Source organism: Streptomyces anthophorae (assembly GCF_049310305.1).
In the GTDB taxonomy this organism is placed as follows: domain Bacteria; phylum Actinomycetota; class Actinomycetes; order Streptomycetales; family Streptomycetaceae; genus Streptomyces.
This window is the reverse complement of record NZ_JBLWQQ010000001.1, coordinates 3531577-3588480: the sequence shown is the minus strand read 5'-3', so window position 1 is coordinate 3588480 and position 56904 is coordinate 3531577. Positions and strand designations below refer to the sequence as shown.

Below are 56904 nucleotides of genomic sequence, written 5' to 3'. Positions count from 1 at the left end.
CCCCGTATCTGCTGCCGACGGTGCTGCGCCTCGTCCACGACACGTATCCGGACCTGGACCTCCAGGTGCACGAGGAGCAGACGTCCTCGCTCGTCGAGGGCCTGGGGGCGGGACGGCTCGATCTGCTGCTGCTCGCCGTGCCGCTCGGAGTGCCGGGCGTGACCGAACTCCCGCTGTTCGACGAGGACTTCGTGCTCGTCACACCGCTCGACCACTGGCTCGGCGGCCGCGAGGGCATCCCGCGGGAGGCGCTGCGCGAGCTGAACCTGCTGCTCCTCGACGAGGGGCACTGCCTGCGCGACCAGGCGCTCGACATCTGCCGGGAGGCGGGCCGCGACGACGCCCCCGTCGCCACGACCGCCGCCGGTCTCGCCACGCTGGTCCAGCTCGTCGCGGGCGGTCTCGGGGTGACGCTGCTGCCGCGCACCGCCGTGTCCGTCGAGACCAGCCGGAGCAGCCAGCTGCTCACCGGGTACTTCGCGGAGCCCGCCCCCGCGCGCCGCGTGGCCTTCGCTATGCGGACGGGGGCGGCGCGTTCCGCGGAGTACGAGGAGCTGGCCGCGGCCCTGCGAACGGCCTTGCAGGGGCTGCCGGTCCGGATCCTCGGCGGCTGAGCCGACGGCCGGGCGTCACTCCGTCCGCAGGCCCTCCGCCCGCGTCATCCGGTACAGCGGCGGCATGGACACGAGCGTCACCACCACGACCAGGGCGGCGGCCACCCCGGTCAGGGGCAGGAAGACCAGCCAGTCGGTGACCGGCTTGCCGACCAGGCGCAGCATCAGCCAGCCGAGCGCCAGGCCGCCCGCCACGGCCAGGACCATGCCCAGCACCACCGGGATCGCCGTCTGCCACAGCACCGACCAGGCGAGCGTCGAGCGCTTCGTACCGTAGGCGACGAGCACCGACAACAGCCGCCTGCGCTCGCGCAGTTGCTCGATCTGCGAGACCAGCATCGACGCCGCGATGATCACCATGGTGAGGGCGGCGGCCGAGAACAGGCCCGAGCGGATGCTCGCGTACTCCTTGTCGCGGGTCGCGATCTCGTACGTCCAGACCCGCATGCCCGGGTCGATGGCGAACGCGGTGTTGCGCACCTGGTCCGCCGCGTCGGGCACCGACGGGTCGGTCTGGATCTGCGCGGTGGTCGCCGCGGTGTGCAGGACCTTCGGGTCGAGGGCGCCCGGGGTGGCGAGGATGCCGCCGTAGAACTCGCCCGCGGGGTCCTTGCGGGAGTCGACGGTGCGCACGTCCCGGGGCAGCGACCAGCGCACCGGCTTCAGGCCCGGCCGGCCCGCGTCCTCGGGGTTGTCCACGAGGAGCCGCCCGCCGGGCAGCGCCACCTTCTCCAACTGGTCGTCGGAGTAGGAGTCGTGGGAGCGGGTGACCCGGAAGACGTCGCCGTCCGAGCACGACGGCAGGTGGGCCAGCTCGCGCAGCGAGGGGCAGGAGCCGACGGACAGCGCGACGGACGGGGGATAACCGTCCTCGCCCGCCTTCGCGCCCACCAGCTCGGCCGAGGTGCTGACCGTGCCGATGACCTGCTCGACGCCCTTGGTGTTCCGGAAGTCCTGGACCATCCGGTCGGCCAGCGCGCCGCTCGGGAAGTCGCTGCTCGCGCCGATCTGGGCGCGCTGGGGGTCCTGGTCGGTCGAGTGGCTGAAGGTGTCGTTGAGGCCGACGGTGAACATCTGCAGGGCGATGCCGCCGGCCACCGCGATGGTGATCCCGGAGATCGCGCGCGTCGCGGCGCTGCTGTTCAACTGGAGCCTGCGGGTCGCCAGTTGCCACGGCACGGGGCCGCCCCGCAGTCGCCGTACGACGGCCTCCACGAGCCAGGGCAGGACGAGCACCAGGCCGACGAGGGTCAGCAGCACGCCCGTTCCGATCAGGGCCGTGTCGGCGTTGGACGTGCCCCCCATGGAGCCGGACAGCAGCAGGATCAGGATGCCGACGACGGGGAACGGCAGCCGCCACCACAGCCTGCGGCCGCGCACCCGTCCACCCCGCACGACACCGAGCGGCTCGATCGTGACGGACCGCAGGGCGAACACGGTGACGGCGATCGCGGCCAGCGGCACCGCGAGCAGCACCACCGCGGCCAGCACCGGCACCGGAGTGAAGTCGTCGGGGAACGCCGACAGGCGCCACACCTCGACGTGGGCGAGCACCTGCCGCCCGGCGAAGAAGGCGATCAGGCCGAACGCGAGACCGACGAGCGTGCCGAACAGCGCCTCACCGGCCGCCACCCACCGCGTCATCCGCGCGTCCGCGCCGACCAGCCGGAGCGCGGCGAGCCTGCGGTCGCGCCGCTCGCCGCCGAACCGTACGGCGGTCGCGACGAAGATGGCGACGGGAGCCAGCAGCACCACGCAGGCCAGCAGGATCAGCAGCACCAGGGCCGGGTCGAGCGCCTGGTTCTCGCCCGGCATCCCGAAGCTGTCGACACGGGTGGCGCCGCGGTCCGTGCTCAGGCTGTCGCTGCCCGCGTACATGTACAGGTCGAAGGGGTCGCTCAGGCCCGCTTCGTGAATGGTGCCGACGTCACGGAAGTCGTAGCGCTTCTTGAGCAGTTCGCCCTCGGGGGAGGCGAGGAGGTCGCGCAGCGCGGGCGAGACCAGCATCTCGCCGGGGCCGGGCAGCTCGTCGACGCCGGGCGGCAGGACGGGGTCCTCGCCCTCCGCGCGCAGCATGTAGCCGCCGACCGAGTCGCTCCCGTACTCAGAGGAGCCGTCGAGGGTGAGCACCGTGCGGTCCGAGGCCTTCACGGTCTGCTCGATCGGGCTGACCACGCGGCCGTCGGAGCGGGCGTGGCGCGCGCTCGTGAAGTTCGGCACGGACGCGGCGCCCAGCAGCACGGCGACCCCGAGGCCGACGCCGAGCGCGGTGAGCAGCGTACGGATCCAGCCCTCGCGGCCGCCGGAGAAGCCGAAGCGGACTCCGAGCGCGAGATCGCGCAGGCGGCCCGCGAGTCCGTGCGGCGCGGGGGCGGGCGGGGCCTGGGCGGGGCGGTCGTCGAGGAGTGTCATCGGGCGAACTCCATGTCCCGGGCCTTGCCGTCCCGTACGACGATCTCGCGGTCGGAGTAGGCGGCGACCCGCGTCTCGTGGGTGACCAGGACGACGGCGGCTCCGGTGCTCCGGGCGGCGTCCGTGAGCAGCTCCATGACGCGCTCGCCGTTGAGCGAGTCCAGGGCGCCGGTGGGCTCGTCCGCGAACAGCACGCGCGGCCCCGTGACCAGGGAGCGGGCGACCGCGACGCGCTGGCCCTGGCCGCCGGAGACCTCACCCGGGCGCTTGCCCGCGAGGTCGTCGACCTCCAGGCGCTGAAGCCATTCGACGGCCCGGCGCTCGGCCTCCTTGCGCTTCACCCCGTTCAGGCGCAGCGGCAGCGCGACGTTCTCGACGCACGTCAACTCCGGGACCAGCTGGCCGAACTGGAACACGAAGCCGAACTCGCCGCGGCGCAGGGCGCTGCGCTCCGCGTCGGACATGGCGGTCAGCTCGCGGCCGTTGTACGTGATGGTGCCGGAGTCCGGCGTGACGATCCCGGCGAGACAGTGCAGCAGCGTCGACTTGCCCGAACCGGAGGGCCCCATGACGGCGACGACCTCGCCCGGGTGGACGGAGAAGGAGGCGCCGTCGAGGGCCGGGGTCGGCCCGTACGTCTTGTGCAGGGCGGTGGCGGCCAGCAGGGAACCGGCGGGAGTGGTGGGGGAACTCATGAAGGACGTACCTCCGCGGCGAGCTTGTCGAGGCGCGCGGCGGTCAGTTCCAGCCAGCGCAGGTCGGCTTCCAGGTGGAACAGGGCGTGATCGCAGATGAGCTGGTCGGCGAGGTCGCCCTTGCGCTTGCGGTCCGTGAGGACGCGCATCAGGCGCAGGTGCTCGGAGCGCTGCGCGTCGAGGAGTTCGGTGGCGTCGCGCCGGGTCAGCAGGGCGAGGACGACCTTGGTGTAGAGGGTCGACTGGAGGTACGGCTCCGGCTTCTCCGGCGTCGCGAGCCACTGCCGTACGTCGGTGACGCCGGCTTCGGTGATCGCGTACCGCTTGCGCTCGGGGCCGTCGCCGGCCTCGATCCCGTCGACCTCGACGAGGCCGTTCTTCAGGAGGCGGGACATGGTCGAGTAGACCTGCCCGTAGTGCAGCGGCTTGTCGTGCCCGAACGTCTCGTCGAAGGTGCGCTTGAGGTCGTAACCATGGCGGGGCCCGGATTCGAGCAGCCCGAGGAGGGTGTGGCCGATGGACATGTCGGGGACTATACATGGTGTGTATACGCGGTGTGTATAGCCGCCCGTGACAGTGGCCGGTCACCCGGCGAACGGCCACGGGGCTCCGCCCCGGACCCCGCGCCTCAATCGCCGGCGGGGCTTGATTGCTCAAGCCCCGCCGGCGATTGCGCTTTTCAAGCCCCTGCGGCGATTGAGCAGCGGGGTCCGGGGCGGAGCCCCGTGTCGTTCAGTCCGTCTCGCCGGCCGGGGGTCGGCCCCGGCCCGGTATCGGCCCCGCTGAACCCGGCAGGCGCCCCGCCTCCTTGAGGGCCCGGCGCAGCAGGAACTCGATCTGCGCGTTGGTGGAACGCAGTTCGTCGGAGGCCCACCGGGCCAGCGCGTCGTGCACGGCCGGATCGAGCCGCAACAGGACCTGTTTGCGGGGCGCTCGCGGGCTCACTGGTAGAGCGTTCCCGTGTTCAGGACCGGCTGGGCGGCGCGGTCCCCGCACAGGACGACCAGCAGGTTGGAGACCATGGCCGCCTTCCGCTCCTCGTCCAGCTCCACGAAGTCCTGCTCGGCGATCCGGGCGAGCGCGGCCTCGACCATGCCCACCGCCCCGTCGACGATCTGGCGGCGGGCCGCCACGACCGCGCCCGCCTGCTGGCGCTGGAGCATCGCGGAGGCGATCTCGGGGGCGTACGCGAGGTGCGTGAAGCGGGACTCGATGATCTGGACGCCGGCCGCCTCCACGCGCGCGTGCAGCTCCAGGGCGAGCTTCTCCGTGATCTCCTCGGCGTTGCCGCGCAGCGACAGGCCCTCCTCGTCGTGCGCGTCGTAGGGGTACTCGATGGCGATGTGCCGGACGGCCGCCTCGGTCTGCGTCGAGACGAACTCCAGGAAGTCGTCGACCTCGAAGGTCGCCTGGGCCGTGTCCTCGACCTTCCAGACGACGACCGCGGCGAGTTCGATCGGGTTGCCGTACGCGTCGTTGACCTTGAGGACCGCCGTCTCGTGGTTGCGCACACGCGTCGAGATCTTCGTGCGGGAGGTCAGCGGGTTGACCCAGCGCAGGCCGTCCGTGCGGATCGTGCCCCGGTAGCGGCCGAAGAGCTGCACGACGCGGGCCTCGCCCGGCGCCACCATGTTCAGGCCCGCCATGGCGAAGACCGAGCAGATCGCGACCACGACGCCGACCGCGATGAGCGCCCCCTTGGTGCCCCCGGAGTCGGTGGAGCCGCCGACCGCGATCAGGCCGCCGCCGACGACCAGGCCGACGAGACCGAGCAGCAGAGCGAGCCCGCCGCCGATGCTGTGGGCCGTGAACTCCCGTACGTGCGCCTTCGGCATCTGCACGTCGGGAGTGTTCGGTGTGGCGTCCGTCTCGGACATGGCTGTCCCCGTTTCTCTGAGCTGGTCGTTCGTCGCCGCGAGGCCCCGAACGTGGTCTAGCAAAGTGATATCACTTTATCGCGTCCGGCAACCATCCGCACGCCTCGCTCGTCGGTTCCCATGGGGCAGGTGCTGATTGTCACGTCCGATATGGCCGAATCAACGGAGATTCGACATAAGTGACGGGTTAGGTTCTTGAGCCGATTCAGCACGATCGTGAGAACTGGGTTCGTACCCGTACGCGAAGGCGTACACGGACAAGGACAAGAAGCGGAGCGACTGAGGTCATGGGCCGAGCGGATGCGAGGAAGGCGCGCAAGCGCGCGGCGCGGCCGTCGGGCATACGCCGCTTCTTCAGCTGGAAGAAGCTCCTGGGCACGTTCTTCGGGCTCGTGCTGCTGTGCATGGGCGCGTTCGTCGTGCTGTACCTGGTGATCGACGTACCGGAGGGCAATCCCGACGCCCAGGTGCAGAGCAACATCTACAAGTACAGCGACGGCTCGACGATGGCCCGCACCGGCAAGGTGAACCGGGAGCTCGTGGACCTCGCCGAGGTGCCCAAGGGCGTCCAGCACACCTTCGTCGCCGCCGAGAACAAGACGTTCTACACGGACAAGGGCATCGACCTGAAGGGCACCGCCCGCGGCGTGCTCAACACCGTCCTGGGCAAGGGCAAGCAGGGTGGTTCGACGATCACCCAGCAGTACGTGAAGAACTACTACCTGACCCAGGAACAGACCGTCTCCCGCAAGCTCAAGGAACTGGTCATCTCGCTGAAGGTGGACCAGAAGCAGTCCAAGGACGACATCCTCGCCGGGTACATCAACACCAGCTACTACGGGCGTGGCGCCTGGGGCATCCAGGCGGCGGCCGAGGCCTACTACGGCAAGGACGCCTCGAAGCTGACCGTGTCCCAGGGCGCGTACCTCGCCGCGCTGCTCCAGGCCCCGAACCAGTACGACTGGGCGATCGCGTCCGACACCGGCAAGCAACTGGCCAAGGCGCGCTGGAACTACGTGCTCGACAACATGGTCGACATGCACTGGCTGAGCGCGAGCGCCCGGCAGGGCATGACGTTCGACAAGCCGAAGCCGCCGAAGGCCGTGTCCGGGCTCCAGGGCCAGGAGGGCTACCTCTACGAGGCCGCCAAGGACGAGGTGATGAAGGAACTGAACCTCACCGAGGCGCAGTTCACCGCCGGCGGCTACACGATCACGCTCAACGTCGACCGCAAGAAGCAGAAGCAGCTGGAGAAGTCGGTCGAGCAGCAGCTGAACGCCAAGCTCGACCGCAAGGACAAGAAGGCCGACGCGCGCGTGCAGGCCGGCGCCGTCTCCCTCGCCCCGAAGACCGGCAAGGTCCTCGCGATGTACGGCGGCGAAGGACTCAGCGAGCACTACGTCAACAACGCGACCCGCACCGACTACCAGCCCGCCTCCACGTTCAAGCCGCTGATCCTCGCGGCCGCCCTGGAGAACGAGGCGACGACGCAGTCGGGCCAGCGCATCACCGCCGACACGATCTACGACGGCACCAGCAGGCGGCCGGTCGTCGACAACGGCGAGAAGGTCGGCTTCGCCCCGCCGAACGAGGACAAGAAGAGCTACGGCCCGGTCACCGTCCAGACCGCCATGAACAAGTCCGTCAACTCCGTCTTCGCGCAGCTCGGCGTCGACGTCGGCATGGACCAGGTGATGGCCACGGCGAAGAAGCTCGGCATGGACGCGGGCGACCTCAAGCCGTTCCCCGCGCAGACCCTCGGCACCATGGGCGCGAGCCCGATGGAGATGGCCGGTGTCTACGCGACCCTCGACAACCACGGCAAGAAGGTCACCCCGCGGATCGTGAAGTCGGTGTCCAAGCAGGGCGAGAAGGTCCCGCTGGAGGAACCCGCCGAGGAGCAGGTGATCAGCCGCGGCGCCGCCGACTCGGTGACCTCGGTCCTCACCGGTGTGGTCGACGACGGCACGGCGAAGACCTCGGTGCGCGACAACCCGGCCCGCGCGGGCCAGCAGGTCGCGGGCAAGACCGGTACCTCCGACGACAACAAGTCGGCCTGGTTCACCGGGTACACGCCGGACCTGGTCACCTCGGTCGGCCTGTTCGGCGAGGGCGCGCTGAAGTCGTCCGAGGCCGGCGCGCACGTGTCCATGGAGGGCGCGGGCGGACTGCCCCGTGTCGACGGCGGCAGCTTCCCCGCGCAGATCTGGGCGCAGTACACCTTCAACTCGTCCAGCGCGAACGGGAAGTTCGACCTGGACACCGACATGGGCAGGGCCGTCCAGCCCACGAAGACCGCCCCGGCCACCCCGACCGAGGAGCCGTCCACCGATCCGACGCCGAGCGAGACGGAGTCGACCGAGCCGACGCCCACGAAGTCGACGCCGAGCGAGACGCCGACCAGTGAGACGCCGACCGACGAGCCGACGCAGACGCTCCCGGTCCCGACGGAGACCACGTCCCCGAGCTGGCCCGACGACCCGGTCGAGCCGGAGAACGGCGGCGCCAGGCCCCGCGACTGACGCGCTACTCGCGGGCGCCGAGCCAGGTGCGGGCCGCTCCCAGCAGGGCCCGCACCCCCAGCTCGATCGTCGGGTCCTGGAGCGGCGCGTACTGCGGCGAGTGGTTCACCGGGATCTCGGCGGGCAGCCCGCGCGAGGCGAGCGTGCCCGCGTCGAGGCCCGCGAAGGCGGCCGGGTCGGCCCCGCCGAAGTGCCAGAACACCGAGGGCACGCCGAGCTCCTTGCCGAACAGGCCGAAGTCCTCGCTGCCGTTGATCGGCTGCGGCAGCACGAGGACGCCGTGCTCGCCGAGCGCCCCGCGCAGCCCCTCGATCGTCGTCGCGGTGGCGTCGTCGGTGTTCTCCGTGACGGGGAAGGAGCCGAGCGAGGTGAACTCCGGCTCCTTGGGCGAACCCGAGGCCTCCGCCTCCGCCCGCACGATCCTGCGCACCGCGCCGAGCACCCGCTCGCGCACCACCGGGTCGACCGAGCGGATGTTGAGCTTCAGCTCGGCCTCGTCGGCGATGATGTTCTCCTTCGTGCCGGCGTGGATCGAGCCCACCGTCACCACGGCCGCCTGCGAGGCGCCCACCTCCCGCGAGACCACGGTCTGAAGACGCATCACGACGGCCGCCGCGAGGACCACGGGGTCGACCGTCGACTCGGGCGTCGAGCCGTGCCCGCCACGCCCGAAGAGGCGTACGCGGTAGCTGTCGGAGGCCGCCATCACCGCTCCGGGCCGGGTCACCGCGACCCCCGTCGGGAACGGTCCGACGTGCTGGCCGAGGCACACGTCCGGCTTCGGGAAGCGCTCCGCGAACCCGTCGTCCAGCATGTCCCTGGCCCCGCGGCCGATCTCCTCCGCGGGCTGGAACACGGCGACGACGGTGCCGCGCCAGGTGTCCCGCTCCGCCGCGAGCAGCGCCGTCACGCCGAGCAGACAGGTGACGTGCATGTCGTGGCCGCAGGCGTGCATGACCGGTACGTCGTTGCCGTCGCGGTCGGTGCCGCGCGCCACGGACGCGTAGGGCAGCCCCGTCGCCTCCAGGACGGGCAGCCCGTCCATGTCGGCGCGGAGCAGCACGGTCGGGCCCTCGCCGCTGCGCAGCACCCCGACGACGCCGGTGCCGCCGACGCCCTCGGTGACCTCCCAGCCGCCCTGCTCGCGCAGCCGGGCCGCGACGATCCCGGCGGTGCGGGTCTCCTGGAGGGAGAGCTCGGGGTGGGCGTGCAGGTCCCGGTAGAGCTCGCGCAGGGACGGCAGCAGGCTGTCGAGCGTGGTGGGCGTCTCGGTCATGAGGCCTCTCCATGTACGGGTACGGGGGTGGCTTCCGCGTCGGGCAGCCGCAGCGCCCGGCGGAAGGAGAGCGTGGTCTGCGGGGTGACGCAGGCGAGGACCGCGGCGAGCACCGCGCCGACGACGAGGAAGCCGAACGCGGCGCCGAACCCGGCCGAGTCGGCGAGCAGCCCCATCGCGGTCGGTGCGACGACGCCACCGGCCTGCCCGCCGAACGTGATCAACCCGGCCGCCGCGCCGGTCAGTTCGGGCGGCAGGCTGCGCAGCGGCACCGCGAAGATCGGCATGTAGCCCAGCGAGGCGGACGCGATCGCCACCGTCATCCAGCCGACGAACGCGACCGTGCCGGAGGCCGTCGCCATGAGGACCAGCGCGACCGAGGAGACCGCCATGGCGGGCACCACGATCTTGCGCTGGTTGCCCTCGAAGCGGTCCGCGAGCCGGCCGCCGACGATCACGGCGACGGTGGCCGCGCCCGCGGGCAGGATCGACAGGGCGCCCGCCGAGGTGAGCGCGAGACCGCGCTCCTCGTTGAGGTACGAGGGCACCCAGGTGTTCAGGCCCCACACGATGATGTCGTAGCCGAAGAACATCCCGGCGAACGCCCACATGGTCCCCGAGCGGATCACGGTGCGGGCGGCTCCCGCGGTCCGCGCGCCGCCCTCGGGGCGCTCCCGCTCCGGCAGCCACAGGCGGACGGCCGCGTACACGAAGACGCCGACGGCGGCGACGGTGAAGAACGCCGAGCGCCAGCCGAAGTGGGCGATGAGCGGGGCGGCGATCAGCGGCGCGACGACCGCGGCCACGGCGTTCGAGGACTGCACGATGCCGTTGGCGCTCATCCGCTGCCCCGGAGTGGTGCGTTCGCTCACCGCCTTCATCGAGGCGCCCGGGAAGATCCCCTCGGCGACACCGAACAGGAAGCGCACCACCAGGAGGATCGCGAACGAGCCCGCGAGCCCGGTGATGGCCGTGAACGCGGACCAGATGAGCAGCGCCCAGCAGGTGACGCGCTTGGCGCCGAACCGGTCGGCGAGCATGCCGCCCGGGATCTGGCAGACGGCGTACGCCACGAAGAACACGGAGACCGCGAGGCCCTGCTGGGCGCGGCTGAGGTCGAATTCCCGGCCGATCGAGGGCAGGGCCAGATTGATGACGAGGCGGTCGATGTAGTCGATCAGCCAGGCGGCGAAGAGCAGCGTGACCGTGATCTTGGCGCCTCTGTCGAGGCGTTCACGTGCGGGGCCTTGCGAGGGTGGGACCACAGGCACTCCTTCTAGAGTGGGCGTGCTGGTGTGGGGGCGGCTCGGAAGTGGGGACAGAATCCGGCCGCCGTGCGAGAAGGGGCCTCAATTGCCGGAAAACGGCTTCGCGTACGGCCTGGTGCCGGAATCCGCCGCCTTCGAGGAGGCCGACCTCGCCCTGATCGACGCGCTCCAGACCGATCCGCGCGCCCCGTGGAGCCGGGTCGGCCCGGCCGTCGGCGTCGACGCGACGACCGCGGCCCGCCGCTGGGCCCGCCTGGAAGGCGCGGGCCTGGCCTGGGTGACGGCGTACGCGGGGCCGACGACGGCCACCGTCGCGTACATCGAAGTGACCTGCACACCGGGCGAGTTGGAGGAGCTGACCGCCCGCCTCGTACGGCTGCCGTGGGTGTTCAGCGCCGAGCACGTGGTCGGCGACTACGACCTGCTGCTCTCGGTCGCCGCGCCCGATCTGCCCGCGCTCGGGCGCCGGGTCAGCGACGACCTGGGCCGGCTGCCGGGCGTGCGCGGCACGCGGACCCGGCTGAGCATGCGGCTCTACCAGGAGGGCAGCGGCTGGAAGGTGCGCGCCCTCGACCGGGCGGGGCGCGCGCGGCTCAGCACGGCGGGCCCTGGCCCCGGCGCGCCGTCGCGCGCGTTCCGGCCCCGCGACGAGGTCGACCTGGCGCTCCTGCGCGAACTGGGTGCGAACGGCCGTGCCGGGTACGCCGAACTGGCGGCGGCCGTCGGCGTCGGCGAGTCGACGGTGCGGCGCAGGCTCGCCCGCGAACTGCGGGACCGGGAGATCCTGCTGCGCTGCGATCTGGCCCAGCAGCTGGCGGGCTGGCCGGCCCTCGCCACCTACCGGGCGACCGTCCCGCACGGCGAACTGGACCGCACGGGCTCGGCGCTCGCCCGGCTCCCGCAGATGCGCCTGTGCACCTCGGTCACGGGCTCCTGCAACCTGCTCTTCCAGGTCTGGCTCCGCGACCTCGACGGCATGGCCACCCTGGAGGCCCACCTGGACGCCCGGTTCCCCGCCCTGCGCGTCGAGGACCGCACGGTGACGCTGCGCACGGCGAAGCGGATGGGCCGGGTGCTCGACGACCGGGGGCGGGCCGCGGGGTACGTGCCGGTGGGGTTCTAGCCCGGCGGCTCCGCTCGGTCGGCCTGCCGCGATGAACTCCTTGACGAGCGGGATCCCGCGGCATCAGCAGTAGCGGCACATGGCCACATGTCTACGGCACCGGTAGCTCGAACCAGACGACCTTGCCGGTGGACAGGCGCGTCGCCCCCCAGCGCCGGGCGAGCCGGTTCACCAGGTAGAGCCCGCGGCCGCCCTCGTCCGTCGCCCGCGCCTGCCGGAGCCGCGGCAACTGCGGTACGTCGTCGCCGACTTCGCAGCGCAGCACGTCGGTCCGCAGCAGGCGCAGGGTCACCGGACGCGTGGCGTAGCGCACCGCGTTCGTCACGACCTCGCTCACCAGGAGCTCCACCGAGTCCGTGAGCTCCTCCAGGCCCCAGCGGTCCAGGGCGCTGCGGGCCAGGCGGCGGGCCCGGCCCGGTGCCGTCTCCTCCGGCTCCAGGGTCCAGTACGCGACGTCGCTCGGCGCGATCCCGTCGAAGCGGGCGGCGAGCAGCGCGATGTCGTCGTCCCGGTCGCCCGGGCCGAGCATGTCGAGCACCTCGTCGCACAGCGCCTCAAGGGGCGGCGGATGGTCCGGTCCGGTCAACTGCGCGGTGGCCGCGAGCCGTTCACGCAGCTGCTCTATGCCGGTCCATACGTCGCGCAGGCGCGATTCGACGAGCCCGTCCGTGTAGAGGAGCAGCGTCGCGCCCGCCGGGGCGTCCAGCTCGACCGCCTCGAAGTCGACGCCGCCGACGCCGATCGGGGCGCCCGGCGGCACCCGCAGCACCTCGGAGCGCCCGCCGAGGTGCAGCAGGACGGGCGGCGGATGCCCGGCGTTGGCGATGGTGATGCGGTGCGCGACCGGGTCGTACACGGCGTACATGCACGTCGCCATGCGATCCGTGCCGAGCCGCTGGGCCTGCTCGTCGAGGTGGTGCAGGACCTCCTGCGGGGGCAGGTCGAGTCCGGCGAGGGTCTGGGCGGTGGTGCGCAGCTGGCCCATGATGGCGGCCGACGTCATCGAGTGCCCCATGACGTCGCCCACGACCAGCGCGACGCGGCTGCCCGGCAGCGGGATCGCGTCGTACCAGTCGCCGCCGACCCGCGCCGTCTCCGCCGCCGGCAGATAGCGGGAGGCGAGCCGCACCCCGGTCGGGTTGGGCAGCGTCTCCGGAAGCATCGTGCGCTGCAACTCGTCCGCGATGTACGCCTCGCGCCCGTACAGCACCGCCTTGTCGATGCCGAGCGCGCTGTGCGTCGCCAACTGGCCCGCCACCAGCAGGTCGTCGGCGTCGAACGCGATCCGGTCGGGGCGGCGCAGGAACACCGCGGCCCCGATCACCCGGCGCCGGCCGCGCAGCGGGGCCAGGATCGCGCGCTGGCCGCCCGGCAGTGCCCGCTCCGAGCCGAGGAGTTCGGGCAGCGCGGCGAGCGCCGCGGGCGAGTCGGCGAACACCGGACGCACGCCGCGCAGCACCTCGGCGAGCGCGCCACCGGAGCGCACCTCGCACAGGTCGGCGCAGCCCGCGGTCAGTTCGAGCTGCGGGCTGACCGGGGCCGTGAGTCCCGCGCCGTCGGTCTCCGTGTCGCCCGCGGTGTCGGGGGAGTCCGGGATCCGGTCGGTGCGGCGCAGGCGCAGCACCATGGGTCCCGTCGGCCGCTCGTCGCCCACCGGCAGCGGCTCGCGCAGATACACGAGGATCGCGTCGGAGAACGTGGGCACGGTCGCCCGGCACAGGCCCATCACGATCTCGTCGAGGTCGAGGCCGCGGGCGATCCGCCGGGTCGCGGCGCCGACGAAGCGCAGCCGGTCCCCGTCGCGCCGCATCGCCGTCGGCTGCCCGCTGGGGCGCGGCTGTCCCGTGCGGCGGTCGGGCCCGCCCGTCTCCCACCCCCGCCCTTGTGGGGAGTCGCTCCGCGACGCGCCCCCTGATTCCGGCGGTCCCGGGCGCACCGGCTCGGGGGAGGGCGCCGCGGGCTGCGCGTGCTCGGCGTCGGCTGCGGAACCGGCCGGTCCGCCGGAGCGCCGTGGCTGTTCCGGTAAGCCGCCGGAGTTCTCGCCCGAGGGCGTGGAGGTCTCCGGGGTGTGCCGAACCGCCCCGCGGGCGTCGGCGGGGCGGGCCGCCGTGCCGTGGTGGCGGCCTTCGTGGGAGGCGGGATACTCCGTCACGCGTGTCGATTCCGTCCGTCCGGGGCTGCGCGCCGCGTCACTGGCCAGTGCGCCGGCAGTTGGGGATCAGCTGGGGCCAGGGCCTGCCGGGGGTGGCGCCGCTGCCGGTGACCTGCGGCGTGTCCCGTACGGGAGCGGATACCCGGAACCCGTGCTCCGGGAACGGAATCCGCACGGGCGTCCGTGCCGGTGACCTGTGGACAGCCCTGCTCGCGGTCCCGGCGGCCGGTTCCTGTCGGCCTGCCCACTGCGTCGTCCCACCCACGTTCACGGTCCAGCCGCCCCTCGATGACCTCGTTGACATCGTGTCAGACCAGTTGTGCGTGCCAAGAGTTGTCCGTAGAACCCGCACATTCGGACCGGTGCTCTCTTGCGGAGGACGATCCTACGGTTCCCCCAGGGGGGCGCATCAAGGGTCTCATGAGGACACGTGCGCGGGCGTACGGTCCCAGTCGGCCGGCAGCGCGGGAACCGGCCACGCCGGGTCCGGGCGCCAGTGCTGCCAGCCGTCCGAGAACGGTCGCCGCCAGTTCTCGATCGCCTCGACCGCCCGGTGCCCCGCGGAGCGCACCTCGGCCGCCTGTCCGGGGCTCATCAGGCCGACGGCCTGCGCCTGCGCGAACTCGTCCTCGTCGTGCCAGCGCCAGCTGCCGTCTGGGTACACCGACAGGTCGAGGAAGTGGTCCTCGGAGTCGATGCCCGCGGCCCAACGGGCGCGCGGCGCCTCCAGGTTCACGTACCAGTTGCGGAACCTCCAGCCCGGCTCCCAGAACAGCCACACCGACCACGGGTCGCCGGGGCGCGCCAGCTTCAGCACGCCCGTGCCGAACCAGCGGTCGCGCTGGAGGGTGCGGGGCTTGGTGTAGCGGGTGGCGAGCGGCTCGCGGTGCACGGGGGTGCCGTCGGCGAGTACGGGCTTCACGCATTCGGTGCCCGGCGCCATCCACACGGCGAGCAGCTCGTCGGTGTCCTGGACGACGGTGACCGGACGGCAGATGTGGAAGCCGTCGCCCCCGTTGGCGCGGTAGCGCCACAGGATCGGCTCACCGGGCGCCCAGCGCCCTCCACTCTCGGTCATCCGGTACGCGTCTGTCATGCACAGATATTAGGTGCCAACGGCATACGACGCTGCGGTGCGTATCACGAATACGCCAACTGGCCACGCGCGGTCACGGCCGTGTCATCCGAAGGACATCGAGCGCCTCGTCGAGCTGTTCCACGGTGAGGTCGCCGCGCTCCACATAGCCGCCGTCGAGCACGACCTCCCGGATGGTCCGCCGCTCGGCGAGGGACTTCTTGGCGACCTTGGCGGCCTCCTCGTAGCCGATGTACTTGTTGAGCGGCGTGACGACGGACGGGGAGGACTCGGCGTACTCGCGGGCGCGCTCGCGGTTGGCCGTGATGCCGTCGACGGTGCGGTCGGCGAGCAGCCGGGAGACGTTGGCGAGCAGCCGGATGGACTCCAGGACGTTCTTGGCGATCACCGGGAGCATCACGTTCAGCTCGAAGTTGCCCGCGGCGCCGGCCGCCGCGACCGTCGCGTCGTTGCCGGTCACCTGGGCCGCGACCATCAGCGTCGCCTCGGGAATGACCGGATTCACCTTGCCGGGCATGATCGACGAACCGGGTTGCAGATCGGGGAGGTTGATCTCAGCGAGGCCCGTACGGGGACCCGAGGCGGCCCACCGCAGATCGTTGGCGATCTTCGTGAGGCCGACGGCGATCGTGCGCAGCTGCCCGCTCGTCTCCACGATCCCGTCGCGCGCGCCCTGCGCCTCGAAGTGGTCGCGGGCCTCGGTCAGCGGCAGTCCCGTCGCGCGCGCGACCTCGGCGATCACGGCGCCGGAGAAGCCGGGCGGGGTGTTGATGCCCGTGCCGACCGCGGTGCCGCCCAGGGGGAGTTCGGCGAGCCGGGGGAGCGAGGCCGTGAGCCGCTCGACGCCGTAGCGGACCTGCGCCGCGTAGCCGCCGAACTCCTGGCCGAGCGTCACCGGTGTCGCGTCCATCAGATGCGTACGCCCCGACTTCACGACGTCGGCGAACTCGGCCGACTTCCGCTCCAGGGAGGCGGCCAGGTGATCGAGGGCCGGGATCAGGTCGTGGGTGACGGCGGCGGTGGCGGCGATGTGGATGGAGGACGGGAAGACGTCGTTCGACGACTGCGAGGCGTTCACGTGGTCGTTCGGGTGCACGTCACGGCCGAGGCGCTCGGTGGCGAGCGTGGCCAGCACCTCGTTGGTGTTCATGTTCGACGACGTACCGGAGCCGGTCTGGAACACGTCGATCGGGAACTCGTCGTCCCAGCGGCCCTCGGCGACCTCCTCGGCCGCCGCGGCGATGGCTTCGGCGATGTCCTTGTCGACCACCCCCAGCTCCGCGTTTACCGTCGCCGCCGCGCCCTTGATGCGGGCCAGCGCCTCGATGTGGGCACGCTCGATGCGCTGCCCGGAGATCGGGAAGTTCTCCACGGCGCGCTGCGTCTGGGCCCGCCACTTCGCGGCGGCGGGGACGCGGACCTCGCCCATGGAGTCGTGCTCGATGCGGTATTCGCCGGCGTTGTCGCTCATACCCCGTACAGCGCATACGACGGTGGGGTTGTTCCGGACCTCCGGAACAACCCCACCATCGTGTGATGCCTGCCGGTTACGAGAGGCCGGGGCCGCGCACCGGGATGTGCGTGAAGGTCGGCTCGGGCGCCGGGGCCTGGAAGAAGTCGTTGCCCTTGTCGTCGACGACGATGAACGCCGGGAAGTCCTCGACCTCGATCTTCCAGACGGCCTCCATGCCGAGCTCCTCGTACTCGACGACCTCGACCTTCTTGATGCAGTCCTGCGCGAGGCGCGCGGCCGGGCCGCCGATGGAGCCGAGGTAGAAGCCGCCGTGCGCGTCGCACGCGTCGGTGACCTGCTTGGAGCGATTGCCCTTGGCGAGCATCACCTTGGAGCCGCCCGCGGCCTGGAACTGCTCCACGTAGGAGTCCATCCGGCCGGCCGTCGTCGGGCCGAAGGAACCGGACGCGTAGCCCTCGGGGGTCTTCGCCGGGCCCGCGTAGTACACCGGGTGGTCCTTCAGGTACTGCGGCATCTCCTCGCCGGCGTCCAGGCGCTCCTTGATCTTGGCGTGCGCGATGTCGCGGGCGACGACGAGCGGTCCCGTCAGGGAGAGGCGGGTCTTCACTGGGTGCTTGGCGAGCTCGGCGAGGATCGCGTCCATCGGCTGGTTGAGGTCGACCTTGACGACGTCGCCCTCTTCCAGGTGCTCGTCCGTGGTCTCCGGCAGGAAGCGCGCCGGGTCCGTCTCCAGCTGCTCCAGGAAGACGCCCTCGGCGGTCACCTTCGCGACGGCCTGGCGGTCCGCGGAGCAGGACACGGCGATGGCGACGGGGCAGGAGGCGCCGTGCCGCGGCAGGCGCACCACGCGCACGTCGTGGCAGAAGTACTTGCCGCCGAACTGGGCGCCGATGCCGATCTTCTGCGTCAGCTCGAAGACCTTCTGCTCCAGCTCCTCGTCCCGGAAGCCGTGCCCGAGCTCGGAACCCTCGGAGGGCACGTTGTCCAGGTAGTGCGCGGAGGCGTACTTGGCGGTCTTCAGGGCGTACTCGGCGGAGGTGCCGCCCACCACGATGGCGAGGTGGTACGGCGGGCACGCGGCGGTGCCCAGCGAGCGGATCTTCTCCTCCAGGAACTTCATCATGGAGCCCTCGTTGAGGACCGCCTTCGTCTCCTGGTAGAGGAACGACTTGTTGGCGGAGCCGCCGCCCTTGGCCATGAAGAGGAACTTGTAGGCGTCGCCGTCCGTCGCGTAGAGCTCGATCTGCGCCGGGAGGTTGGAGCCGGTGTTCTTCTCCTCCCACATGTTCAGCGGGGCCATCTGCGAGTAGCGCAGGTTCAGGTTCTGGTAGGCGTCGTAGATGCCCTTGGAGAGCGCCTTCTCGTCCTCACCTTCGGTGAGGACGTTCTGCCCGCGCTTGCCCATCACGATGGCGGTGCCGGTGTCCTGGCACATGGGGAGGACGCCCGCGGCCGCGATGTTGGCGTTCTTCAGCAGGTCGAGCGCGACGAACTTGTCGTTGCTCGACGCCTCCGGGTCGTCGATGATCCGGCGCAGCTGCGCGAGGTGCGTCGGGCGCAGGTAGTGCTGGATGTCGTGGATGGCCTCCTCGGCGAGCTTGCGCAGCGCCTCCGGCTCGACCTTCAGGAACGTACGGCCGTCCGGCCCCTCGGCGGTGGAGACACCCTCGGAGGTCACCAACCGGTAGTTGGTGGTGTCCTCACCCTGGGGGAGCAGATCGGTGTACGCGAACTCAGGCATCTCGCCCATTCCTCACTCGACAGACAGCAGCTGGCATCCGTTGGCAGCGCCAACCAGCGTAGAACCTGGTCGGGCGGCCGAGCCTGTGAGGTAAGGCTCAGTTGGCTCCGGGGGGGGGCGCGGCAGGGGTCCCGCGACAGGGGGTGTCGCGATCTATCGCGTTTCGGTACTCTGCTGTCGTGGACCTTCAAAAGCGCCCTTCGCAGCCCGCGCCCAGCGCTCCCGAGGCGGAGCCGACCGACCTGCGCGCGTCCGATGCCGACCGCGACCGGATCGCGGACATCCTGCGCGAGGCGCTCGCGGAGGGCCGGCTCGACGCGGAGGAGCATGCCGAGCGGATCGACGGGGTCTACCGCGCCAAGACCGTCGGTGAGCTGGAGCCGCTGGTCCGCGATCTGCCGGGCACCCACTCCGCGCCCCGCCCCGCGCCCGCGCCTGGCCCCGTTCCGAACCAGCCGGCGCCCGGCACGGTCCCGCCGGTGGCCGACGAGAACCTGGTGGCGGTCCTCAGCTCCACGACGCGCAAGGGCCGCTGGCGGATCGGCCGCCGCACGCACGCGTACGCGATCTTCGGCAATGTGGAGATCGACCTCAGCGAGGCGATCTTCGAGTACCCGCAGATCTACATCAAGGCGGTCTCCGTGTTCGGGAACGTCGAGATCCGCGTCCCCGAGAACATCTCGCTGCGCGGCAGCGGCGCGGGCGTCCTCGGCAACTTCGAGGTGGACACGCTGGACGCGAGCGAGCCCCAGGCGCCCGTCGTGTACGTCGACGGCTACGCGGTCCTCGGGAACATCGAGGCGAAGCCGAAGCGCGGCAAGCTCATCCAGAACCTGGAGAAGCACCTGCGCAAGCACCTCGGCTGACGGCCGCGCCCGGCGGCGTCGGGCGGTGAACTTCCTTGTGCGCCCGGGAACTTCCGTGCTTCGGAACTCAGTGCATAGGAGCCGACACAGCGGGTAGAGCTTGCTGCATCGTCGCCCGCTCGCGAAAGCCGTCGTCAGCCGTCGTCAGGAGTAGACCGTGCTGCACCCGCCGCATCAGTCCCTGCAGGTCACCGCCGTACCGCAGCAGCGCGAGCCAGTCAGGGGCAGGGATCAGGACGCTCCATGGCACACGGAGGCGGTGTGCAGGCGCGACGAGGCGGGACTCTTCTTCGCCCCTTCCAAGGAACCGACCGCCGCGCGCCTCGCGCGCGAAGAGGCGGCCAAGCGGGTCTGCGCCCGCTGCCCCGTCATGGTCGAGTGCCGCGAACACGCCCTGCTCCAGCCGGAGCCGTACGGCGTCTGGGGCGGCCTCACGGCGGCGGAACGCCGGGTAGTTCTGGCGAGGAGGCGCCGCCGCGAGGTGGAACTGAAGAAGGCGCCGCGCACGGTGGCGGTTTGATCGGACCGCCTCACCGCGGCGAGGAAAATCCAGCCCCGCCGGCGATTGAGGCGCGGGGTCCGGGGCGGAGCCGCGAGGCGTCAACCACGGACCCCGGCAACCTACTTGGCCCGGTCGAAGTCGATCGCGCTGTAGGCCCGCAGCTTGCTCAACCGGTGCGTGGAGTCGATCTGCCGAATCGTCCCGGACTTCGACCGCATCACGAGCGACGACGTGTGCGCCCGCTGGGAGTCGTACCGCACGCCCCGCAGCAGCTCCCCGTCGGTGATCCCGGTGGCGACGAAGAAGATGTTCTCGCCGGAGACCAGGTCGTCCGTGGACAGCACGCGGTCCAGGTCGTGCCCCGCGTCGATCGCCCGCTGCCGCTCCGCGTCGTCCTTCGGCCACAGCTTGCCCTGGATCACGCCGCCCAGGCACTTGATCGCGCAGGCCGAGATGATGCCCTCGGGGGTACCGCCGATGCCGAGCAGCAGGTCGACGCCTGAGCCCTCGCGCACGGCGAGGATCGAACCGGCGACGTCGCCGTCCGAGATCAGCTTGATGCGGGCGCCGGTCTCCCGGACCTCCTTGATGATCCCCTCGTGCCGCGGCCGGTCGAGGATGACCACGGTGATGTCCTCGGGCGCGCGCTTCTTCGCCTTGGCGACGCGGCGGATGTTCACCGACACCGGCGCGTTGATGTCCACGTAGTCGGCGGCCTCGGGGCCCGTGACCAGCTTGTCCATGTAGAACACGGCGGACGGGTCGAACATCGTGCCGCGGTCGGCGGCGGCGAGCACGGCGATCGCGTTCGGCATGCCCTTCGCGCAGAGCGAGGTGCCGTCGATCGGGTCGACGGCGATGTCGACCTCGGCGCCGGTACCGTCACCGATGTGCTCCCCGTTGAAGAGCATCGGGGCCTCGTCCTTCTCGCCCTCGCCGATGACGACCACGCCGTTCATCGAGACGGTGGAGACGAGCGTGCGCATGGCGCGCACGGCCGCGCCGTCCGCTCCGTTCTTGTCGCCGCGGCCGACCCAGCGGCCCGCGGCCATGGCGGCGGCTTCGGTGACCCGGACGAGTTCCAGGGCGAGGTTGCGGTCGGGGGCCTCGGAAGGGACCTCGAGTTCGGACGGAAGCTGGTGATGCTCGGTCATCGAGACGCACCTTTCTGTTCCGGGATTCACCGGATTGTTCGGCTTCACCGGGATACGACGACGGCCGGACGAGGGGTTGGTATGGGAGGACTCTATCGTCAGTCCGACAATCTGAGCAGACTGCCCCACGGATGAGCGGGGCGGTCGATGTCGGACCGCGCGAATCCGGACCTCCCGGCAGAGATCATCCGGCGACCTGCGACGATGGGGCGCGTGGCAGCAAGAAACGGTAAGAAAACGGTCGGCAGCCTGGTCCTCTCGCTCGGCGTCTGCGTCCTCGCGGCCGGCGTGATCTACCTCTTCGTCCCGCACGACGACTCCGGGCAACCGCAGGTCAAGCGCGTCGACTACAAGGTCGAGCTGTCGACGGCCCGCCGTGCGGCGCCGTACCCGGTGGCCGCGCCGACGGGCCTCGCGCATGACTGGAAGCCGACCTCCGTGCGCTACCAGGGCACCGCGAACGACGCGTGGCACCTCGGGTTCCTCGACCCGGAGGGGCAGTACGTCGCCGTCGAGCAGGCGACCGGGCGGTCGAAGGGGTTCATCAACGAGGCGAGCCAGGGCGCCTCGGCGACCGGCCGCACGCAGCGGATCGGCGACGAGACCTGGGAGCGCTACAAGGGCGAGAAGTACAACGCCCTGGTGCTGAAGCAGCAGGGCTCGACCACGCTCGTGACCGGCACGGCCGACTTCGGCCAGCTGACGAAGATGGCCGAGGCGCTGGAGATGAAGCGCGAGAAGGCGTAGGCGCTCCGCCGGGGTCCCGGTGACGGCCGCGCCGTGGGTCCGGCCGCTGGAGGAGCGGCCGTGCCGAGGTGGCGCTTGCGCAGTTCCCCGCGCCCCTTCGGGGCGCTCCCCACGCATGAGGAAGGGCCCCGGGCTTCTGCCCGGGGCCCTTCCTCATGTCTGCGGTGTCGCTCAGATCGTGGTGATGACCTGCTCCTGCTCCAGGCGCGGGGAGCGCGGGAACCAGGCGTCCTCGCCCGGCTTGCCGATGTTGATGACCATCAGCGGGGTGTGGTCGTCGTCCAGGAACTCCTTCTGGACACCGGCGAAGTCGAGGCCGGTCATCGGGCCGGCGGACAGGCCCGCGGCGCGGATGCCGATGATGAAGTAGGCGGCCTGAAGCGTCGCGTTCAGCGTGCCGGCCTGCTCGCGGACCGGGCGCTCGGAGAAGAACATGTCCTTGATCGCCGGGGCGTGCGGGAAGAGCTGCGGGAGCTCCTCGTGGAACTCGTGGTCCGCGGAGAGGATCGCGACCAGCGGGGCGGCGGCGGTCTTGGGCTGGTTGCCCTCGGCCATGTGCTTGACGAGGCGCTCGCGGGCCTCGGGGGAGCGGACCAGGGTGATGCGCAGCGGCGACTGGTTGAAGGCGGTCGGGCCGTACTTGACCAGGTCGTAGATCGCCGCGACCTGCTCGTCGGTCACGGGCTCCGAGGAGAACGTGTTCGCGGTGCGGGCCTCGCGGAACAGCAGGTCCTGCGCGGCGGGGTCAAGAACGAGAGACATGGATCAACCTTCTCGGTGCGACGGTCACGGCTGCGGCGATCCGTTTGTCCGGATCGGCCCACACGAAGACCGTACGCCGATGAGGTTCAATGTTCAACCAAACGCTTCGTGACGCTCTTCACAAGGGGACGCCCCCGGTCACTCCTCCTCTTCCGCCGCTTCCTCCTCCTCGTCGTCCCCGGCCTCCTCGGCGAGCGCCGCGTCCAGGCGGGCGCGCGCGCCGTCCAGCCAGCGGCGGCACACCTTCGCCAGCTCCTCGCCGCGCTCCCACAGCGCCAGCGACTCCTCCAGAGAAGTGCCGCCGGCCTCCAGGCGCCGTACGACATCGATCAGTTCGTCCCGCGCCTGCTCGTAGCCGAGCGCCTCGTCGGCCGCCTTGGTCGTCATGTCCTGGTCCGTCCTCATGCTTCGGTTGCTCGTACGGTGAATTCGCCCTCGGCGACGCGGGCCCGCAGCTCCTCGCCCGCCGCCACCTCGTCCGGCGCGCGCACCACGTGCCCGTCCGGCTTCTGGAGCACCGCGTACCCCCGCTTCAGGGTGGCCGCGGGGGAGAGCGCGACCACGCGCGCGTGCGTGTGCGTCAGCTCGGACTCGGCGCGGTCCAGGAGGTGGCCGAGGGTGCGGCGGGAGCGCTCGGTCAGCGCGGCGATCTGCTCCTCGCGCTCGTCGACCATGCGGTGCGGGTCCTCTATCGAGGGCCGGGCGAGCGCCGCCGCGAGACCCCGCTCCTCCCGCTCCAGGAGCCCCTCGACACTGCGCCTGGCCCGGTCCCGCAGCCAGCGCACCCGCTCGTACTCCTCGCCGACGTCCGGCACGACCTTCTTCGCCGCGTCCGTCGGCGTCGAGGCCCGCAGGTCGGCCACGTAGTCGAGCAGCGGGTTGTCCGGCTCGTGGCCGATCGCGGAGACGACGGGCGTACGGCAGGAGGACACCGTCCGCACCAGCTGCTCGTCGGAGAACGGGAGCAGGTCCTCCACGCTGCCGCCGCCGCGCGCCACGATGATCACGTCGACGTCGTCGACCGCGTCCAGTTCCTTGACGGCCTGGACGACCTGCGAGACCGCGTGCACGCCCTGCACCGGTACGTTGCGCACCTCGAAGCGGACGGCGGGCCAGCGGTGCCGCGCGTTCTCCAGCACGTCGCGCTCCGCGGCCGAGGCGCGGCCGCAGACCAGGCCGATGAGCTGCGGCAGGAACGGCAGCGGCTTCTTGCGGTCGTCCGCGAAGAGGCCCTCCGCGGCAAGGGACTTCTTCAGCTGCTCCAGGCGCGCGAGCAGCTCACCGACGCCGACCGGGCGGATCTCCGCGGCCCGCAGTGAGAGCTGCCCGCGCGGCGCGTACCACTCCGGCTTCGCGTGCACGACGACGCGGGAGCCCTCGCGCACCACCTCCGCCACCGCGTCGAACACCTGCCGGTAGCAGGTCACCGACACCGAGATCTCGTGCGACGGGTCGCGCAGCGTCAGGAACACGACGCCCGCGCCCGGTCTGCGGGACAGCTGCGTGATCTGCCCCTCGACCCACACGGCGCCGAGCCGGTCGATCCATCCCCCGATGAGCCGCGACACCTGGCCGACGGGCAGCGGGGCGTCCGCGGACGTGTTGACAGCCATGCCGTGAGCGTAGTCGCAGGCACCGACAACGCAGGTGGTCCCGGGTGCGGGTGCCCCGGAACGGATTCAGTCGGCCGTGCCGCCGTCCCGCGAGGGCAGCGACGGCTCCCGGCCCCGCTGCGCCGCCAGCACCACGAGCCCCACGACCAGCCAGATCGCGCCGACCACCTGAGCCGTCGGGGACGCCTCCACGATCACCGCGATCGTGATCGCCGCACCGATCACCGGGATCACGAGGTGCCGCCACCAGCTCACGGCCCCGCCCCGGCGGCGTACCGCGAAATACCCCACCACGCTCGCGTGCAGCAGCGTGAAGGCCGTCAGGGCGCCGATGTCGACGACCGAGACCAGGTGGTCCATGCCGTCGTCCCGGCTCGCCGCCCACACCGCGGCGACGAGCGTGATCACCGCGGCGAGCAGCAGCGCCACCCGCGGCACCCCGGAGTACGTGCGCGACAGGGCCTTCGGCAGCCGCCGGTCGCGGGCCATCGCGAAGAGCAGCCGCCCGGCCGCCGCCTGCCCGGCGAGCGCCGCGAACGCCGCGCCGATCGCCTTGCTCACCGCCACCAGGTCGTGCAGCCACCCGCCCACCGACGCGTCCACGGCGTCGTAGAAGGCGCTGCCCTGCTTGGCCGGTTCGGCGGCGAGCTGCGCCGACGAGGTGGGTTCGAGCAGCGCGACCAGGTAGGTCTGCACGACGAACAGCACACCCGTGAAGACGAGGCAGAACAGCACCGCCCGCGCGACCTTCGCCGAGCCCCCGGTGACCTCCTCCGCGAACGAGGCGATGGCGTCGAAGCCCAGGTAGGAGAGGACCGCCACGGACACCGCGCCGATCACCGCCGACAGCGCGAACGCGCCCTGCGTGCCGTCGCCGGTCAGCGGGGACAGCCAGTCGCGCTGTGGCCCGTCCGTGGCGAGGACCACGACCGCCGAGACCACGAAGACCAGCAGCACCACGATCTCAAGGGCCAGGACCGCGAACCCGACCCGCGCCGCGGCCCGCACGCCCCACAGGTTGAGCAGCGTCGTGACGACCACCGCGACCGCCGTCCACACCCACTGGGAGACCGAGGGCACGAGGGAGTTCATCGCGATGCCCGCGAAGAGGTACGCGACCGCGGGGATCAGCACGTAGTCGAGCATCGCCATCCAGCCCGCGATGAACCCGGGGCCCTTTCCGAGACCCGCGCGCGCGTAGGCGAAGACCGAGCCCGCCTGTGGGGCCACCTGGACCATCTGTGCGTAGCTGAACGCGGTGAACGCCATCGCGATCGTCGCGACGATGTAGACGAGGGCGACCGCGCCGTGCGATTTCGCGTCCAGGGTGCCGAAGACGCCGACGGGCGCCATGGGGGCGATGAAGAGGAGCCCGTAGACGACGAGGTCCCGGAACCCGAGACTGCGCCGCAGCGCGGTCTCCTCGTGAGTGGTGTCGGCAGTGCTGTCGGCGGACATGGAGCCTCCGTAGATCGCGCAGACCTCCAGTCTCCCCACCGGGACGATCTTTGGCGCCCTGGGGTCGCCCTTACGATGGGGAGCATGACTGCAACTCCCGGCCCGCCGCCCGCCACCACCCCAAGCGGAGACGCTCCGCGTCGCAGTGACAACCGCCGCGTCCTGCTCGCCGCCCCCCGGGGTTACTGCGCCGGTGTGGACCGTGCCGTGATCGCCGTCGAGAAGGCCCTCGAGCAGTACGGGGCCCCCATCTACGTCCGCCACGAGATCGTGCACAACAAGTACGTCGTGGAGACCCTGGAGCGGAAGGGCGCCATCTTCGTCGAGCAGACGGAGGAGGTGCCCGAGGGCTCCATCGTGATGTTCTCGGCGCACGGTGTCGCACCGACCGTCCACGAGGAGGCCGAGCGCGGCAAGCTCGCCACCATCGACGCCACCTGCCCCCTGGTGACCAAGGTTCACAAGGAGGCGATCCGCTACGCCCAGGACGACTTCGACATCCTCCTGATCGGGCACGAGGGCCACGAGGAGGTCATCGGCACGTCCGGCGAGGCCCCCGAGCACATCACGCTCGTCGACGGCCCCGAGGACGTCGCCAAGGTCGAGGTCCGTGACCCGGAGAAGGTCGTCTGGCTGTCCCAGACGACGCTGTCGGTCGACGAGACGATGGAGACCGTCGGTGCCCTGAAGACCAAGTTCCCCGGCCTCGTCTCGCCGCCCAGCGACGACATCTGCTACGCGACCCAGAACCGTCAGCTCGCCGTGAAGCAGATGGGCGCCGATTCCGACCTCGTCATCGTCGTCGGCTCGCGCAACTCCTCGAACTCCAAGCGGCTCGTCGAGGTCGCCAAGCTGGCCGGCGCCAAGGACGCGTACCTCGTGGACTACGCCTCGGAGATCGACGAGTCCTGGCTGGACGGCGTCACGACCGTCGGCGTCACCTCCGGCGCCTCCGTCCCCGACGTCCTCGTCGAGGAGGTCCTGGAGTACCTGAAGCAGCGCGACTACGCCGACGTGGAGATCGTGAAGGCGGCCGAGGAGTCGATCACGTTCTCGCTGCCCAAGGAGCTCCGCCGCGACCTGCGCGCCGAGGCCGAGTCGCTGGTCGGCGGCGCCGGGGAGTCCGCTTCCGAGAAGTGACTGTAGGTCTCCCGTCGTAACGTGGAGTCATGCAGATCTTCGGTGTGGACATCGGCGGATCCGGGATCAAGGGTGCCCCGGTCGACCTGGAGCGCGGCGATCTCGCCCAGGAGCGGCACAAGGTGCTGACCCCGCACCCGGCCACGCCCGATGGCGTGGCCGACGGGGTCAGACAGGTCGTCGAGCACTTCGCCGACGCCCGGCCCGACCGGGTGGGCATCACGTTCCCCGGCGTCGTCACGGGCGGCTCGACGATCCGTACGGCGGCCAATGTCGACAAGAGCTGGATCGACGTGGACGCGCGGGCCCTGCTGAGCAAGAAGCTCGGCGGGCTCCCGGTCACGGTGCTCAACGACGCGGACGCGGCGGGCGTCGCCGAGATGCACTTCGGCGCGGGCCGCGGCCGCAAGGGCACCGTGCTCCTGCTCACCTTCGGCACGGGCATCGGCAGCGCCCTGTTCAGCGAAGGCGTCCTGGTGCCGAACACGGAACTGGGCCACCTGGAGCTGAACGGGCACGACGCCGAGAAGCACGCGTCCACGAAGGCGAGGGAGGACCACGACCTCAGCTGGGAGCACTGGGCGCACCGCGTGCAGAAGTACCTGGCGCACGTGGAGATGCTCTGCTCGCCCGAGCTGTTCATCATCGGCGGCGGCATCAGCCGCAAGGCGCACAAGTTCCTGCCGCTGATCAAGGGCATCAAGGCCGAGATCGTCCCGGCCGAGTTGCAGAACAACGCCGGGATCGTGGGCGCCGCGATGGCCGCATCGCGCGCGTAGTGCCTCGGTGCGGGCGGTCTACGCGGTACGCCGCCGCGGCCCCGGCGCCTGGGACGAGGACTTGTCGGCGGGTGCCTGCCGCCCGCCGGCCCGGCGCACCGCGGCCCGCCGTGCCATGAGCCGCACCTTCCGCACCGTCACGAGCACACCGGTGACGAGCGTCCCGCCGTACAGCCAGATCGCGTTCATGGCGAGCGTCGTCGCGAGCCCCATGAACTGCTGGCCGAGCCCGCCCGTGCCCTCGGAGATCGGCACGATGCCGACGGCGAACGCGATCGGCGCCACGACCGGCGCCGTCACCAGGTCCGCATTGCGCACCCACACCGCCGTAAGCCCGCTGACCAGCAGGAACATCACGCCGAAGAACGCGCCGGAGCTCCCGAACAGCAGCCGGTCGAGGAAGCCGGCCAGGAGCATCGCGGCGATGCAGAACAGCCCGCTGCCCCGCCCGGTGAGCCGTGGGTTCGGAAAGCGGAGGGACCGGCGCGGGCCACCGGAGGGCGGCCGGACCGAGCGGGCGGCCCGGTACACGGTGGCCGACTCGGCGGACGGCGCGGCACCGTCCTGATCGCCCTGCGCCTGCGGCGGAAGCGGGGCGGTGCGGCGGGGCCTGGCCTGCGGGGTACGCGTCCTGGGTTGCTCCACAAGGCCAAGATAGATGCGCTTATGTGCCCAATGGCCCATGGGACACGCCCTTTGGCAGAGCTTGACCGCACTTGGCGCAAGTATGTCGGGTCGGGCGAGGCCGTAGACTGGTGGACTGCCCAGCCCCACACCCACCCACACCACGTACGGGAAGTCGCAACGTGTCGCTCACGATCGGAATCGTCGGTCTGCCGAATGTCGGCAAGTCGACCCTGTTCAACGCCCTGACCAAGAACGACGTGCTCGCGGCCAACTACCCGTTCGCCACGATCGAGCCGAACGTCGGTGTGGTCGGCGTTCCGGACACCCGCCTCACCAAACTGGCCGAGATCTTCAGCTCTCAGAAGGTCCTCCCGGCCACCGTCGACTTCGTCGACATCGCGGGCATCGTGCGCGGCGCCTCCGAGGGCGAGGGCCTGGGCAACAAGTTCCTGGCGAACATCCGCGAGTCCGACGCGATCTGCCAGGTCATCCGCGCCTTCCAGGACGAGAACGTCGTGCACGTCGACGGCAAGGTCGCGCCCAAGAACGACATCGAGACGATCAACACCGAGCTGATCCTCGCCGACCTCCAGACCATCGAGAAGGTCCTCCCGCGCCTCCAGAAGGAGTCGCGCATCAAGAAGGACATCGCCCCGAAGGTCAAGGCGGTCGAGGCGGCCAAGGAGATCCTGGAGCGGGGCGACACGCTCTCCTCCCAGGGCATCGTCCAGGGCTCCGGCAACGAGGAGCTCCTGCACGACCTGCACCTCCTCACGACGAAGCCCTTCCTCTACGTCTTCAACGTCGACGAGGACGAGCTCACGGACGACGCCTTCAAGGCCGAGCAGAGCGCCCTCGTGGCCCCCGCCGAGGCGATCTTCCTCAACGCCAAGCTGGAGGCGGACCTCGCCGAGCTCGACGAGGAGGAGGCCCTCGAACTCCTCCAGTCCGTCGGCCAGGAGGAGCCCGGCCTCGCCACGCTGGCCCGCGTCGGCTTCGACACCCTGGGCCTCCAGACCTACCTGACGGCAGGCCCCAAGGAGTCCCGCGCCTGGACCATCAAGAAGGGCGCCACGGCCCCCGAGGCGGCCGGTGTCATTCACACCGACTTCCAGAAGGGCTTCATCAAGGCCGAGGTCATCTCCTTCGCCGACCTGGTCGAGACGGGCTCGGTCGCCGAGGCCCGCGCGGCGGGCAAGGCCCGCATGGAGGGCAAGGACTACGTGATGCAGGACGGGGACGTGGTGGAGTTCCGCTTCAATGTGTGATCGGTGAATCACTGCACGTTAATGCAATGCGTGCGTCCGGGGTTGAGCCCTCTCGGGAGCTCGGCCCCTTCCATGCTGGGCGAGCGATCCTCTTCGACCCGTCGCGTACCGGCGGCGATGTCGACAGGCCACCGACCCGGTGGACTGGAGGCTGTCGTGGCGCTCTGACGTGCTGATACTCCGTGCTGTCGAGGTGGTCTTCCCATCTCGAATCCCGATGCCGTGTGAGGTCCCGTTCTCCCGTGGACGGTGGTCAGGCAGGCGGCGATCCGCTCGGCCGGTTGACCAGAACCGGCAGTTGTCACGTCGATCCAGCTCACGTCTGCGTACCGAGAGTGCAGTCGATGAGCCAGTTCACTGCTCACCATTGTTTTCCCGATGCCCACTCGCCCGTTGAGTACGACCGGTACGCCGTTGTCTGCCCGGTCCAGATACCCGGGAAGCACATCGTCCACCAGTTCGGACCGTCCGAGGAAACTCGGATCGCGGTGCGGGAGCGCAAAACTCTCGTTCATCTGTGCATGTCCCTGAGCCACTCGCTGTTCGACTTCAGATACCGCAGATTGACCCATTCCTGGGCGAGGCGATCTTCGCCGCACAACAGCGCAGTCGCCATGGCCTGGTGCGAAGGATCAAGCCATCGGACTCGGCCGGTTGCCTGTTGCGTCGTAAGGCGTCTCTCCTTGCGCGGCAACGGGGTGCCGGTGCCAAGCAGCGCGTCATAGAGCCCGACCGCAGGCAGAACTGCGGGGAGATCGTTGTCCTTGGCGGCCTCCTCGGCGGCCGCCGCCGGGATTGATAATCCGGTCGGGTCGAGGTCGCCGAAGTAGCGGATCTCCGCGATCTTGCCGCGTCGAAGCATCTTGACACCGGCGAGTGAGGCCAAGAACGAACTTCCCATCCCGCAGGCCACGTAGCCGACTGCGTGGTCCTTCATCCCGTCCAACGCCTCTATCAACGACCAGCATGTGGTGACGTTCTCTACGACCAGGAGAACGTCACCGTCGCCGATGCGCCCGTAGTAACCGTCGCTCTCTGCGATGAGTCTCTCGGTGAGGATTTGAGGCGGCGCCGAATACATTTGCAATAGTTTGTACAGAGCTTCCCGGTCTGAGAAGAACGGACCGCCCAACTCGTCGAACGCCTTTTCTTCGGCATCGAACCATCCCGAATAGATGCGACTACCGAAGATGTCAAGAGCACGCTCACGCTTCGGTGCAGGTTTCATATCAGGCTCGGAGAGGAACCAGTTGTTGACCGCGCGGTAGCCGATCCGGGTCCTGGGCGCGGCGTTGTCCCAGTACCCGGCCACCTTGCGCATGCTCGGATGCAAGGGTGGAAGCGGCTCCCGCACCTTCTTCGCCGCCTGGTGGGTGGGCAGCACCCACACGCCCTTCGGCAACGGAATTCTCTCCCCGTCGTCGCCCTTCATCGCCGTGATGGCCCCGCACTCGTACAGCTCGTCCAGATGACGTCTCAGAACCACCGACTCCAGCTCGTCCTCCACCTTCGGATGGGGCACCGTACGGAAGACACGGCGCAACTCCGGCAGTGAGACGCTCGTCTTACGCGTGCCGTCCCACTTCTTCTGCGAACGGGCGTGTTCGTGAAGCGCGCTCAGCAGCTCACGCGCGGGACGACTCAGATCGGTCAACGCTCTCTTCCTCGGGATCCTGGTGGTGGTTGTGCTCTGCGTCGGCACGGGCGTGGTACCTGATGGACGTGATCACCGGGCTCTCGCCCTCCTCAAGAGGCTCGAGGAGATGTTTTCTCCTGTCGCCCACGACGGTGAGGTACATGCGGTGTGCGCGTAGGTCGGCGTCATTGCGGAGACGGATGACGAGCGGGAAGGAGTCCAGGACCGCCAGGTCGTTCAGCCCTGTGGTGTAGACGAGTTGGACACCCAGCGCACGGGCGACCGACTGCTGAAGCCTCAACAGATAACCGGCCGAGGCGCGACCGATCGGGTTGTCCAGGAACAGCACGCCCGAGTTCCGGCGCTGCTGCACCCTGCCCTTCTCGTTCGCGCGCAGCGCTGCCATGGTGCAGTAGAGGACGATGGCCGCGGTCAGCACCTGGCCGCCCGAGAAGAGGTCTTTCATGGCCGAGACGGGCACCCGTTCCGTCCGTAGAACGGCGTCCGGTTTGAGGATCCGCACCCGGAACCCCTTAGGAGCCACTGCTTCGGTCACGCCGCGTAACAGCAAGGCCAGGCCGTCCCGTTTGATCTCTTTTCTGTGGATCACGGCTTCGGCGGTCTCGTCCACGACGGTGCCGAGCCGGTCCTCCAGTGCCTGTTCGGAGACCTCGGTGAAGCGGATCCGCAGGAATTCCTGCTCGGACCACTCCTGCAGCCCCCTGGGCAGCCGGGAAAGGGACTGCGCCCGCTTCAAGGTCCGCAGTGCCTCCTGCACCTGCTGGCACAGCTGGAGCACGATCTGCCGGCGGTGCCGTTCGATGGAGTCCAGGTCCACGGTGAGGCTACGCAGTCTGGGGCGAAGGCTAACGCTCCATTCGGCCGCCCGCGCCGGCAGTTCGGCACGAGGACAGGACTGGATGACGGTGCGGCTGGGGGAGGGCAGCCCCCCGAACCGCGCGTCCGCGGCGAACCCGACCAACTGGTCGGTCAGCGTTCGTTCTTCGGCGAGTGCCGTCTCGACCTTTGTCCCGATCCGGTCGTACTCGGTCTTCAGTACGGTGTGCCGGTCCCGGGCGGCCGAGACACCGCCCTCGTACGGTATGTCGTCTTCGCGGGGCTCACCCGACCGGGACAAGACGGTGATCAGGTCCGTGAAGTTCTTCGCGGAGGAGCGCAGGGCGGCGGCGGTGCGCTCGGCACGCTCGCTGTGGTAAGCGAGTTCGCGCCGGATACGTTCTGCCTCGTCCCGATCGTGCTCCGCTGCCTCGATCAGACGCATACCGTGTAAGACGTGCAGAGGCGGGCCGTAGGGAGCGAGGTCCACGTCGGTGAGCGGTTCCGGAAAGTCTTTGAGGACCGCTCGGTGTTCCGCGACGCTCGCGTCCGCCTCGGACAGTGAGGTCTGGCAGTCAGAGACCGCCTGTTCGGCACGGCGTTGAGCGGCGGCCCGGCACGCGCCGTCCACTCCGTCAGGACCGTTCAGCAACGCCTGGGCGGCTGCTTGCGTTTCGGGAGAATCATCACCCAGCTCCTGCGCCGCTTGCTTCTCGCGTTGCTCCGCCTGACGCATGTCGAGGAGCAGGTCGGCACCGACAGATGCGCGTTCGTACTCGATGGCCGCAGCCTCGTAGGCACGGCGCAGCACGGGGAGCGGTTCCGCCGGAACCTCTGTCCTGTTCTCCGTAACGGCGTCGGCGCCCGGAAGCTCATTCAGTTCGGCGGTCATACGGTGTGCGGAGCCGGTCAGACGGTCCATCGTGCGCACGTGCTCGGCGCTGGCGGCCCGGTGACTTTCGGCAGCTGTTTCCGCCTGCTGAGCGGCCTCTCGTGCTCGAACCTCCGCCGTCCGAGCCTGGTCCACAGCGGTCTGCCAGTCGGGGATCCGCTCTTCCTGGCTGGCCAGCCCACTCAACGTGGACTTACGGGTTTCCAGTGCCGACTGCGCCGTACGAAGCGGCGGAATGGCTTCGCGGATGGCCTTGAGACGGGCGGCTGCAACCTCTCGCTTCTCGGTCTGCTCGGTCAGCGCCTCCTGGGCCTCGTCGTGAGCCTGCACCCGGACGGTGACGATCTCACGCAGTTCGGCGAGCCTTCCTTCAGGGAAGTCCACCCGCCACTCCTCTAGGCGGTTGAGTAGCGAGAGAAACATACGTTGCCGAGCGTCCCACTCGGCGATCCGCGCGCGGTGTTCGTCATGACGACGACCGAGGGCGAGCCGCTCCTCCGCGGCTGCTCTCTCGTCGTACAGCGCCGGATGCGGAGGCACCACGAAATCCAGCCCGGAGAGTGATGCGTCGGGTTCGTGCATGTCCGTGGTGGTGCCCAGCGCCACCAGCGTGCTGGGCCACAGCTTCCGGGCGACCAGGATCTCCGTTGCCCGCGCCGTCTGCTCGGGATCGTTCAGGAGTACACCCGTGACCAGATGCGGCACGCGCTCGATGAGCGCACGGCGCTGCTCGACCCGGGGCAGACCGGCGAGGTAGTCCCAGCCGGTATAGGCGTCGACACCGGCTTCTCGCAAAGTCTCGCACGCTTCCGCGGCCTCCGGGGAGGGCGGCAGTAGTTCGTTCGTCTCCAACGCGAGCCTGGCACGTTCGTCACGGACCATGGCGATACGGATCTCAGTCCTTGCCACATCCGCGGCGTCACGTCGCTGAGCGAGCTTGCCCACCAGCCTGGGAGCGTCCACCTCAAGGTCGAGACGTTCGATGTCCAGGAGTGCGAGCGGCTGGATCTCCGCTTCCAGGGCACGGGTGCGCTCATCGGCTCTCGTCCAGTCACGGCGGGCCAGATCAAGAGAGTGCCGGGCCTCGGCCAAAGTCTGCTCAGCGGCTCGGCAAGCTCGGTGGGCGGCATCGTGAAGCCCCGCCGCGTCCTCGGCGGCGGATTCCAGACGGGATATCTCCTCAGCGTTCTTACGGGCCTCCTCCTCGGCTTGCCGCGCGGCGTCACGAGCCGTCACGCCGTCGCTCAGCAGACCGTCGCGCACAGCGTCCGCGAGGTCGTCCCGCACTTCCTGGATACGGGTGTCGAGCGCCTTGGCCTGCGCCCGGTGCTCGGCAGCCAGGCCGACGGCCGCGTTGTGCTCGGTCTGAGCCTGCTCGGACAGCGTGCGTTCGCTCTCTGCCTGCTGCCGCGCCGTCTCCGCCTGCTCAGTGAGGCGCCGTGACATGGTGCGCAATGCCCCGACGAGAACCTCCAGCGCGGCGTCCCGGGCCTGAAGTGCCGGAAGGGCGGCTTCCTCAGTACGCCGGACCAGCTCACGCAACCGGTTCGCGTTGGCGGTCGCTTCCAGGCTCTTGGCCAGGCGGGGTACGACCTTCCAGGCGCGTTCGGTCTCCTGTGCTCGGTTCCACGCGGCGCGGGCCTTCTGCTGTTCCTCCTCGGTTTCGGCCAGCTTCAACAAGGCTGTGAGGCGGCCCAGTTCACGGGCTGCGGCCGCGAGCTTCTCGTGGTGGAGCACGGCCCGCCGCAGGTCGCCGCCAAGGCGTTTGGCAACCTCTTCGCTCGCCTTGGCGGCCTCGACCTCACGGAACGCGCGTACCTTCACCGAACGGACAAAGGCGTCCAGCGTCTTCCTCGCGGCCCGCTGTTCCTCCTGGGCAGTGAGAGCGGTGATGTGGATGCCGGCCAGCGGTTCGAGGAACTCCAGCGCGCCGGCCACGAAGTCCCGTTCCAAGGTCAGCGCACCACGCCTGCCGAGCTTGTCGCCGTAGGAGTTCAGCAGGTTGGCGAGATCCTGTGCCGGTCCGGTGGGCACCACGGCTGATAACAGGAACTCTACGAAAGCAGCGTCGCTGGCGAAGGAGAAGACGTCGGCCGCCTCACCTTCCCCGGCGTTCATTGCCCGTTGGTAGCGGAAGAGTTCGGGATCCAAGCCGAGGTCTGTGAGTCGTTCTGTCCACTCGGATTGAACGCGGAAATGATTGAACTCAAGTTCAGGATCAGCCCGTTGGGCCTCGTCGAGTTCGCCGATGAAGTCGGCCAGCCGCAGATATCGTCCGTCCTCGGCCACGGGGAGGGTGTCGAGTGTGGTCCCCCGTGTAGGGCGGAAGTGGTACCAGCGTTCCATCAAGTTGGACGGGTCCTGAGTCGCCTTGAGGTGGCGCCACTCGGCGACTTTGCCGGTCACCAGTCGACGCCCGCTGCGGGTGTGTGTCCATTCCAGCGCGATGTGGGCCACATCGTTGTCGAGTACGAATCCGCTCAGCGCGCGAGGATCACGGGTACCCACCACTTGACGGCGTCCGGGCAGCAGGACTGAGAAGATCAGCTTGATCAGTACGGACTTGCCGCCGCCGTTCTCAAGGAAGAGCACCGTGGCCGGGGAGGGGCGCCGGACAGGTTGCTCGTCCCTGACACTGAACAAGGTGGCGGGGCGGTCGGCGATGGGGTCTCCGACGCCGCTGAGGTCCAGGAGAACGTTCTCGTAGCGCGCCGCCTTGGGCCCGACGGACTGCAGGAGCACTCGGGACAGTTCATACATCCTCCGGAGCCTCCGCCACGGTTCCCAGTCCGGTCGTCACAGCCATGGGAAGGACCACGCCCAGCGCCACCAACTCCTCGAAAGCGCTGGTGGCCGCAAGTTCACGCACCTGAAGCTGGTAACGCCGTGTGGTCTGAAAGACGTCCTCGCCGGGTTTCTTCATCGGCGTCAGGAAGCCCTGCTCCGCGAGGAAGTTCAGAGCTCGGGAAACCATGCCCTTGGTGGTGTTCATCGCTCGACGCTTGTCCTTGGTGGGGAATGCCTCCGGACGGTTGGCATACGCGTGCCACGCCAATTCCAGTTCCGGTGCGTCACTGGGTACGTCGGCCGACTCCTCACGGGACGCCGCTTTTTCACGCAACCGGTCGCAGGCTTCGCGAACGACAGCGTCGACCACGTCGACACTGACCCTGCCGACGTACTCGTCTTCGGCGAGGTCGTTCGGCCGGGGAAAGGACACCGCGGCGACAGCAAGGTGAATGATGCCGTGCAGAAAGCGCTCGGCGTAGCCGCCTTCCTTCTGAGTGCGGCGGGCGTAGGTCTCCATCCTGGTCTCGAACGGAGAACCGCCGTCGGCCGCGATCGCGAGGCCGATGTCCTCGTGTTCCCCCAGCACCCTGAGCCCCAGACCGGCGGCGATCCGTCCGGTCAACGTTCGGAACGCGCCGTCGTGCCGGTAGCGGCGCAGAAGCTCTCGATAGGCGTTGTCGCGACTCGGCAGCAGCCGAGGGCGCATCGCGAAAGCGAGCAGCTGCGCGGCCTGCTCGGCGTCATCATCCGTGAAGCGAGATCTCATCACCGAACTCCTCGGGCCGAGCCGTACCTGGCTCCTCCGATCCTGGAACGACTGGCCTTACCACTGCTTTCGTGAGCCACAGTTCATCGCCGCCGAACTGCGGGCTGTGCAGGGGATCCCCGGTGGGTACGGCGATCAACACCTCAGGTACGTGCTCACGTACCGCGTCACCGACGGACGGGTTGAAAGCGTGTGCCGCCCGATGCATCACCAGCCGGGCGACCTGGGGCTCATGGCGGCGCGCACGTGCGAGCAAGTTGCTCAGGGACGCGGAGCCACCGGGCAGGGAGAGGATCTCGCTCGCTAGCCTGAAATGTTCGGGAGTGAACAATTCCCGTTCCGGTACGGGGGCGAACTGAGGATCTCGGACCTCGCCGGCGAATCTCTCGGGCTCCGAGGGCCGTTGCAGGAGACGCTCCACAAGTGACGGTAGCGTGAGAACTTCGGGGGGTGCCGGGGCGACCGCCCCACGGAAGAAGTCGTACACCGGCCCGAGTGCTTTGCCCACAGGAAGTCCAAGTAGCGGTACCAGTAGTTGTCCGTGCAAGTGGAGCGCGGCGCGCTGTGGTTCGCCGGAGAACAGCTGACGGTCCTGTTCGGAACGGAACTGATCGCCCGCTTCCTGTACGGCTTTCTGGAGCTGCATATGACGGCGGATGCAGTCGCGCACGATCTCCACGAGCTCCGCTGCCCTCTGCTTGTGGCGCGGATCGTCAGAGTCGTCCCGCGCGGCGGTGATATTGGTCAGGATGGCGTGTTCCGCCGTGTAGCGGCCCTCGATGTGCTCAAGCGCGTCCAACAGCAGGTCTGGTACCACCCGTTCCCAGTCCACCGTGCGAACGTCGCGACGGGTGGCATCGAGGTAGCGACGTAGTGTCTCTCCATATTGGACCGTGCGGTACCTGGCCTGTTCGGCGGCGAGTTTGGCGTCGGCGAGCCGACCGCGCCTGATGAGATTGTCGAGTTTGACCTCGGCGGCGATCTGCGCGGATTCCACGTCTGTATCCAATGCGCCGACGAGTACGTTGATGGCCTCGTCGGTGGCCCGCAGTGAAAACCCGTCGGGTGTCGACTGTTCCACCAGCAATTTGAAGTCGAACTCGAAGCGGTCGTAGATTCCCTCGTCTCCGACAAGCCCGTAGTGCCAGGAGAATCCACGTTCGATGGTGCCGACATTGATCAGCCGCTGGAGTACCCAGTCGGCCACAGCGGCGTGCTCGGCGTCGTCTCTGTCGGGCGCCTGAGCCGCGACGAAGTGTTTTACCTGTTCAAGTACCTTGGCATGTTCGGCTCCGGCGTCGAAGTCCATCGCGATGGTGACCTGATCGATCGTGTGCAACGCGATTTCGGCCATGTGATAGACCTTGGCATCTGCCCAATCCAGCGATGCCTTGCGCTGATCCAATGCCTGCAACGGTGCTGTACAAGCCAGTGCCTTGACGCGGCGAACCAGTCCTTCATCAGGCAAGTGAGGCGGGTGGGGCAGATCGTGATACACGATCAGTCACGCTAGCACCCCCTACACCGTCGTAAGGGGAATCCTCGGATATCCGGCTCGACGACTCCCTTCGCTCATGATTGAGCCACAGGCCGAAATTCATCGTTCACGAACTGACGTTCCCCTGTTTGGTGGCGATCTAGGTGCCTCGGGGTGTCGGGTGGATCCAGTATTCGGATTCCCTCATTCCGCTACAAGCTGCGCCAGATGAATCATTGCGGGGTCTGGCTGTAACGGGCTTTGATCGAGAGGGCGGTGACGATTTCAGCGTCGATGCCAAGAGCGGCGGTGTATGTAGGGCGAGCCTTTCGTCCTTTCGGGGAGAGTGCAGGTCGCGATGGGGAGAACGTTGTGTCGGCGGGCACTTAGAACGCTACGCGAGCAGGTGGCCGCACCTGTCTCCGCCTCGGCGATCTCTGAGCCTGTACGGGCTGGTCGTCGGAGACGATCGGTGCTCAGACGTTGCGGATTACAGTGGCCGGTTTGATGTCCTGGGCGTCGATGAGGCTGCGGATGTCGTCTGGGTCCGAGGTCCAGATGATGGCGCCGAGGCTGGCTGCCATGGTTACGACGGTGGCGTCGACGATGTCGGAGGTGCCGGCCTTGCCGCAGAGGATGCCTGCGGTTTTGGCGGTTTCGAGGCCGACGGGTACGACGTGGCAGCCGGCGAGGAACTTGCCGAGTCTGACCTGGCGGCGGGAGTCCCGCCATGCCTGGCTGACGACGACGGACGGGACGTAGATGTCTCGTCCGTCTTCCAGGGCCAGGCTGTGGCGGGCCCACATGCGTCGGTCGTCGTTGTCGATGGCGATGAGCACCCCGGCGTCGTATAGGTAGGGGATGTTCACGCGGCTGAGGCTCCCGAGCTGCTGAGGTACTCGGCGTCGGCGGCGGCCAGGTCCGCGCGGGCGGCGGCGAGCTCTTCCGGGGTGAAGGCGCCGTGTTCTGCCTGCCACTCCTGGATGATGGCCCGGCCGGCCCGCAGGCGCAGCTCGCGTTCGGCTGCTCCGGCGACGAGACGGGAGAGCGGGATGCCTTCTTCCTCGGCGGCTCCGGCCAGGGCTTCGACCAGGGATTCGTCGAGAGTGATAGTCACCTTCTTGGTAGCCATACATCAACCATAGCGCGGTATGGCCTTCGATACTGATGCACGGATCACCTGCCGACGAGCGCGGAGGGCGTGAGTGCATCCAGCGAGGAGGGCCTCGCTGACTCGATGGCTCGCGGGGCTGCGGGGAGGCTGGGTCCACATTCGCTGAAAAGAGCGGATTGATTATGTATGTCTTGCTCGACTGTGAGGTGGCGATGCACGGTTTCGAGCACGGGCCAGGCGAAGGAACGGGGTTTGGGTGGCGAGCGTTTTTCAGAGGTGCAAGAGGGATGCCCGGGACCGGAACTTTCCCTGTGATCGTCCGCGGTGTCGGCATGGGTGGACGGTGCGGTACCGGGAACCCGGCGGTAGGTGCGGGCGGCAGCGGGAGAGGTCGTTTCCTCATCGGGTGGGCTCGGATGGTGCGGACGCTTTCGCCGACAAGGTCGAGAACGACAAGAAGGCCGGCATTCGCTTCGATCCTGCACGAGGGCTTGTGCCGTTGCGGGCCTGGGCTCAGGAGTGGCTGGAGCGACGGGTCATCGGTGAGTCGACGCGTCGCAACTACGAGGGGTTCATCCGTAACCATCTCGTGCCGCGCCTGGGGCGGAAGATGCTGGCCGGGTTGGCGCGGCGCGACTTCGAGGAGTTCGTCAAGGACGTGCATGCCTCTGGTGCGGGGTTGGCGGTCTCCACGGTCAATGACCGGATGGTGATGGTGGCCGCCATGCTGGAAGCGGCCGTCGTTGACAAACGCATCCCGGACAACCCCGCGCGCGGCGTCCGGATATCCCGGGCGGCCCCGTGCGAGGTGGACGAGGACGAGATTCCCACGCTGGGCGAGGTCGATCTGATCGCGGAGCACATCGCCCCGCAGTACCGGCTCGCGGTCTACCTTCAATTGGGTACCGGCCAGCGCCCCAGCGAGGCCCTGGCCTTCTCTACCGAGTGTCGACGGTCTGGTTTCGTCAGGATCCGTTGGCAGGTCAGCGCCAAGGCTCGCCGCGATGACTGCCGCACGGTCTTCGTGCCGCTCAAGCACCGGGTGGAGGGTGAGTACCGGGACGTCCCGGTAGCCCCGTTTGTCGAGCAGGAGATCGACGACCACCTGTCGCAGTGGGAGCCGGTGCCCGTGGTCTTCACCGGGCTGCGGGGCAGGCGACGGCGTCTGGAGGTCTTCTTCGCCCCGCGCCAGCGTGGCAAGGGCGTGATGCCCACCGCCTCCACCTACGGCTACCACTTCAGGAAGGCGTGCGTGTCGGCCGGCCTGGTCGATGTGGACGGCAAGGCCAAGTACACGCCCGGCAGTCTGCGGCACTTCTTCGCCTCGACCGCGTTGGCGAACGGCGTGCCGATCCGCGAGGTCTCGCGCTGGCTCGGCCATAAGTCGATCAAGACCACCGTGGACATCTATGGTCACCTTGTTCCCGAGGCGTGGGATCGTTGTCGAGACGTCATGCAGAACGCCATGCGCCCGGCGGTCGAGGACTCGGAGGAGGTTGTCTCCGCGGCTTGACGTGCTGGATGTGCTGGATGAGTCCCGACGGTGCTGGATGCGATCATCTGAAGGAACGTTTCCGCAGGTGGGAGCGCCGCGTCGAACGTTCCGCTTCAACGTGTAGCGGTTGACGTCAGAGGGCCCGGCTCTTCGGAGTCGGGCCCTTGGTGTTTCGGCGCGAAACGTGGCGGGTTTCCTACTCGTTTGACACAATCGCGGTATGGGTGACGCGACGTACGGCATCGGGGAAGGGCCGGCGACGCGGGTGAGCCTGTCGCTGCCCGAAGGGACCGCGGAGGCGATCCGGGCGCGGGTGGGCAAGCGGGAGTTCTCGGCGTTCATCGCCGAGGCGGTGGAGCGGGAGCTGCGCGGGCAGGTCCTCGACGAGTATCTGGCCGACTACGAGAGCCGCAAGGGTCCGGTCTCCGAGCAGGCTCGCCAGCGGGCGCGACAGGTCTTCGACGAGGTGTTCGCCGAGGAGGGCGAGTGGCCTGCCGCAAGCTGACTCACGAGGGGACCCTGGTCCTCGACAGTGAGGGTCTTTCGAAGCTGCTGGCCGACGACGAGCAAGTGGTGGCTCTGATCGCTGAGGCGCGCTCGCGCGGCATGGAGGTCGTGATCAGTGCGCTCACCATCATCGAGGCCGTCCACGCCCGAACGGACAAGTCCCGCCTGAATTGGGTGCTTTCGGGGCTGCGGGTCGTCCCGGTCGGTGACGAGGAGGCGAGGGCTGCCTCGAAGTTGCTGATGAATGCCGGGTTGCACGGGCACAAGTACGCGATCGATGCGGCCGTCGCCGAGGCCGCGCTGCGACAGCACCGCCCCGTGGTCATGCTGACTTCCGATATTGACGGCATGGGCAAGCTGTGCGGCGAGCGGGTCCGGCTCGTGGCGGTGTGATTTCTGGGCCGCGCGATCCCCGCTCATCGGGGAACGGAGGGCCTTGTGCGGGTATGACAGCCCCGGTATCCGCCGGCCCACCATGTACGGCTTGCCGCGCCTGTAGTCGGCCACGGGGCGACGGGGCGTGAGCCCGTGTATCGGGCGGAGGGCGCTGCGGGGAACGTGCCCGGCCTGCTCCCCCGAGAGGTGAGTGAGGGAAACGGCGCGGATGGGGCCGGCGAGTGGTCAACGTCGGGCGGTGCAGGCGGAATTGGCCCGTTCGCCAGTGAGCGGCCGGCGGGCGCACGGTGACGGAGCGGTGAAGGCGGGGCAGCGCCGACGGTGCCCTCCCGTGCGGGACCTGGGGCGTCGGGTCCGCAGGGGCGCCGGTGCCGGGGCGGGGCGCGAGCGGCCGGGTGGGCCTGATTCCTTCGCGTGTTGCCGGGGCTCGTTGACACCCCGACCTGCTTGTCGTGAGCATCACAGGCGACCAACTGGGGGTAATCATGCGCAAAAGACAACGGGGCTCCATGGTCTCGCGCCGCACCAGGATGCTCGCGGGCACCGTCCTCGGGCTCCTGTTATTGGGGGCCGTGACGGCTCCACCCGCGGCGGCGGCCTCGCCCGGGCCGTCGGGGAAAACGGAGGTCCGGGCGAAGATCCGCGTACTCGACGACCTTCCCGCCTCCTCCTTCACCGCGCCCGGCGTCCACGACGACGGCCTGTCCGCACCGCCCGCCAAGAAGTTCTTCGCGCGGGACTCCTCCGAGGGATCGGACCCGGGGACCCTGGCCGACCCGCCGATACCCTCCCCCTCGCAATCCATCACGCCCGAGGAATGCTTCGGCCACGACAGCTCGTTCTCCGGCAGGGGCTGGGCCAAGGGGCGGTTCGCGAGCTGCCAGGGCAAACGCCTGTGGGTGCAGAAGGTGGACTGTCTCATCGGCTCGTGGTTCTGCAGCGTCGTCGGTAACGCCTACGCCGACATGGCCGTCATCCACTACACGAAGAACGACAGCGACTTCCGGGACATCCTGGAGGTCACCTACGTGGGGAACTGGCGCGTGGTCGGCGACGTCAGCGGCGTTCCGCTGACGATCCGCAGCACCTGCGACGTGACCTCGGGCGGCGGCTCGTGCACCCGCGACAACGGCGGCACCACGCGCTCGGTGGACAGTTGGGCCGCAAAGGGCACCTCCTTCGAGTACGCGAACTTCGCCCAGAACGGCGGCTCCGCCCCGAACGTGCTCGCCACGGCGGACCTGCGGTGGGTCGCCACCGTCGTCAGTGACATCGGGCCGAGCACCCAGCGCAGCGACCCGAGCCAGGCACGCTGCGACCGCGCGAGCTACCTGCTGCGCTCGGGCGCGGGGCAGGGCTGCGTGTTCCCCTGGGCGCCGACGCCGACGTGGACCGTCAACAAGTCGCAGAGCCCGCAGGCCGCCCAGAACATCTGGGAGGCCCAGAACAACCCCAACGCCACCAAGCCGCCGTCGAGCCGGCTCAAGGCCATCCCGGCCGTGCTGCACCGCACGGCGAACGCCACCGAGATCCGGCGGCACCGCGGAGTCGCCGGACGGGCCTGCGTCAGCTCCTTCCCCGGCCAGTACCCGGCGCCCGACACCGACTGCGACGAGTACCCGATGGCCTCGACACAGGAAGGCTCGGTCAACAAGGCGGGCGGCGTGCGCGACTACGTCGTCAAACCCATCAACAGGACCGACAACCAGGACGCGGGCAGGGATCTGAACCGCTTCTACGCGGCCCAGCGCATCATGGGCAGCGACGGATGGAACGACGCCTTCCAGGTGCGCGTCCCATGAGTACGTCCCTCCGGCGGCCCCGGAGGGAGCAGCCTTGACCGTGCGGCGGCGGGGCGGTCACCGTGGCCGCCCCGCCACCGCACATCCTCGCGCCCAGGGAGGCCATCCGTGTCGACCGTCCACGACGACGCTTCCACGCCCGGACCGCGCGGCCCCGTCGCCGACGCGGCCGGACTCGTCCTCGTCGAAGACCGCATGTTCCGGCTCAGCGACCCGAACTCGGGTCCGCTGCGTCCCGCGCCCGCCCCCACCGAGGACACCCCCGTCACCACCGGCACGGGACCGGACCTCGCCGTCTTCCTCAGCGCCACGGAGGACTCGGACGTAAGGGCCGTACTCGAACTGTGGCAGGCCCCGGGTCCTGAACCGGAAGGGCCGTGGGAGGTGCGGATCTCCTGCGGGATCGAGGTGGCGGGACCCGAACTCGCCCTGGTCTCAGGGGTGTCCGCCCTCGGCACGGAGTGCGTGCTGCCCGTCCCGGCCGGCAGCTACACCCTGGAGGCCCGCTGCCGCGGCCGGGCCGCCGCCCGCGAGGCCTTCGAGGCCTGGCTCACCGCGGAGGACGAGGACGACACCGACCCGGAACCTCCCACGGGCCTCGAACACTGGCTTCTGCGCCTGTACCCCAGGTAGCCGGGCCCCGGGTCCTAGGCCTCGTCGCGCCCACGGCGGGCCGCCGCCAGCCCCGCCGTCCCCACCAGGAGCAGCACCACGATCGTGCCCAGGGTGAAGGTTTCGAAGGTGGTGCGGGTGACGCCCCAGACGTCCGTGAAGTCGTAGTCGATGCCGAAGGCGGATTCCAGGACGCCCGGGAAGAGGGCCGCCCAGGAGCCGATCAGGATCCAGGCGTAGACGAGGGCCGCGCAGGCCATGAAGCCCTTGTTGCCGAAGGGGACCCGGTAGGGGCGGGGGACGTCCGGGCGGCGCAGGCGCAGGACCACCAGGGCGGGGACGACCAGGAGGTAGGAGAGCAGGAGCGTCGTCACCGCCACCGTCAGGACCACGCTGAAGATCGCCCCCGTGTCGCCGCGAACCAGTTGCATCGCCGCCAGCATGAACACCGTGGCGACCGCGCCCGAGAGCAGGTTCGTGCGGACCGGGGTGCCGAGCTTCGGGTGGAAGGCGCCCAGCGCGCGGCTGAAGAAGCCGCCGTCGGCCGCCGCCATCGCCTGCATGCGGTCGCTGACGATCATCCACGCGCTGCCCTGGGTGAGGAGGGCGAAGACGAACATCACCGCGGTGAGGGTCAACAGGGGCCCCGCCGCCGGGCCGTAGACGTCGAAGACCAGGCGGACGCCCTCCATGAAGCCGCCGATGCCGGTGACCTTGGAGGCGGGCACGACCGCCAGGAGGGCCAGGACCGGCAGGAGGTAGCAGGCCGCGGCGATCGTCGCCGAGCGGCCCAGTGCCGCGGGGACGTCGCGCTGCGGGTCGTGCATCTCCTCGCCCGCCGCGTTCGGCGCCTCGAACCCCACGTAGGCGAACAGGAGGATGGGGACGAGGGCCAGGAAGCCGGCCGTCGACGGGGCGAAGTGGGCGGTGGCCAGGCCCTGGAAGCCGTGCTCCGCCCCGTAGAGGATCGCGGTGACGGTGAAGAGGGCGAGCGACAGGACCTTCACCGCCGCGCCCGCCGTCGTGATCCACTTGCCGCGGCTGAGCGAGACGATCGCCGTGAGGATCGCGATCCACACGAAGAGCAGCTTGAACGTGTAGTCGGCGAACGTGCCCGAGCCCAGGTGGAAGACGAACCCGTCCCACGTCTCGGCGGCCAGGAAGACCAGCGAACCGCCCAGCCAGATCGGGTTGGTGACCCAGTAGAAGAGGGTCGTGAGCGCCGCCGCCGAGCGGCCGAGGGCCAGCTTCACCCACACGTACGGGCCGCCCTCCTGCGGGAACGCGGCGCCGGTCTCCGCGAACAGCAGGGCGTAGGGGAGCAGGAAGAAGAGGGCGATCGCGGCCGTCCAGGTGGCCGCCTCGCCGCCGCCCGTCGCGATCTGGCCGATGGTGTCGAAGGAGATCACCGCGGCGACGGCCATCGCCGTGATGTCGAAGCGTTTCAGGCTGCGCCGCAGGTTCGAGTCCGAGGCGGAGGCGTCGGGCGGCGTCTGTGGTTCTGCGGAGGGGAGGTTCGTCGACACGGGCAGTTCCTAGGGAGGGAGTCGGGGACTGCGAGCGGTGTGCGGGCCGGACATGTGGGGGAGGGGGTGGGTCCGGCGGCGGGGGTCGAGCCCCGCCGCCGGGCCAGGGGTGTTACGCCTCCCGGATCTCTCCGGTCGGCTCCGTGCGCTCCAGGACGCCGCGCAGCGCCGAGGCGACCTCCTTGGTCTCCGTCTCCGTCATGATCAGCGGCGGGGACAGGACCAGGCTGTGCGCGGAGTCGCGGACGATGACGCCGGTCTCGCGGCGGATCACGTCGTGCGGCATCCGGTCGGGGTGCAGGGGCAGCGGGGCGCGGGTGGTGCGGTCCGCGACCAGTTCCACCGCGAGCATCATGCCGACCGAGCGGATCTCGCCGACGATGGGCAGGTCGCCGAGGTGCGCGGCGAGTTCGGCGTGCAGCGTCGCGCCGATCGTCTTCGCCCGGCCCAGCAGGCCCTCCTTCTCGATGACGTCGAGGTTGGCGAGGGCGACGGCCGTCGCGACCGGGTGGCCGTTGTACGTGTAGCCCATCGGGAAGCCGTGGTCCCGCAGCAGCACCTCGGCGACGTTGTCCGCGACCATCAGCGCGCCCAGCGGCACGTAGCCGGACGTGATGCCCTTCGCCGTGACGATGATGTCCGGCGTCACGCCGAAGTGCTGGGCCGCGAACCACTCGCCGACGCGCCCGTACGCCGTGACGACCTCGTCGAAGATCAGCAGGATGCCGTGCCGGTCCAGGGTCTCGCGCACCCGCGGCCAGTAGTCGGCCGGCGGGACCAGCATGCCGCCGACGCCCATGATGGGCTCGCCGATCATCGCCGCGATGTTCTCCGCGCCGATCTCCGCGATGCGCTCCTCCAGTTCGCGGATGAGGAAGTCGGTGGGGTCCTCGCCGTTGTACAGGTCGGTGCGGTACGGCCACGGCGGCGTGAGGTGCGAGACGTGCGGCATCATCGGGGCGAAGCCCTCGTGGTACAGCGGGAATCCGGTGGCCGAGCCGCCGCCGTAGCCGATGCCGTGGTACGCCTTGTCGCGTGCCAGGATCCACGTGCGGTCGGTGTCGCCGCGGCGGTGGTGGTAGTAGCGGGCCATCTTGATGGCGGCCTCGTTGCCCTCCGAGCCGCCGGACGTGAAGTAGACGTGGTTCAGCGGGTCCGGCGCCAACTCGGCGAGGCGCGCAGCGAGTTCGATGGCGCGGTCGTTGGAGAACTCCCAGAAGCTGGTGAAGTACTCCAGCTTCTTCATCTGCTCGTGGGCGACGTCCGCCAGGTCCTCGCGCCCGTGACCGATCTGGGCCAGCCACAGTCCGCCGGTCGCGTCGAGGTAGCTGCGGCCCTCGGAGTCGGTCAGACGGCAGCCGGACCCCTCGGTCATCACGACGCGCTCGGTGGCGCTGCCGGGCAGGTAGGGGTGGATGATGTGCGCCCGGTCGAGGGCGGCGAGCTGGTCTGCGGTGCGACTCATGGTGTGGTCAAGCCCTTTCATGCGTACGTGATCCACGTGGTCTTCAGGCCCGTGTACTTGTCGAAGGAGTGCAGGGAGAGGTCGCGGCCGTGGCCCGACTGCTTGAAGCCGCCGAACGGGGTGAGCGGGCTGAGCGCGTCCACGGTGTTGACCGAGACGGTGCCCGCGGTCAGGGCGTCGGCGACGCGGTGGGCGCGGCCGATGTCCCGCGTCCACACGGAGGCGGCCAGGCCGTACGCGGAGTCGTTGGCGAGCCGGATCGCCTCCGCCTCGTCGCGGAACGGCAGCACGACGAGGACCGGGCCGAACAGCTCCTCGCGCACCAAGGGCGAGGCGGGGTCGAGGCCGGTGACGACCGTCGGGTCCAGGTACGCGCCCTCCCGGTCGGGGCGGGTGCCGCCGCAGGCGAGCGTGCCGCCCGCGGCGCGCACCGCGGCGAGTACCCGCTCGACCTGCGCCTCGTCGACCAGCGGGCCGATCCGGGTCGCGGGGTCGAGCGGGTCGCCGGGGATCCAGGCGCGGGCGTGCTCGGCGACGCGGGCGGTGAACTCCTCGGCGATCGAGGCCTCCACCAGGAGCCGGGTGTTGGAGGAGCAGACCTGCCCGGCGTTGTACGCGAAGCCCCACGCGGCGCGCTCGGCGGCGGCGTCGAGGTCGGCGTCGGCGAAGACGACGTTGGGGCTCTTGCCGCCGGCCTCGGGCCACACCTGCTTCATGTTCGACTCGGCGGAGTAGCCGAGGAACTTCCTGGCCACGGCGGTCGAGCCGGTGAAGACGAGGGTGTCGACGTCGGGGTGCAGGCCGAGCGCGCGGCCCGTCACCTCGCCGGGGCCCGGCACGACGTTCAGGACGCCGTCGGGAAGCCCTGCCTCCGTGGCGAGTTCGGCGAGCCGCAGCGCCGAGAGCGGTGACTGCTCGGCGGGCTTGAGGACGACGCTGTTGCCGGCCGCGAGCGCGGGTGCCAGCTTCCAACTGGCGATGTCCAGCGGGAAGTTCCACGGGACGACTGCGCCGACCACGCCCAGCGGGGTGCGCCGCACGAGGGCGAGGTTGCCGGGCGGGGCCGGGGCCACCTCGTCGTACAGCTTGTCGACGGCCTCGGCGTACCAGGCGAAGACGGCGGCGGCGCCGGGCACGTCGGTGCCGTAGGACTCGGCGATCGGCTTGCCCATGTCGAGGGTGTCGCAGAGGGCGAGTTCCTCGCCGTGCTCCTCGATGAGGCGGGACAGCTTCAGCAGGACGCGCTTGCGTTCGGCCGGGTCGGCGCGCGACCAGCGGCCGTCCTCGAAGGAGGCGCGGGCGGCGGCCACGGCCCGGTCGACGTCGGCGGCCGAGGCGACCGCCACGTCGGCGACGGGCTTGCCGGTGGCCGGGTCGATGGTGGCGAGCCACTCCCCGCCGGAGGGGTCGGCCCACTGTCCGTCGATGTAGAGGCGGGTGCGGGGTGCGAACTCGGCGGCGCGCTGCCGCCAGTGCGAGTGCGTCGTCATGCGGTGACCTTCGATTGCGTACGGCGCCGGGGCGTACGGGAGCGGTCTGTGCGAGAACTGCGGGATCTGCGAGAACTGCGGGATCTGCGAGTCTGCGAGATCCACGACGGGATCTTTGAAGTTGGATTCAAACAATGCGTCAGGGGTCCGTCAACGGGTTTCGCCGGATCGGCTTGATTTCCTTGAACCGCGTAACAGAGAATTAACCGCATGGGTAAACCGGGGAGACCGAAGAACCAGACCGCGCGGCGCGAGGCGCTCGTGGACGCGGCGGGGCGGGCCATCACGGAGCGGGGTCTCGAAGGCCTGCGCATCAAGGACATCGCGGCGGAGGCCGGCATGTCCGCGGGCTCGGTCCTGTATTACTACCCGGAGCTGGACGAGCTGGTCCTCGAGGTGCACCGGGGTGCGGTCGAGCGCTTCCTCGCCGCGCGGCACGAGGTCACCGACGAGGTCGCCGACCCGGTGGAGCGGCTGCGCGCCCTGATCGCCTCCGGTCTGCCCTCGGCCCCCGGCGACGCGACGCACGGGCTCCTCTTCGAGCTGCACCGCAGGGCCGACCGCAGCCCGGGTCACGCGGAACTGATGGCGTCACTGTTCGCCAGCGAGGTGGGCCTGTACGCCACGGTGCTCGAAGTGGGCGCCGCGACCGGGGTGTTCACCCTGGCGGCGCCCGTGGGTGAGCTGGCCAGGAATCTCGTCGCGCTGGAGGACGGCTACGGGCTGCACATCGTGAGCCGCAACGCCGGCCTGACGCGGACGGAGGTCCAGCGCCTGATCCGGGTCCACGCGCGGGCGGTCACGGGGTGCGCAGAGCTGTGACGCCCGCGGGTGCTCACGGCGCGTCGGCGTTCTCCCGCAGGACGTCCATCACCGCGCGGGCCCGCGCGCTCTGCGTCATGCCGCCGAGCGAGGCGATCCTGACCTCCAACGGGCGCCCGGCGTCCCGGAGTTCGAGCTCCGCGATCTCGCCGCCGCCGTAGGTGCGGCCGGTCGCGGGGCGCTGGTTGAGCACCGAGTAGCCGAGGCCGCGGGCCACCATCGAGCGCACGGTCTCGTAGCTGCGGGTGCGGTAGCGGACGTCGGGGGCGGTGCCGGTGGCGGCGACGAGGGAGCGGAAGTAGTCGCGGCTGTGCGGGAGGTCGAGGAGGACGAGCGGCTCCGCGGACAGGTCGGCGAGGGACACGCTGCCCCGGCCGGCCAGCGGGTGGTCCGCCGCCACGATCACGTACGCGGGGGCGCGGGCGATCGTCTCGCTGCGCAGCTCCGGTTCGGTGGACAGGCCCAGGTCGTAGGTGAGGGCGAAGTCGATGCGGCCCGTCGTCAGGGCCTCGACGAGCTCGTCCGCCTCGGCCTCCACCACGTCGATCTCGATTCCGGGGTGGCGGCGCGTGCACTCGCTGAACAGGCGCGGCAGATAGTACGGGGCGAGGGTCACGAAGCAGCCGACCGTCACGGGCCCGGACAGCTCCGCGCCGTCGCCGCGCGCCTCCCGCTCGACCTCGCGCGCACGGGCGAGGAGGTCGCGGCCCTGCGCCCGCAGCCGCTCACCCGCGGGGGTCAGGGTCAGGCCCCGGCCCCTGCGGCGGATGAACAACTGCACCTGGAGGTCGCGTTCCAGGTTGTGGATGGCGGCGGAGACGGCGGACTGCGCGATGTGCAGCTCCGCCGACGCCTCCGTCATCGAGCCGCGCTCGGCGGCGACCAGGAAGTAGCGCAGCTGAACGAGCGTGAAACCGAGCGGTGACGTCATACGGGGCCCTTGCCAGGTGATCCGGGTACGGGCCCGACCCTATGCCGCCTTCGAAGGGTTCTCGCCCACGTCCTCCGCGTGCAGCAGCGCCGAACCGGCCGTCTCCTTCAGGGACAGCGCCGCGACGAGCCCGCCCACCGCGAACACCATCAGGTACGGGCCGGGCACCAGCGTGCTCCCGGTCGCCGAGATCAGCAGCGTCATCAGGTACGGCACGGTGCCCGCGAACAGCGCAGCCGTCACGTTGTACGAGATGGACAGGCCGCTCTGCCGGGTGCGCGTCGGGAAGACCTCCGCCGACCACACCGCGTACGTGCCGAGGATCGCCGCGAGGATCGCGCCGAGCACGAGCCCGCCGATCCAGGTCCCGGCCATCCCGGTCCGCATCAGCCAGAACGCGGGAGTGGACAGGACCAGGAGGGCCCCCGTCGCCCCGATGAACACCGGCTTGCGGCCCACCCGGTCGGACAGCGCGCCGAACAGCGGCACGAGCACGAGGCCGAGCAGGGAGATCACGGTGGAGAGCAGGGCCGCGCTGTCGGCGGAGTGCCCGAGATGGTCGGTCTCGTACGTGACGAGGTAGGTGAGGACCGCGTAGAACGGCACGTGCATGGCCGTCATCAGGCCCGCCGCCTGGAGCAGCTGCCGCTTGTGGGTGCGCAGCAGTTCGCGGGCGGGGCTGCGCGGGACCGTGTCGTTCGCTTCGAGGGCCCGGTACTCCGGAGTGTCCTCGATCTTGTTGCGGATGACGACGCCGATGATGCCGAGCGGGGCGGCGATCAGGAACGGGATCCGCCAGCCCCAGGAGGTCAGCTGCGCCTCGTCGAGCCCCGAGGACAGCAGCAGGAAGACGAAGGAACCGGCCAGGAAGCCGAGCAGCGAGCCGACCTCCAGCCAGCTCACGCCGAAGCCGCGGCGGCGGCGCGGCGCGCTCTCGGCGAGGAAGCTGGCCGCGCTGCCGAACTCGCCGCCCGCCGCGAAGCCCTGGATCAGCCGGAGCACCACCAGGAGGACCGGCGCGGCGATGCCGATCGAGTCGTAGCCGGGGAGCAGCCCGATCGCCAGGGTGGCGCCGGACATCATGAAGATGACCAGGGACAGCGTGCGCTTGCGGCCGATCCTGTCACCGAGCGGCCCGAAGACGAGGGCGCCGATCGGCCGGACGCCGAAGGAGACCGCGAAGACGCCGAACACGGCGAGCAGCCCGGTCGTGCTGTCGTCGGCGGGGAAGAACACGGTCGCGACGGTGCCCGCGAGATACGCGTACGCCGCCCAGTCGAACCAGTGGACGAAGACGCCGACGGCACCGGCCGCGACGCTCCTGCGCAGGGTGGCGACGTCGGTGGTCGCCTCGGCCTCGGACTGCTCGGTCACGGTCATGGCTACGCCTCCTCGGTGGGTCCGGCGCGGTCCACGCCCGTCCACGCCAGCGCGACCGCCGCGTCGAGCAGCGCCCGTTCGGCGGTGGAGCCCACGCAGTACGCGGCGAACTCGTGCTGGTGGTTGGTGGCGGGCAGGGAGCCGATGCCGATGTAGGGGTGGATGGCGGGCACCACCTGCGACACGTTGCCCATGTCGGTGGAGGCGCGGTTCATGCGCGCGGCCTGGCCCGGCGGGGCGAACTCCCGCCCGAGGGCGAGGGCGTTGGCGCGGTAGTGCGCGAGCGCGGTCTCGTCCGCGCGGAACTCGGCGTACGGCTTGCTCTCCGGTTCGATCTCCAGGTCGCAGCCGGTCGCGAGGGCGCCCGCCTCGAAGGCCCGCATGACGCGCGGCTCCAACTCGGCGAGTTCGGCGAGGGTCTCGGCCCTGACGTACCAGCGGCCCGAAGCGCGTTCAGGGATGGCGTTCGGGGCGTCACCGGCGTGCGTCACGACGCCGTGCACCCGCGCGGAGGAGGGGAGCTGCTGGCGGAGCAGGCCGATGGCGACCTGCGCGACGGTGAAGGCGTCGGCCGCGTTGATCCCGGCCTCCGGGTAGGCGGCGGCGTGCGCGGACTTGCCGGTGTAGGAGACCTTGGAGTGGCTGACCGCGAATGGCTGCGCCTCGGCGACGTCGACCGGCGCCGGGTGCGCCATCATCGCGAGGTCGACCCCGGCGAAGGCACCCCGGTCGAGCAGCTCGATCTTGCCGCCGCCGCCCTCCTCCGCCGGGGTGCCGTAGACCTCCACGGTGAGCCCCAGGTCGTCGGCGACGGCGGCGAGGCCGAGTGCGGCGCCGATGGACGAGGCCGCGATCAGGTTGTGCCCGCAGGCGTGGCCGAGCCCGGGCAGCGCGTCGTACTCGGCGCACAGCGCGATCCGGCGCGGACCGCTGCCGAAGGAGGCGTGGAAGGCGGTGTCGAGACCGAGGTACTTCGACGTGACGTCGAATCCTGCCCGGTCGAGCAGCTCCGGCACGGCGGCGGCCGCCCGGTGCTCCTCCCACGCGGTCTCCGGGTCGGCGTGCAACTGCTCGGACAGGGCGATCAGTTGTCCGGCGTGCCGGTCGACCTCCGTGCGGGCGGCGTCCTTGAGGGCACTCATCGTTCGTCCCCGGGAACGCCGTACGAGGGCGAGCTCGCCGGGTCGAGGCCGCGCGTCACGTAGTCGTCGCGCTGCGGCAGCCATACGTCGAGGAGTTCGCCGAGCCGGTCGATCGGGTCGTCCGCCCAGTCGATCCGCAGGTCGGTGACCCGCCAGCCGACGTCGGCGACGACCGACAGGCCCGCCGAGTGCACGGGGCCCTCCTCGCCACCCGCCGCCATGGCGGCCTTCATGGCGGCGATCAGGCGCTCCTCCAGCTCGCCGGTGGCCTCCTGGTACGCCTGGAGGAGCACGCCGGGGATGTGGGCCCCGGAGAGCATGTTCCCGGCCGCCACCGCGCCCTCGGCGGTGGCGGTGGCGTACGTGCCGAGGGTGTGCGGACCGCTGTACGCGAAACCGGGCCCGGTGCGGCCGAGGACGGTCAACTGCCGGTAGCCGATGGTCTTTTCGTGCCGCGGATCGCCCGTGACCCCGGCGAGGGCGCGCTCCGCGGCACCGTGCTCGGAGAGGCCGTCGAGCAGGGCCGTGCCGAGCGTCGGGTCCGTGATGTTCTGCGAGGACGCCGCGCCGACGCCGGGCCGCAGATGGGCGATGCGGGCGGCGACCGCGGGGCTCGACGAGCTGCCCGCGATGCCGAACCGTTCACCGTCGCGTACCACCAGGGAGAACGTCATGCGCGGGCCTCCTTCGGGATCACGGCGACCGCGTCGATCTCGCACAGCCACTCCGGGCGGGCGAGCGCCGAGACGACGATGCCGGTGGAGATGGGGTGGACGCCCTTGGTCCAGCGGCCGACCGTGCGGTACACGGCCTCCCGGTAGCGCGGGTCGATCAGGTAGATCGTCAGCTTGACCAGGTGTTCCATCCGGCTGCCGGACTCCTCCAGCAGCATCTTGATGTTCGCCATGGCCCGCTCGGCCTGCGCCTCCGCGTCGCCGACGCCGACGTTCTCGCTGGTGTCGAGGTCCTGGCCGATCTGGCCGCGGACGTACACCGTGTCTCCGGCGACGACGGCCTGGCAGAGGTCGTTGTCGAGGTTCTGCTCGGGGTAGGTGTCGCGGGTGTTGAACGGCCGGATCCGGGTGTGCCCGCCGGCCACGATCGGGGCGTTGGCCATGGTCTTCTCCTTACTCGGTGCCGTACGCGAGGTATCCGCGCCGGGTCGTGATGTGGTCGGCGACGTACTTGGCGTCGTGCCAGACGCCCCAGATGAAGCTCGACCCGCGCCGGGACAGCCAGGGCAGGCCCAGGAAGTAGACGCCGGGCTCGGTGGAGACCCCGCGGCGCTGGTCGGGGCGGCCGTTCTCGTCGTACGCGTCGACGTCGAGCCAGCTGTAGTCGGCGGCGAAGCCCGTGGCCCAGACGATCGACGTGACGCCCGCCTCGGCGAGGTCGAGGGCGAGCCGCGGGTCGGTCATGCACTCCGGGTCGGGGCCGAGGACGTGCGCCTCGGGCTCCTCGGGCAGGTCGAGCCCGTTGCGCTCGATGTACGCGTCGGCGGCCCGCAGCAGCTCCAGGTACTTCTCGTCGCCGAGCGCGATGTTCTTCGCGAGATCGGGGGCGAAGCTCAGCACCCCGTCCTCGTACGCGGAGGTCATGCCGAGGAGTTCGATGCCGGTGCCCGCGAGTTCGCGGAAGTCCACGGAGTGGCCGCCGCGCGCCCCGCTGACCGCGATGGTCACGTGGGCGGCGCCCTGCGGCGGCGTCGTCAGGTCCCACAGCCCGAGCACCCCGAGCCACCAGCAGAAGTCGCGCCCGCGGTACTGCCGCGGCGGCCGGTCGTGCGGCCCCACGGACAGGAACACGCGGCGGCCGGAGCGGCGCAGCTCGTCGGCGATCTGCACGCCCGAAGAGCCCGCGCCCACCACCAGCACCGCACCCTCGGGCAGCTGCTCCGGGTTGCGGTACTCGCTGGAGTGCAGCTGCGTGCGCACCGCGCCCTCCGGCACGATGGGCGGGATCACGGGCCGCTGGAAAGGTCCGGTCGCGGCGACCACGAACCCGGCGTCGATGGTGCCCTCCGACGTCTCGACGCGGAATCCGTGGCGGCCCTCGTGCTTGCGCACCTTGGACACCTCGACGCCGCACCGCACCGGGGCGTCGATCTTCTCGGCGTACCGCTCGAAGTACTCGGCGACCTGCTCCTTCGTCGCGAAGGCGTCGGGGCCGACGTCGGGGAACTCCAGGTTCGGGAAGCGGTCGTGCCAGGCGGGCCCGTTCGCGACGAGCGAGTCCCAGCGCTGGGTGCGCCACCGCTCGGCGATCCGGTCCCGTTCGAGGACGATGTGCCGAATGCCCAGGTTCCCCAGGTGCTCGCTCATCGCGATGCCGGCCTGACCGGCGCCCACGACGACGACCTCTGTCTCTTCGCCGGGCAATGCAGCTTCGTTGGGCATTTGAGCCTCCACTTGAGCGGTAGTTGGTCCATCGCTGGTTCCGCGGCACCGCACGAGACATCTTTCGACGCGCTCTCAACCCTGTCCAACAGATGTTTCCGGGGTGAGTGATCTGTTTTTCAGATCTGGGTCGGGGCGGCTCGACTAGGGTCGTCCCGTGACCACCGAGCAGAATCCGACCGTGCCCCCCGCCCCGCTCGACGAGCTCGACCGCCGGATCGTCGCCGCCCTCCAGATCGACGGGCGGGCCTCCTGGCGGCGGATCGCCGATGTGCTGGGGGAGCCCGAGCGGAAGGTGGCGCGACGCGGGCACCGGCTCGTGGAGAGCGGGGACGTCGCGGTGCGCGGGCTCGTCGTGCGCGGCGAGACCGTGATCCTGCGGATGAACTGCCGGCCCGGATCCGTACGGGAGGCCGCCCTCGCCGCGGCCCGCAGGCCGGACGCCATCTTCTCGTACGTCCTCACGGGCGTCGCCGACTGTGCGGTCGAACTCCAGTGTCCGCCAGGCCAGTTGGGCCGCCTGGTGCTGGACGAGGTGCCCGCCCTGCCGGGGCTCGTGCAGCAGCAGGTCTCGCCCGTCCTGCGCTACTTCCGCACCGTGCACGAGTGGTCGCCGGGCATCCTCGACGCCGCCGAGGCCGAGGCGCTCGGGGGCGGCGAGCGGCAGGACGACCGGGTGGGCCTCGACGACGTGGAGCTCGCGCCCGACGAGGAGGCCATCCTGCGCGCCCTCGCCGCGGACGGGCGGTGCACCAACGACGAACTCGCCGCCGTCGCCGGGGTCTCGGTCGCCACGGCCAGGCGCCGCGTCGAGGCGCTGAGTCGGGCCGGGCTCGTCAGTATCCGCGCGGTCGTGGAGCCCGCGCTGCTCGGCCTGCCCGTGCAGGCGCTGCTGTGGATCAGGACCCGTCCGGGCGAGGTCGAGGAGGTGGGCCGGCTGCTCGTCGAGTCCCCGCTGGTGCGGTACGCGGCCGTGGTCATGGGGGAGCACCAGCTGCTCGTCGACGTGACCCAGCCGTCGAAGGAGGCGCTGCACGCCTTCCTGACGCAAGCGGCGTGGGTGCGCAGGGCCGAGTCCGTGCAGTCCCATCTCGTGGTCGAGGCGTGGAAGCGCAGCGGGGTCGCCACCGGTTCCGCGGCCCGAGCCTCGCAGGGCGAGGTTTCCTCGGTGTGACCGTAAATGCCAGTTCGGTAAATCTCGCGTCTGAAAAGTTCATCCAGTACGAGCCATTGACTTAAACGGTCAGGCCGCCGCAGTGTGAGGGCGCACACAGTCGCCTCCTGCCCGAGGACGGTCATGCCCGTACGCCCCACCGATTCCGACGCCCTCTGCGGGCTCGACGCCGTCGAGCTCGCCGGCCTTGTCCGCCGCCGCGAGCTGTCGGCGCGCGAGGTCGTCTCCGCCCACCTCGACCGCATCGAGCGCGTGAACCCCGCGCTCAACGCCATCGTCACGCTCGACGCGGAAGGCGCGCTGGCGGCGGCCGGACAGGCGGACGAACTGGCCGCTTCGGGAGCCGAGTTGGGGCCGCTGCACGGGCTGCCCATCGCCTTCAAGGACACCCACCTCACCCGCGGCATGCGCACCACGCACGGCTCGCCGCTCTTCGCCGACCACGTGCCCGACGAGGACGAACTCCTCGTGGAGCGCGTCCAGGGGGCCGGCGCCATCCGCATCGGCAAGACCAACGTCCCCGAGTTCGCGGCCGGTTCGCACACCTTCAACCCCGTCTTCGGCGCGACCCGGAACCCGTACGACACGAGCCGCTCGGCCGGCGGCAGCAGTGGCGGCGCCGCCGCCGCGCTCGCCGCCCGGCTCACCCCGATCGCCGACGGCAGCGACATGGGCGGCTCACTGCGCAACCCGGCCTCGTTCTGCAACGTCGTCGGCCTGCGCACCACGTCGGGCCGCGTGCCCTCGCTGCCCTCCGGCGACCTGTGGGAGACGCTCGGCGTCGCCGGGCCGATGGGGCGCACCGTCGCCGACGTCGCTCTGCTCCTGTCGGCCATGGCGGGCCCGGACTCGCGCTGCCCGCAGTCCCTGGAGACCCCCGGTTCCGTGTTCCGCGCCCCACTGGAGCGCGACCTCAAGGGCTTGCGCGTCGCGTACGCCCCCGACCTCGGCGGTCGCGTCCCCGTCGACCCCGAGGTCCGTGCACTCGTCGCCCGGCAGGTCAAGGTGTTCGAGGCGGAGGGCGCCCACGTCGTCGAGGACTGCCCCGACCTCGACGGCGCCGAGGACGTCTTCCGCGTCCTGCGCGC

At 70.2% G+C, this 56904-nt stretch carries 49 protein-coding genes (2 of these 49 cut by a window edge); 17 read left to right on the top strand and 32 right to left on the bottom strand.

All coding sequences use genetic code 11. The features are described 5' to 3' along the window. On the top strand, nucleotides 1-614 hold the 3' portion of the coding sequence (locus tag ACNYS0_RS15915) for a LysR substrate-binding domain-containing protein (RefSeq protein WP_422474274.1). The gene continues 349 nt to the left of window position 1, outside the view; 614 of the gene's 963 nt are visible here — the last part of the coding sequence; its start codon lies beyond the left edge, outside the window; the stop codon is at nucleotides 612-614. 15 nt (nucleotides 615-629) lie between these two features. On the opposite strand, the gene ACNYS0_RS15910 is transcribed toward ACNYS0_RS15915, so the two are convergent. From ACNYS0_RS15910 to ACNYS0_RS15890, 5 genes are all read right to left on the bottom strand, one after another. Then, nucleotides 630-3026: an FtsX-like permease family protein gene (locus ACNYS0_RS15910; RefSeq protein WP_422474272.1), complete on the bottom strand. Its 2397-nt coding sequence runs from the start codon at nucleotides 3024-3026 to the stop codon at nucleotides 630-632. Then, nucleotides 3023-3721 (bottom strand): ABC transporter ATP-binding protein, encoded by a 699-nt coding sequence (locus ACNYS0_RS15905; RefSeq protein ID WP_422474271.1) that lies wholly within the window; start codon nucleotides 3719-3721, stop codon nucleotides 3023-3025. The genes ACNYS0_RS15910 and ACNYS0_RS15905 overlap by 4 nt, the downstream gene beginning before the upstream one ends. Then, nucleotides 3718-4245 (bottom strand): PadR family transcriptional regulator, encoded by a 528-nt coding sequence (locus ACNYS0_RS15900; RefSeq protein ID WP_422474269.1) that lies wholly within the window; start codon nucleotides 4243-4245, stop codon nucleotides 3718-3720. Before ACNYS0_RS15900 ends, ACNYS0_RS15905 begins: the two co-directional genes overlap by 4 nt. A gap of 208 nt (nucleotides 4246-4453) precedes the next feature. Further along, nucleotides 4454-4666: a type II toxin-antitoxin system antitoxin gene (locus ACNYS0_RS15895; RefSeq protein WP_422474267.1), complete on the bottom strand. Its 213-nt coding sequence runs from the start codon at nucleotides 4664-4666 to the stop codon at nucleotides 4454-4456. Then, nucleotides 4663-5598 carry an SPFH domain-containing protein gene (locus ACNYS0_RS15890; RefSeq protein WP_422474265.1) on the bottom strand — a complete coding sequence of 312 codons (936 nt, stop codon included), beginning with the start codon at nucleotides 5596-5598 and terminating at the stop codon, nucleotides 4663-4665. The genes ACNYS0_RS15895 and ACNYS0_RS15890 overlap by 4 nt, the downstream gene beginning before the upstream one ends. Nucleotides 5599-5885: 287 nt before the next feature. On the opposite strand from ACNYS0_RS15890, the gene ACNYS0_RS15885 reads away from it, so the two are divergent. Beyond that, complete coding sequence (locus ACNYS0_RS15885) at nucleotides 5886-8120, top strand: transglycosylase domain-containing protein (protein ID WP_422474263.1); 2235 nt, start codon at nucleotides 5886-5888, stop codon at nucleotides 8118-8120. A 4-nt stretch (nucleotides 8121-8124) separates the two neighbouring features. Here ACNYS0_RS15885 and ACNYS0_RS15880 read toward each other — a convergent pair whose 3' ends face one another. Next, on the bottom strand, nucleotides 8125-9396 hold the full coding sequence (locus ACNYS0_RS15880; RefSeq protein ID WP_422474261.1) for an amidohydrolase: 1272 nt from the start codon (nucleotides 9394-9396) through the stop codon (nucleotides 8125-8127). Beyond that, nucleotides 9393-10661, bottom strand: a complete 1269-nt coding sequence (locus tag ACNYS0_RS15875; protein WP_422474259.1) for an MFS transporter — start codon at nucleotides 10659-10661, stop codon at nucleotides 9393-9395. Before ACNYS0_RS15875 ends, ACNYS0_RS15880 begins: the two co-directional genes overlap by 4 nt. An 88-nt stretch (nucleotides 10662-10749) precedes the next feature. On the opposite strand from ACNYS0_RS15875, the gene ACNYS0_RS15870 reads away from it, so the two are divergent. Then, nucleotides 10750-11787 carry an Lrp/AsnC family transcriptional regulator gene (locus ACNYS0_RS15870; protein WP_422474257.1) on the top strand — a complete coding sequence of 346 codons (1038 nt, stop codon included), beginning with the start codon at nucleotides 10750-10752 and terminating at the stop codon, nucleotides 11785-11787. A gap of 91 nt (nucleotides 11788-11878) precedes the next feature. Here ACNYS0_RS15870 and ACNYS0_RS15865 read toward each other — a convergent pair whose 3' ends face one another. From ACNYS0_RS15865 to ACNYS0_RS15850, 4 genes are all read right to left on the bottom strand, one after another. Then, the gene (locus ACNYS0_RS15865) at nucleotides 11879-13939 is read right to left on the bottom strand and encodes an ATP-binding SpoIIE family protein phosphatase (protein ID WP_422474255.1); all 2061 of its coding nucleotides are present in this window, start codon (nucleotides 13937-13939) and stop codon (nucleotides 11879-11881) included. Between the two features lie 418 nt (nucleotides 13940-14357). Continuing rightward, entirely contained in the window at nucleotides 14358-15035 is a 678-nt protein-coding gene (gene fomD, locus ACNYS0_RS15860; RefSeq protein ID WP_422474253.1) for a cytidylyl-2-hydroxypropylphosphonate hydrolase, read from the bottom strand. Between the two features lie 73 nt (nucleotides 15036-15108). Next, entirely contained in the window at nucleotides 15109-16506 is a 1398-nt protein-coding gene (locus ACNYS0_RS15855) for a class II fumarate hydratase (protein WP_422474251.1), read from the bottom strand. A gap of 76 nt (nucleotides 16507-16582) precedes the next feature. Then, nucleotides 16583-18250, bottom strand: a complete 1668-nt coding sequence (locus ACNYS0_RS15850; protein WP_422474249.1) for a fumarate hydratase — start codon at nucleotides 18248-18250, stop codon at nucleotides 16583-16585. 179 nt (nucleotides 18251-18429) lie between these two features. Between ACNYS0_RS15850 and ACNYS0_RS15845 the strand changes: the two genes are divergently transcribed. Together ACNYS0_RS15845 and ACNYS0_RS15840 are read left to right on the top strand one after the other, a co-directional pair. Further along, a complete protein-coding gene (locus ACNYS0_RS15845) occupies nucleotides 18430-19116 on the top strand; it encodes a DUF1707 SHOCT-like domain-containing protein (RefSeq protein ID WP_422409392.1) in 687 nt (228 codons plus the stop codon). Between the two features lie 157 nt (nucleotides 19117-19273). Beyond that, nucleotides 19274-19636, top strand: coding sequence for a WhiB family transcriptional regulator (locus ACNYS0_RS15840; RefSeq protein ID WP_422474247.1), 363 nt, complete (start codon nucleotides 19274-19276; stop codon nucleotides 19634-19636). A 101-nt stretch (nucleotides 19637-19737) separates the two neighbouring features. Here the strand turns inward: ACNYS0_RS15840 and glpX are convergent, their stop codons facing one another. Continuing rightward, nucleotides 19738-20772 carry a class II fructose-bisphosphatase gene (gene glpX / locus ACNYS0_RS15835; protein WP_422409394.1) on the bottom strand — a complete coding sequence of 345 codons (1035 nt, stop codon included), beginning with the start codon at nucleotides 20770-20772 and terminating at the stop codon, nucleotides 19738-19740. Between the two features lie 213 nt (nucleotides 20773-20985). Here glpX and ACNYS0_RS15830 point away from each other — a divergent pair, with 213 nt between their 5' ends. Then, on the top strand, nucleotides 20986-21519 hold the full coding sequence (locus tag ACNYS0_RS15830; protein WP_422474245.1) for a DUF4245 domain-containing protein: 534 nt from the start codon (nucleotides 20986-20988) through the stop codon (nucleotides 21517-21519). A 171-nt stretch (nucleotides 21520-21690) separates the two neighbouring features. Here ACNYS0_RS15830 and ACNYS0_RS15825 read toward each other — a convergent pair whose 3' ends face one another. From ACNYS0_RS15825 to ACNYS0_RS15810, 4 genes are all read right to left on the bottom strand, one after another. After that, nucleotides 21691-22281, bottom strand: coding sequence for a malonic semialdehyde reductase (locus ACNYS0_RS15825; protein ID WP_422474243.1), 591 nt, complete (start codon nucleotides 22279-22281; stop codon nucleotides 21691-21693). Between the two features lie 138 nt (nucleotides 22282-22419). Beyond that, the gene (locus tag ACNYS0_RS15820; RefSeq protein WP_422482663.1) at nucleotides 22420-22668 is read right to left on the bottom strand and encodes an exodeoxyribonuclease VII small subunit; all 249 of its coding nucleotides are present in this window, start codon (nucleotides 22666-22668) and stop codon (nucleotides 22420-22422) included. A gap of 14 nt (nucleotides 22669-22682) precedes the next feature. Then, nucleotides 22683-23894, bottom strand: a complete 1212-nt coding sequence (gene xseA, locus ACNYS0_RS15815; RefSeq protein WP_422474241.1) for an exodeoxyribonuclease VII large subunit — start codon at nucleotides 23892-23894, stop codon at nucleotides 22683-22685. 66 nt (nucleotides 23895-23960) lie between these two features. Next, nucleotides 23961-25352, bottom strand: coding sequence for an APC family permease (locus tag ACNYS0_RS15810; protein ID WP_422474239.1), 1392 nt, complete (start codon nucleotides 25350-25352; stop codon nucleotides 23961-23963). A 75-nt stretch (nucleotides 25353-25427) separates the two neighbouring features. Between ACNYS0_RS15810 and ACNYS0_RS15805 the strand changes: the two genes are divergently transcribed. After that, a complete protein-coding gene (locus ACNYS0_RS15805; RefSeq protein ID WP_422474237.1) occupies nucleotides 25428-26492 on the top strand; it encodes a 4-hydroxy-3-methylbut-2-enyl diphosphate reductase in 1065 nt (354 codons plus the stop codon). A 29-nt stretch (nucleotides 26493-26521) separates the two neighbouring features. Further along, nucleotides 26522-27271: a polyphosphate--glucose phosphotransferase gene (ppgK, locus tag ACNYS0_RS15800; protein WP_422474235.1), complete on the top strand. Its 750-nt coding sequence runs from the start codon at nucleotides 26522-26524 to the stop codon at nucleotides 27269-27271. A gap of 18 nt (nucleotides 27272-27289) precedes the next feature. On the opposite strand, the gene ACNYS0_RS15795 is transcribed toward ppgK, so the two are convergent. Continuing rightward, nucleotides 27290-27916, bottom strand: a complete 627-nt coding sequence (locus ACNYS0_RS15795; protein WP_422474233.1) for a DUF6542 domain-containing protein — start codon at nucleotides 27914-27916, stop codon at nucleotides 27290-27292. Nucleotides 27917-28077: 161 nt separating this feature from the next. Here ACNYS0_RS15795 and ychF point away from each other — a divergent pair, with 161 nt between their 5' ends. Next, nucleotides 28078-29166, top strand: a complete 1089-nt coding sequence (gene ychF / locus ACNYS0_RS15790) for a redox-regulated ATPase YchF (protein ID WP_385763567.1) — start codon at nucleotides 28078-28080, stop codon at nucleotides 29164-29166. Between the two features lie 511 nt (nucleotides 29167-29677). Here the strand turns inward: ychF and ACNYS0_RS15785 are convergent. The 6 genes from ACNYS0_RS15785 to ACNYS0_RS15760 form a co-directional block, all read right to left on the bottom strand. Further along, nucleotides 29678-30820: a hypothetical protein gene (locus tag ACNYS0_RS15785; protein WP_422474232.1), complete on the bottom strand. Its 1143-nt coding sequence runs from the start codon at nucleotides 30818-30820 to the stop codon at nucleotides 29678-29680. Continuing rightward, nucleotides 30792-35291, bottom strand: coding sequence for a coiled-coil domain-containing protein (locus ACNYS0_RS15780; protein WP_422474230.1), 4500 nt, complete (start codon nucleotides 35289-35291; stop codon nucleotides 30792-30794). The genes ACNYS0_RS15785 and ACNYS0_RS15780 overlap by 29 nt, the downstream gene beginning before the upstream one ends. Further along, nucleotides 35284-36087 (bottom strand): hypothetical protein, encoded by an 804-nt coding sequence (locus tag ACNYS0_RS15775; protein ID WP_422474228.1) that lies wholly within the window; start codon nucleotides 36085-36087, stop codon nucleotides 35284-35286. Before ACNYS0_RS15775 ends, ACNYS0_RS15780 begins: the two co-directional genes overlap by 8 nt. Then, complete coding sequence (locus ACNYS0_RS15770) at nucleotides 36065-37585, bottom strand: hypothetical protein (RefSeq protein ID WP_422474226.1); 1521 nt, start codon at nucleotides 37583-37585, stop codon at nucleotides 36065-36067. The genes ACNYS0_RS15775 and ACNYS0_RS15770 overlap by 23 nt, the downstream gene beginning before the upstream one ends. A gap of 455 nt (nucleotides 37586-38040) precedes the next feature. Next, a complete protein-coding gene (locus ACNYS0_RS15765; protein WP_422474224.1) occupies nucleotides 38041-38433 on the bottom strand; it encodes a PIN domain-containing protein in 393 nt (130 codons plus the stop codon). After that, entirely contained in the window at nucleotides 38430-38696 is a 267-nt protein-coding gene (locus ACNYS0_RS15760) for a hypothetical protein (protein WP_422474222.1), read from the bottom strand. Before ACNYS0_RS15760 ends, ACNYS0_RS15765 begins: the two co-directional genes overlap by 4 nt. Before the next feature lie 388 nt (nucleotides 38697-39084). Here ACNYS0_RS15760 and ACNYS0_RS15755 point away from each other — a divergent pair, with 388 nt between their 5' ends. The 5 genes from ACNYS0_RS15755 (at nucleotide 39085) to ACNYS0_RS15735 (ending at nucleotide 43511) form a co-directional block, all read left to right on the top strand. Beyond that, on the top strand, nucleotides 39085-40191 hold the full coding sequence (locus tag ACNYS0_RS15755) for a tyrosine-type recombinase/integrase (protein WP_422474220.1): 1107 nt from the start codon (nucleotides 39085-39087) through the stop codon (nucleotides 40189-40191). 202 nt (nucleotides 40192-40393) lie between these two features. Further along, a complete protein-coding gene (locus ACNYS0_RS15750) occupies nucleotides 40394-40678 on the top strand; it encodes a hypothetical protein (protein ID WP_422474219.1) in 285 nt (94 codons plus the stop codon). Beyond that, entirely contained in the window at nucleotides 40660-41073 is a 414-nt protein-coding gene (locus ACNYS0_RS15745) for a DNA-binding protein (protein ID WP_422474217.1), read from the top strand. The genes ACNYS0_RS15750 and ACNYS0_RS15745 overlap by 19 nt, the downstream gene beginning before the upstream one ends. 488 nt (nucleotides 41074-41561) lie before the next feature. Then, nucleotides 41562-42878 carry a NucA/NucB deoxyribonuclease domain-containing protein gene (locus ACNYS0_RS15740; protein WP_422474215.1) on the top strand — a complete coding sequence of 439 codons (1317 nt, stop codon included), beginning with the start codon at nucleotides 41562-41564 and terminating at the stop codon, nucleotides 42876-42878. Between the two features lie 108 nt (nucleotides 42879-42986). Then, nucleotides 42987-43511 (top strand): hypothetical protein, encoded by a 525-nt coding sequence (locus ACNYS0_RS15735; protein ID WP_422474213.1) that lies wholly within the window; start codon nucleotides 42987-42989, stop codon nucleotides 43509-43511. A 14-nt stretch (nucleotides 43512-43525) separates the two neighbouring features. Here ACNYS0_RS15735 and ACNYS0_RS15730 read toward each other — a convergent pair whose 3' ends face one another. The 3 genes from ACNYS0_RS15730 to ACNYS0_RS15720 form a co-directional block, all read right to left on the bottom strand. After that, on the bottom strand, nucleotides 43526-45016 hold the full coding sequence (locus ACNYS0_RS15730; protein ID WP_422474211.1) for an APC family permease: 1491 nt from the start codon (nucleotides 45014-45016) through the stop codon (nucleotides 43526-43528). Between the two features lie 112 nt (nucleotides 45017-45128). Next, entirely contained in the window at nucleotides 45129-46481 is a 1353-nt protein-coding gene (locus ACNYS0_RS15725; protein ID WP_422474209.1) for an aminotransferase family protein, read from the bottom strand. A gap of 17 nt (nucleotides 46482-46498) precedes the next feature. Beyond that, entirely contained in the window at nucleotides 46499-47971 is a 1473-nt protein-coding gene (locus tag ACNYS0_RS15720; protein WP_422482661.1) for an aldehyde dehydrogenase, read from the bottom strand. A gap of 210 nt (nucleotides 47972-48181) precedes the next feature. On the opposite strand from ACNYS0_RS15720, the gene ACNYS0_RS15715 reads away from it, so the two are divergent. Further along, the gene (locus ACNYS0_RS15715) at nucleotides 48182-48793 is read left to right on the top strand and encodes a TetR/AcrR family transcriptional regulator (protein ID WP_422474207.1); all 612 of its coding nucleotides are present in this window, start codon (nucleotides 48182-48184) and stop codon (nucleotides 48791-48793) included. A 13-nt stretch (nucleotides 48794-48806) separates the two neighbouring features. On the opposite strand, the gene ACNYS0_RS15710 is transcribed toward ACNYS0_RS15715, so the two are convergent. Genes ACNYS0_RS15710 through ACNYS0_RS15685 form a run of 6 tightly spaced genes read right to left on the bottom strand, consistent with a single transcriptional unit; the run spans nucleotide 48807 to nucleotide 54642 of the window. Continuing rightward, a complete protein-coding gene (locus ACNYS0_RS15710) occupies nucleotides 48807-49724 on the bottom strand; it encodes a LysR substrate-binding domain-containing protein (RefSeq protein WP_422474205.1) in 918 nt (305 codons plus the stop codon). A gap of 39 nt (nucleotides 49725-49763) precedes the next feature. Beyond that, complete coding sequence (locus ACNYS0_RS15705; RefSeq protein WP_422474203.1) at nucleotides 49764-51104, bottom strand: MFS transporter; 1341 nt, start codon at nucleotides 51102-51104, stop codon at nucleotides 49764-49766. 2 nt (nucleotides 51105-51106) lie between these two features. Then, on the bottom strand, nucleotides 51107-52246 hold the full coding sequence (locus ACNYS0_RS15700; RefSeq protein WP_422474202.1) for a M20 family metallopeptidase: 1140 nt from the start codon (nucleotides 52244-52246) through the stop codon (nucleotides 51107-51109). Next, complete coding sequence (locus ACNYS0_RS15695) at nucleotides 52243-52920, bottom strand: DUF1028 domain-containing protein (protein WP_422474200.1); 678 nt, start codon at nucleotides 52918-52920, stop codon at nucleotides 52243-52245. Before ACNYS0_RS15695 ends, ACNYS0_RS15700 begins: the two co-directional genes overlap by 4 nt. Continuing rightward, nucleotides 52917-53363, bottom strand: a complete 447-nt coding sequence (locus ACNYS0_RS15690; RefSeq protein ID WP_422474198.1) for a RidA family protein — start codon at nucleotides 53361-53363, stop codon at nucleotides 52917-52919. The genes ACNYS0_RS15695 and ACNYS0_RS15690 overlap by 4 nt, the downstream gene beginning before the upstream one ends. Before the next feature lie 10 nt (nucleotides 53364-53373). Beyond that, nucleotides 53374-54642, bottom strand: a complete 1269-nt coding sequence (locus ACNYS0_RS15685) for a flavin-containing monooxygenase (protein ID WP_422474196.1) — start codon at nucleotides 54640-54642, stop codon at nucleotides 53374-53376. Nucleotides 54643-54799: 157 nt separating this feature from the next. Between ACNYS0_RS15685 and ACNYS0_RS15680 the strand changes: the two genes are divergently transcribed. Together ACNYS0_RS15680 and ACNYS0_RS15675 are read left to right on the top strand one after the other, a co-directional pair. Further along, entirely contained in the window at nucleotides 54800-55816 is a 1017-nt protein-coding gene (locus ACNYS0_RS15680) for an Lrp/AsnC family transcriptional regulator (protein ID WP_422474194.1), read from the top strand. 123 nt (nucleotides 55817-55939) lie between these two features. Beyond that, nucleotides 55940-56904: the 5' portion of an amidase gene (locus ACNYS0_RS15675; RefSeq protein ID WP_422474192.1), read on the top strand. The gene runs 469 nt beyond the window's last position; 965 of the gene's 1434 nt are visible here — the first part of the coding sequence; it begins with the start codon at nucleotides 55940-55942; its stop codon lies beyond the right edge, outside the window.

Excerpts from the sequence above, each read along its gene's own strand:
- ACNYS0_RS15740 (WP_422474215.1), top strand. The coding sequence starts at position 41,562 with ATGCGCAAAAGACAACGGGGCTCCATGGTCTCGCGCCGCACCAGGATG.
- ACNYS0_RS15720 (WP_422482661.1), bottom strand. The coding sequence starts at position 47,971 with ATGACGACGCACTCGCACTGGCGGCAGCGCGCCGCCGAGTTCGCACCC.
- ACNYS0_RS15850 (WP_422474249.1), bottom strand. The coding sequence starts at position 18,250 with ATGCCTGAGTTCGCGTACACCGATCTGCTCCCCCAGGGTGAGGACACC.
- ACNYS0_RS15705 (WP_422474203.1), bottom strand. The coding sequence starts at position 51,104 with ATGACCGTGACCGAGCAGTCCGAGGCCGAGGCGACCACCGACGTCGCC.
- ACNYS0_RS15825 (WP_422474243.1), bottom strand. The coding sequence starts at position 22,281 with ATGTCTCTCGTTCTTGACCCCGCCGCGCAGGACCTGCTGTTCCGCGAG.
- ACNYS0_RS15810 (WP_422474239.1), bottom strand. The coding sequence starts at position 25,352 with ATGTCCGCCGACAGCACTGCCGACACCACTCACGAGGAGACCGCGCTG.
- ACNYS0_RS15710 (WP_422474205.1), bottom strand. The coding sequence starts at position 49,724 with ATGACGTCACCGCTCGGTTTCACGCTCGTTCAGCTGCGCTACTTCCTG.
- ACNYS0_RS15905 (WP_422474271.1), bottom strand. The coding sequence starts at position 3,721 with ATGAGTTCCCCCACCACTCCCGCCGGTTCCCTGCTGGCCGCCACCGCC.
- ACNYS0_RS15780 (WP_422474230.1), bottom strand. The coding sequence starts at position 35,291 with ATGTATGAACTGTCCCGAGTGCTCCTGCAGTCCGTCGGGCCCAAGGCG.
- ACNYS0_RS15900 (WP_422474269.1), bottom strand. The coding sequence starts at position 4,245 with ATGTCCATCGGCCACACCCTCCTCGGGCTGCTCGAATCCGGGCCCCGC.
- ACNYS0_RS15685 (WP_422474196.1), bottom strand. The coding sequence starts at position 54,642 with ATGCCCAACGAAGCTGCATTGCCCGGCGAAGAGACAGAGGTCGTCGTC.
- ACNYS0_RS15695 (WP_422474200.1), bottom strand. The coding sequence starts at position 52,920 with ATGACGTTCTCCCTGGTGGTACGCGACGGTGAACGGTTCGGCATCGCG.
- xseA (WP_422474241.1), bottom strand. The coding sequence starts at position 23,894 with ATGGCTGTCAACACGTCCGCGGACGCCCCGCTGCCCGTCGGCCAGGTG.
- ACNYS0_RS15805 (WP_422474237.1), top strand. The coding sequence starts at position 25,428 with ATGGGGAGCATGACTGCAACTCCCGGCCCGCCGCCCGCCACCACCCCA.
- ACNYS0_RS15700 (WP_422474202.1), bottom strand. The coding sequence starts at position 52,246 with ATGAGTGCCCTCAAGGACGCCGCCCGCACGGAGGTCGACCGGCACGCC.
- ACNYS0_RS15910 (WP_422474272.1), bottom strand. The coding sequence starts at position 3,026 with ATGACACTCCTCGACGACCGCCCCGCCCAGGCCCCGCCCGCCCCCGCG.
- ACNYS0_RS15885 (WP_422474263.1), top strand. The coding sequence starts at position 5,886 with ATGGGCCGAGCGGATGCGAGGAAGGCGCGCAAGCGCGCGGCGCGGCCG.
- ACNYS0_RS15820 (WP_422482663.1), bottom strand. The coding sequence starts at position 22,668 with ATGACGACCAAGGCGGCCGACGAGGCGCTCGGCTACGAGCAGGCGCGG.
- ACNYS0_RS15855 (WP_422474251.1), bottom strand. The coding sequence starts at position 16,506 with ATGAGCGACAACGCCGGCGAATACCGCATCGAGCACGACTCCATGGGC.
- ACNYS0_RS15715 (WP_422474207.1), top strand. The coding sequence starts at position 48,182 with ATGGGTAAACCGGGGAGACCGAAGAACCAGACCGCGCGGCGCGAGGCG.
- ACNYS0_RS15725 (WP_422474209.1), bottom strand. The coding sequence starts at position 46,481 with ATGAGTCGCACCGCAGACCAGCTCGCCGCCCTCGACCGGGCGCACATC.
- ACNYS0_RS15750 (WP_422474219.1), top strand. The coding sequence starts at position 40,394 with ATGGGTGACGCGACGTACGGCATCGGGGAAGGGCCGGCGACGCGGGTG.
- fomD (WP_422474253.1), bottom strand. The coding sequence starts at position 15,035 with ATGACAGACGCGTACCGGATGACCGAGAGTGGAGGGCGCTGGGCGCCC.
- ACNYS0_RS15890 (WP_422474265.1), bottom strand. The coding sequence starts at position 5,598 with ATGTCCGAGACGGACGCCACACCGAACACTCCCGACGTGCAGATGCCG.
- glpX (WP_422409394.1), bottom strand. The coding sequence starts at position 20,772 with ATGACCGAGCATCACCAGCTTCCGTCCGAACTCGAGGTCCCTTCCGAG.
- ACNYS0_RS15775 (WP_422474228.1), bottom strand. The coding sequence starts at position 36,087 with ATGAGATCTCGCTTCACGGATGATGACGCCGAGCAGGCCGCGCAGCTG.
- ACNYS0_RS15690 (WP_422474198.1), bottom strand. The coding sequence starts at position 53,363 with ATGGCCAACGCCCCGATCGTGGCCGGCGGGCACACCCGGATCCGGCCG.
- ppgK (WP_422474235.1), top strand. The coding sequence starts at position 26,522 with ATGCAGATCTTCGGTGTGGACATCGGCGGATCCGGGATCAAGGGTGCC.
- ACNYS0_RS15880 (WP_422474261.1), bottom strand. The coding sequence starts at position 9,396 with ATGACCGAGACGCCCACCACGCTCGACAGCCTGCTGCCGTCCCTGCGC.
- ACNYS0_RS15760 (WP_422474222.1), bottom strand. The coding sequence starts at position 38,696 with ATGGCTACCAAGAAGGTGACTATCACTCTCGACGAATCCCTGGTCGAA.